Here is a 56,613-nt window from a genome sequence, read left to right as displayed (position 1 = left end):
GGCCCCTTCGCCGTGGTCGGTGCCGGGGCGGAGATCGGGCCTGGCTGCATCCTCGGGCCGCATGCGGTCGTCGGGCCCGGCTGCGTGCTGGGTGCCGGGTCGATCCTGCGGGCGCATGCCTCGATGCTGCACTGCCTGGCCGGTGCTTCCGTGGTGCTGAACGAAGGCGTGCGGGTCGGCAATGAGGGCTTCGGCTTCGTCACCACGAAGGCCGGGGAGCACGTGACCGTGCCGCAGCTCGGTCGCGTCATCCTGGGCGATGGCGTCGAGATCGGCGCCAATTCCACCGTCGACCGCGGGGCGGCGGGCGATACCGTGCTCGGCGCGGGCACGCGGCTCGACAACCTGGTGCAGGTCGGCCACAACGTGAAAATGGGCCGTGGCTGCGTGATCGTGGCGCAGGTCGGCATCGCCGGCTCCGTGGAACTCGGCAACTTCGTCGTCGTTGCGGGGCAGGCGGGCATCGCCGGCCACGTGACGCTCGGCGACGGGGTGCGGGTGGGGGCCCAGGCCGGCGTCATGGCCAACGTGCCGGCCGGCACCGACGTGGTCGGCAGCCCGGCCTGGCCGGCCAGGGAATTCATGCGCGCTATCACGCGGCTGCGGCAGCTCGCCGTGCCTAAGAGGAACTGAGAGACGGGCGGGACGTCATGAGCAGCGAACACGACACGGCCACGAATGCACCGCGCGAGGTGAGTACCTTCGACATCGCGCAGATCATGCACGCCATTCCCCACCGCTACCCCTTCCTGCTGGTGGACCGCGTGGTGGAGCTCGTGAAGAACGACTCCTGCATCGGCATCAAGAACGTCACCATCAACGAGAACTTCTTCCAGGGCCATTTCCCCACCATGCCGGTGATGCCCGGCGTGCTGATCATCGAGTGCATGGCGCAGACCGCCGCCGTGCTGGTGGTGGAGACGCTCGGTCCCGAATGGGCGGGCAAGCTCGTCTACTTCATGACGGTGGACAACGCGAAGTTCCGCAAGCCCGTCGTGCCCGGCGACCAGATGCGCGTGCACGTGAAGAAGGAACGCCAGCGCGGGAACATCTGGAAGTTCTCCGCCGAGGCAAAGGTGGACGGCAAGGTGGTGGCGGAAGCCACCTACGCCGCCATGATCCTGGATCGCTGAACATGACAGACATCCATCCGACCGCGGCGGTCGCCCCAGGCGCCGTCATCGGTACGGGCTGCCGCATCGGGCCCGCATGCGTGGTCGGTCCCGACGTCGTCCTCGGAGACGGCGTCGAACTCGTCTCCCATGTGGTGGTGGACGGGCACACCCGGCTCGGCGCCGGCGTGAAGGTGTTTCCCTTCGCGACCATCGGCATGGCGCCGCAGGACCTGAAGTACAGGGGCGAGCCGACGCGCTGCGAGATCGGCGCGCGCACCCTGGTGCGCGAGCACGCCACCATCCACCGCGGGAGCGTCGGCGGCGCCGGCGTCACGCATGTGGGCGCCGACTGCATGATCATGGCGGTCGCGCATGTCGCGCATGACTGCACGCTGCACGACCGCGTCATCATCGCGAACAACGTGATGCTCGGCGGCCATGTCGAGATCGGCGACACCGTCTTCGTCGGCGGCGGCACGGCGATCCACCAGTTCGTGCGCATCGGCCGCCAGGCGGTGATCGGCGGCATGAGCGGCGTCGAGGCCGACGTGATCCCCTACGGCTCCGCCATGGGAAACCGCGCGCGCATGATCGGGCTGAACCTGATCGGGCTGAAGCGGCGCGGCTTCACCCGCCCGCAGATCCACGCGCTGCGCGGCGCCTTCCGCCTGCTGTTCAAGGAGCCGGGCGTATTCACCGAACGCTTCGCCCAGGCCGAGGCGCGCTGGCCCGAGGACGCGCAGGTCGCGGAGATCCTCGCCTTCATCAAGGCGCCGTCGAAGCGTGGCCTGTGCAAGGCCGGGCGCGACGTCGATGCGGGCGATGAGGACGACACCAACTGATCGCCCGGCGCCGTCGCGATGATCGCGGCTGAACCGCTCGGCGTCATCGCCGGCGGCGGCGGGCTGCCCGTGCGCGTGGCGGAAGCCGTCGCCGCCTCGGGCCGGCCGGTCGTCGTCGTGGTGCTCGAAGGGCATGGCGATGCGGCGGCCTATCCCGCGCTGCCGCATCGCGTCTTCCGCTGGGGCCTGGCGGCGCAGATGCTGGCCTGGCTCAAGCAGCACGGCGTGCGGCAGGTGGTGCTGGCGGGGACGGTCGCACGGCCGTCGCTGCTCTCCCTGCGGCCGGATGCGGCGGGGATGAAGCTGCTTGCGCGCATCGGCAAGGCGGCCTTCTCCGGCGACGATTCGATCCTGCGCGCGGTGATGAAGGTGCTGGCGGAGGACGGGTTCGAGGTGCTCGGCGCGCAGCAGGTGCTGGCCGGGCTGCTGCCGCCGGCGGCGTTGCTGGCGGGGCCGCAGCCCGATGACCTCGCGCGCGCCGACATCCAGCGCGGGCTTGCCGTGTGCCGCGCGCTCGGCGCCGTCGATGTCGGCCAGGGCTGCGTCGTGCAACAGGGGCTGGTCCTCGCCGTCGAAGCGATCGAGGGCACCGACGCGATGCTGGACCGATGCGGCAGGCTGCATCGCGAAGGACCTGGCGGCGTCCTGGTGAAATGCGTCAAGCCCGGCCAGTCGCGCCTGGCGGACCTGCCGACCATCGGGCCGCGCACCGTCGATGCCGCCGCCGCCGCCGGGCTTCGCGGCTTGGCCTTCGAGGCCAACGGCACCATCCTTCTCGATCGAGACACCACTATCGCCCGGGCACGGGAGGCGGGGCTCTTCCTGCTGGCCTTCGACCCGGCGGACTTCACGGAAGGAACGACAGCATGAGCGAAGGCCGCTTCCTGCACACCATGCTCCGGGTCGGCAACCTGGACCGCAGCATCGCCTTCTACACTCAGCTTCTCGGCATGACGGAACTGCGCCGGCGCGACGTGCCGGACGGCAAGTACACGCTCGTCTTCCTCGGCTACGGGGACGGCAACGCCTCCGGCGCCGGCGAGATCGAGCTGACCTACAACTACGGCGTGGAGAAGTACGAGATGGGCACCGCCTTCGGCCACCTCGCCGTCGGCGTGCCGGACGTCGCCGCGGCCTGCGAGAAGGTGCGCGCCGCCGGCGGCAAGGTGACGCGCGAAGCCGGGCCGGTGAAGTTCGGCACCACCATCATCGCCTTCGTCGAAGACCCGGACGGCTACAAGATCGAGCTGATCCAGCGCTGACCGCCCGGGCTGCCTGCGCCTTCAGGGCGCGGGCGGCGTCCGGCTCCAGGCGATCTCGAGCGCCTCGCGGAAGGCGAAGCGTTCGAGATGGCTGCCGACGACGTGCTCCAGCCTCGCCAGCGCCTCGTCATCGGCCGCCGCGACGCGCAGGACCAGGGCATCCTCGGCCGAGGCGTCCAGCTCGCAAGGGCCGAACGGGAAGTCGATGCGCCCCAGCCGCCCGTCGCAGCTCGCCGGCACCTTGTGGCCGAAATGCTTGCAGAGCTGGCCGAGATAGCGGCGCGGCGAGGCGGTCGCGACGCGCGCTTCAGAGCGCAGCATCAGCTCTTCTCCACGGCGCTGGCGGCGGCATCGATCGCCGCGGCCACCGCATCGGCCTCCGCCGGGCTCAGCGGGCCGCGCGACAGGCGCAGCCGCAGGGCCAGCTTGAGGTTTTCCATGGCTCGGATCACCTGCGGCGCGGGGCCGCCGCTGCCGGCCTCGTCCATCCGCGCGAGCAGCGCGTCCAGCGCCGGGCGGTTCGCCTCGAGGAAGGCACGGCCCTGCCCGGTGATGACGTGCAGCTTGCGGTTGCCCTCCTCGGCCGCCTCGACCGTCACGTAGCCGAGTTCCTCGAGCAGGGTGAGCGTCGGGTAGATCACGCCGGGGCTCGGGCTGTAGGCGCCGGCCACGCGCTCCTCGATCGCCTTGATGATCTCGTAGCCGTGGCGCGGCTTCTCCGCGATCAGGTGCAGGATGACGAGGCGCAGGTCGCCATGGGCGAAGAACCGCCCGAGCCCGCCGCCGCCACGCCCGCGCCAGGGATGACCATGGCGACCGGGGTTCCCGTCCTCCTGGCGTGCGAAGCGACGCCCGTGATGATGGCCATGCCCGTGATGATGACCATGAAACTGTCTGTGATGCATATCGGCCTCCACCGAATTCGATCTATCGGGAAATAAGATATGTCGAAACACAGTCGAATTCAAGCCCATTTCGGGGCCGGGCGGTTGCCCAAGCCGACGGCCGGGTGCGACCCTTGGCCATGACCGATTTCCCCCGGCGGCGCTGACGACCGCCCCATGGATCCGCTTTCCCTGCTCCGGGTCGTTCTCGACACCACCGAGGACGCCGCCCGCGCCCTGATCGGCCGCGAGCGCATCCGGCTCGCCGTCACCGGGCTGTCGCGCGCGGGCAAGACGGTCTTCCTCACCTCGCTGATCGCGAATCTGCTCGCCGCGGGGCGTGGCGCGCGCACGCTGCCCGCGCTGTCGGATGCGGCGGGCGGGCGCATCCGCCGCGTCTTCGTCGTGCCGGCGGACACCGAGACGGTGCCGCGCTTCGATCCCGATGCCCATCTCGGCGCGCTGGCCGCCGACCCGCCACGCTGGCCGGAGCGGACCGAGGATTTCTCCACTCTCTCCCTCGCCATCGACGTGGAGCGGCGCACCTCGCTCGGCGGGCTGCTGCCCGAGCGCCGCGTCACGCTCGACCTGATCGACTATCCCGGCGAATGGCTGCTCGACCTGCCGATGCTGCGGCAGGGCCATGCGGCCTGGTCGGCCGAGACCCTGGCGCGCCTGCGCCGCGGCACGCGCGCGGCGGCAGCGGCCGATTTCCTCGCCTTCATCGACTCCCTGCCGCCCGAAGCGCCCGCCGAGGACGTGCTGGCGAAGCGCGGCTTCACCCTCTACCGCGACGCCCTGCGCGCCTGCCGCGACACGCACGGGCTGCGCTTCCTGCAACCCGGCCGCTTCCTCAATCCGGGTCCGCGCGGGGAGGCGCCGCTGCTCTGGTTCTTCCCGCTGCCGGACTCCGTGCGCGGCGGCCTCGCCGATCTCTGCGCGCGACGCTACGCGGCCTATCTCGACGACCAGCGGGCCAACTTCCTCGACCCCTTCTTCTCGCGCTTCCATCGCCAGGTGGTGCTGGTGGACGTGCTCGGCGCTTTGCATGCGGGGCAGGAAGCCTTCACCGACACGGCCGAGGCGCTGGCCGCCGTCGCCGCCATCATCTCCGGCGCCAATTGGCTGGAGCGGCTGCTCGGCGCCGCGCCCTCGCGTGTCGCCTTCGCCGCCACCAAGGCGGACCACGTGCCGACGCGGGCGCGGGATTCGCTGGCGGCGCTGGTGGAGCACATCACCCTCGGCGCGCGGGGGCGGGCGGAGGCCTCCGGCGCCACCGTCTCCTGCCATGCCGTCGCCGCCATCCGCTGCACCGAGGATGCCGTCGCGCGGCTGGAAGGCCAGGCGGTCGCCGCCGTCCGCGGGGTGCTTTTGCAGGAAGGCGTCGGCGCCACCATCTATCCGGGCGAGGTGCCGATGAAACCGCCCGAACCCGCCTTCTGGGATGCCGGCCTGTTCAGCATGCCGGAATTCCGCCCGCCGCGCCTCGACCGCCATGGGGCGTCGGGGATGCCGCATCTTGGGCTGGACGCACTGCTCGCCTGGCTCGTGGCGGACCTGCTGTGACCCCGCCAGGCGACCGGCGGGAGGATGGCGCGACCGGCCTGCGCACGCCCACACCCGGCGCGGCCCCGGCGCCGCGGGTGATCCTGGACGAAGGTGCGGCCCCTGCGCCGCGGCTCGATTTCGGATGGGAGAAGGCGGTGGCCGTCGTGGCGCCGCCCGGCAGCCGCGGCTGGTCTTCGCTCGCGCTGCTCGGCGCGGGCGCGGCGGTGCTGGTGCTCGGCCTGTCGCTGCTGGAGGCGGGGAATTTCGTCGCGGCGCAGTTCGCCCGCGCGGCCTGGCTCGGCTGGCTGACGCTGGCCGTCGCGGTCGGCGGCTTCGGGCTGGTCTTCGCGGCGATCGGGCGGGAGGCGCGCGGCTATCTCGCGCTGCGCACGGTGGACCGGGCACGCGCGGCGCATGCCCGCGGAGACGTCGCGGTGCTGCAGGCGGAGCTTGAGGCCTGGCAGGCGCGTCTGCCGCCCGGCCTTCCACGCACCGGGAACCTGCGCGACATGCCGATGGACGCGGCCTGCGCGCTGGTGGAAGCGAAGACCCTGGCGCCGATCGCGCAGGATGCGGCTGCGCTCGGCCGCGCCGCGGCGATGCAGGCCTTCGCGGTGACGGCGGTCAGCCCGTCCCCGGGGCTCGATGCGCTGGTCTTCGCCTGGCGCGGCATTCGGCTGGTGCGGCAGGTGGCGGCGTTGCACGGCTTTCGGCCCGGCATCGCCGGGACCGTGTCCCTGCTGCGGCGCGTGGCGCTGGATGCGGCGACGGTCGCTGCGACCGACGTCGCGGTGGATGCGATGGTCCGCGGTGTGCTGAGCAGCCGAATTGCCGAACATGTGGCAGGCGAGGCCGCCGCGGCGGCGGTCGCTGCGCGGCGGATGATCCTGCTCGCGCGCACGGCGGATGAGGCGTGCCGGATCCTGCCGCGCGGCTGAAGGTCGGGGGGAGGGAACTCCCCCCGATCCCCCCTCCTTCTTTGATCACCTGGATGGGCGCACGCGGCGCGCCGGGTGCTCCTTGCCGACAGACAGAAAAAGGAGGGGGTCCGGGGGAGTTCACTCCCCCGGCCTTCCTTCACCCTTCCAGCCGGACGTTCGCCGCCCGCGCCACCTCGCGCCACTTGGCGATTTCGTTGCGGATGAACGCCGCGTAGTCCTCGGGCGTGCCCGGATCGGCCACCGCGCCCATCTGCGCAATACGCCCCGAGATCGCCGGATCGCGCAGCACGGCGACGACGTCGGCGTTGATGCGGCGGATGATCTCCGCCGGCGTGCCGGCGGGCGCCACCAGGCCGCTCCAACCCGCTGCCTCATAGCCCGGCACCAGGGTTTCCGCGATCGTCGGCACCTCCGGCAACTGCGGCACACGGCGCGCGGAGCACAGAGCGATCGGTTTCACGCGCCCTTCGCGGATATGAGGCAGGGCGGAGGCGACGCTGTCCGTCATCAGCTTCACATTGCCGGCGATGACATCGGCGATCGCCGGCCCGCTGCCGCGGTAGTGCACGATGTTGAAGCGGATGTTGGCGCGCAGCATCAGCAGCTCCGCCGCCATGTGCTGGCTGGTGGCGGGGCCGGCCGAGGCCATGTCCAGCGCGCCCGGCCGCTCCCGCGCCGCCGCCGCGACCTCCTGCATCGTGTTCTGCGGCAGGGAGGGATGCGCGATCACCAGCAGCGGCACCATCGCCACGTTGCTGATGGCGGCGAAATCCTTCTCCGCGTCATAGGGGATGCGCGGCAGCACGGAGGGATTCACGCCGAGGGTGCCGGAGGTGCCGGCGATCAGCGTGTAGCCGTCCGGCGCCGAGCGCGCGCCGGCTTCCAGTGCCGGGGCGCCGGCGCCGCCGCCGCGGTTCTCCACGATCACGCGCTGCGGCCAGCGCTTGGAAAGCTCGTCCGCCACCAGCCGCGTCATGATGTCCGAGGCCTGGCCCGGCGGGAACGGCACGATGATGCGCACCGGGCGGTTCGGCCAGTCGGACTGCGCACGGGCGATGGCGGACAGCAGGGGCAGGGAGGCCGCGGCGAGAATCGCGCGACGGCCGGGTGTGCGGATCATGATGGTTCCTCCCGGGAGCCGAGTTTGGCCGCACACTACATGACGCGCGCGAATGCGCGAGGGGGGCGGGTCAGTCGCGCTGGCGCTGCGCGGCCTCGTCCAGCCGGGCCTGGGCGCGGCGGGCGGCGATGCGGCGCGCGGCGACGGCGCGGCGCTCGCGCAGGATATCGATGAGCTTTTCCGCACCGCGGGCAAGCGCCAGGGCCTCGCGCTCCGCCTCGGTGGCCGCCTCGGCGCGCTTGGTGGCGGCGGCATGGGCCTGGCGCGCCTCCAGCCCGCGGGCGAGGAAGGCGCCGTAGGTGGCAGGCGCATCGCCGGGGCGCTCGGCGCGGAGGGCTGCCTCATGGGCGGCGGCGGCGTCCTGCCGGGCGGCGAGCGCGGCCCGGGCCTCGGCCAGGCGGCGCTGCGCCGCGAAGACATCCAGGCGACGCAGCCTGGCGAGGGTGGCAAGCGGATCGCGCGGCACGGAAGCAGACCCTGGTGGTGGCACGCCGCATCCTGCCGGCGAAGCCTTGCCGCGCGGTGAACACCGGCTGGCGCGGGCGGCGCGCCCATGGGACAAGCGCGGCAAGCAACACGCCCGAGGAAACGCCCATGCCCATGCCCTCGAACACGCTGCGCATCGCCGTCCTGCCGGGCGACGGCATCGGCACGGAGGTGACCGCGGCGACGCTCGCCGTGCTGGACCCCCTGGCGAAGCGCCACGGCATCGGCCTCGCCTTCGAGGAACTGCGCGCCGGCGCCTTCTGCTACCGCGACACCGGCACGGCGATGAGCGAGGAGACTTTTGCCAGTGCCGCCAAGGCGGATGCGATCCTGCTCGGTGCCATGGGCTGGCCGGAGATCCGCGCGGCGGACGGGACGGAGATCGCGCCGCAGCTCGACCTGCGCTTCCGGCTGAACCTCTATGCCGGCGTGCGGCCCTTCCGCGCGCTGCCCGGCGTGCCGGTCGCACTTGCCGACCCGCGCGCGCGGGAGATGGACCTGGTGATCGTGCGCGAAAGCACCGAGGGCCTGTTCCATTCCCGCGACCGCGGCACCGTCACGCACGACATGGCGGAGGAGACGCTGCGCATCACCCGCGCGACGACGGAGCGGCTGGCGCGCTTCTCCTTCGACCTCGCGCGGCGGCGGGCCGAGCGGCGCGGCCGCAAGGGCACGGTGACGCTGGTGGACAAGGCCAATGTCTTCCGCGCCTTCGCCTTCATGCGCGCGATCTTCGCGGAGACCGCGCCGGCCTACCCCGACGTCGCGCATGCGACGCACTACGTGGACGCGATGGCGCTCGACCTGGTGCGCAAGCCCTGGGCCTTCGACGTGCTGCCGACCGAGAACATGTTCGGCGACATCCTCTCCGACCTCGGCGCCGGGCTGATCGGCGGCATGGGCTTCGCGCCGTCGGCCGACATCGGCGATACCCATGCGGTGTTCCAGCCGGCGCACGGCACTGCGCCGGACATCGCGGGGCAGGGGCTGGCGAACCCGACGGCGACGATCCTCTCCGCCGCGATGATGCTCGACTGGCTGGCCGGGCGCGGCGCCGGGCAGGGCTTCGCCGATGCGGCGGCGGAACTCGATGCCGCGGTGGACGCCGCCTTCGCCGGCGGGCTGCGCACGCCGGATATCGGCGGCAGGGACGGCACCGCGGCGGCGGCGCGCGCGGTGGCGGAGAAGATCGGCGCCACGGCGCCCTGACCCCCCGGGCTGACCCGATCCGCCGGCGCCGCTATCCTGCGCCGCAGGGAATGGAGCCAGTGGCATGCGCGTACTCATCGCCGGCGGTGGGATCGGCGGGCTGGCGGCGGCGCTTTCGCTGCACGCCGCCGGGATCGAGGTGGAGGTCTTCGAGCAGGCGCCGGAGATCAGGCCGCTCGGCGTCGGCATCAACGTGCTGCCGCATGCGATGCGGGAACTGACCGAGCTCGGCCTGCAGGACCGCGTCGCCGCGGCGGGGATCGTCACCCGGGAACTCGCCTATGCCAACCGCTTCGGCCAGATGATCTGGTCCGAGCCGCGCGGCAGGTTCGCCGGCTATGCCTGGCCGCAGGTCTCGATCCATCGCGGCCACCTGCACCTGGTGCTGCTGGAGGCGGCGCGCGAGAGGCTGGGCGATGCGCGCATCGTCCTCGGCGCGCGCATGGCGGGCTTCGAGCAGGACGCGACCGGCGTCACCCTCCGCCTCGAGGACGGGCGGAGCGCCCGCGGCGACGTGCTGGTCGCCGCCGACGGCATCCATTCCGTCGCGCGCACCGCCTTCTACCCGGATGAAGGCCCGCCGATCTGGAACGGCGCCATCCTCTGGCGCGCAACCAGCATCGCTGCGCCCTTCCTCACCGGCGCGACCATGGCTCTGGCCGGCAATCGCGACGTGAAGTTCGTCGTCTATCCGATCGCCGACCTGCCGGATGGGCGGAAGCTGACCAACTGGATCGCCGAGCGCCGCGTCGACCCGGACCAGGAATGGAAGCGGGAGGATTGGAACCGCCCCGGGCGCATCGAGGACTTCTTCGGCACCTTCGCCGATTGGCGCTTTCCCTGGCTCGACGTGCCGGCGCTGATCCGTTCGGCGCAGTCGGTCTACGAATTCCCGATGGTGGACCGCAACCCGCTGCCGCGCTGGACGCATGGGCGCGTCACGCTGCTCGGCGACGCGGCGCATCCGCTCTACCCGATCGGATCGAACGGCGCGTCGCAGGGCATACTGGATGCGCGCACGCTGGCGCTGAAGCTCGCGACCATCGACGACCCGATCGCCGCGCTGGAAGCCTATGAGGCCGTCCGCCGGCCCGCCACCGCGGCGCTGCTGGTGGCGACGCGCGGCGACGGCCCCGACATGGTGCTCGACATCGCCGAGGCCCGCGCGCCGGACGGCTTCGCCGACATCGAGGCGGTGATGCCGCTCGCCGAACGCGCCGAGATCGCCGCCCACTACAAGCGCCTCGCCGGCTTCGAACCGGCCATGCTGAACGCCCGCCCCAGCCTCTCGCCGCCGAGGAAAGCCGCATGAGCCAGCACTACCTGCCCGTCCGCGAAGCCTGGCTGGCCGCCCGGCAGGAGGAGATCCTCGACCCCGGCCAGCGGATCGTCGATCCGCACCACCACCTGTGGGAGCGCCCGGGCTGGCGCTACCTGCTCGACGACATCCTCGCCGACATCCGCACCGGGCATGACGTGCGCGCGACCGTGCTGGTGCAGGCGCGCGCCTTCCACCGCGCCGACGGTCCGGAGGAGCTGCGCCCGGTCGGCGAGACCCAGTTCGCCGCCGGCGTCGCCGCCATGTGCGAGAGCGGCGTCTATGGCGACGTCCGCGTCTGCGCCGGCATCGTCGGCTTCGCGGACCTCACGCGCGGGGAGGCGGCGGGCGCGGTGCTCGACGCCCATATCGCCGCCGGGAATGGCCGCTTCCGCGGCATCCGCCACATCGCCACCTGGGACCCCGACCCGGAGATGCTGAACCCGGCCTACACCCCGGCCGAGGACATGCTGGACAGCGCCGGCTTCCGCGCCGGCATCGCGGAACTGGCGAGGCGCGACCTGTCCTTCGACGCCTGGCTCTACTTCCACCAGATCCCGCGCCTGGCCGCGCTGGCGCGCGCCTTTCCGCAGGTGCCGATGGTGCTCGACCATTGCGGCGGCATCCTCGGCATCGGGGGCTATGCCGGAAAGCGGAACGAGGTCTTCGCGCAATGGTCGGCGAACATGCGCGACCTCGCGGCCTGCCCGAACGTGATGGTGAAGCTCGGCGGCCTCGGCATGCGTCTGCCGGGCTTCGGACTGGAGGATGGGGAGATCGCGCCCTCCTCGCAGATGCTCGCCGATGCCTGGCGTCCGTGGATGGAACGCTGCATCGAACTCTTCGGCAGCAGGCGCTGCATGTTCGAGAGCAACTTTCCGGTGGACAAGGGCGGCTACGGCTACGCGGCCGGCTGGAACGCCTTCAAGCGCCTGGCGGCGGGCGCCGGCGAGGAGGAGAAGGCGGATCTCTTCTGGCGCTCCGCCACGCGCTTCTACCGGCTGCCGGGCTGATACCATCGGCCGCTCTTCGCGACCGCTGGTATGAGGCTGTTCGTGCCCTTGGGCGCCGGGCGCAAACCTCCGGCCTGCTTGGCTTCGCCGGACCACCGGCGGGCCGCTTTCGCGGCCTCGGCACGAGTCAAAGACTCGTGCCGCTGGTATGAGAGCTCCTTCGAGGATGCCGGCACCGGCCCGCACCTCCGCCCGGCCACCCGACGACAGTATGCTGATTGGATGGCCGGGCGGGGGCGCGGGCCGGTGCCGGCATCGAGAATGCGCCGATCGGCGCATTCTCAAACGGACTCCGAGGCGTCACAGCGCCGGCTCGTAGCCCAGCCCGGGCGCGTCCGGCACGTCGATGGTGCCGTTGCGCGGCACCAGCTTCTCGCCATAGGGCGCCTGCCGGAGGTCGGCGAAGTAGATCTCGATCGGTTCGGCCTCCTCCGTCGCGGCGAGGAAGTGCAGCGTCGCCAGCAGCCCCGGGCCGAAATAGGGGCAGTGCGGCACCAGGCGCACGCCGGCCTCGCGCGCCAGCTCCGCGATCTCCAGCATCGCTGACAGCCCGCCGATCTTGGTGACCGATGGCTGCGCCACGTCCACCGCGCGCGTTTCGAACATGCGGCAGAAATCCTCGACGCTGCCGTTGCACTCGCCGGCCGAGATCGGCACCGGGGCGGCGGCGCGGATGCGCGCGATCGCGGGAATGTCCTCGGGCGGCCAGATCGGCTCCTCGACCCAGGCGATGTCATGCGGGGCGACGTCCTCGCAGAACTGCACCGCCTCCTCTTCCGTGTCCCAGGCGCAGTTGATGTCGAGCATCAGCGGGATCCCGCGCGGCGCGGCGGCGCGCGCGGCGCGGATGCAGGCGAGGTCCACCTCGTGCAGCTTGATCCGGCGATAGCCGCGGGCGAGCGCTTCCGTCACGTTGCGCCCGACGTCGTCCGGATTGCCGTAGCGCAGCAGGCTCGCATAGGCCGGCACGGAGGGCCGCGCGGCATCGCCCAACAGCGCGTGCAGCGGCTTGCGCGCGGCCTTGGCGCGGATGTCCCACAGCGCGATGTCGATCGCCGAGATGCCGAAGGTGACCGGCCCATTGCGGCCGAAATTGTGGAACCGGCGTGCCAGCATGCGGGTGACGCCGGCGATGTCGCGCGCATCCTGCCCGATGCAGGCGGGGCCGATCAGCCGGTCGATCGCGTCCCGCGTGGTCTCCGCCACCGTGAAGCCGAAGCCCTCGCCCCAGCCATGGATTCCGTCATCGGTCTCGACCCGCACCAGCAGCGTGTCCATGGCCTTGAGGTGCAGGTTGCCCCCGACGCCCGCGGCCGAGGCGCCATAGGTGAAGTCGCTGCGCTGGAGATGGGTGGTGACGCGGGTGATCTTCATCGGGCCGGCAGGTCCTGTGCGGGGGCTGGTCGCGCTTGCGGGGCCGCAGTGAAGCGCCGCACAATGGCTGCATGCAAGCTGGGCATGCGCGCCTCAAGGCGAGATGGTTCAAGTACGACGGCCGACAGCTTGAACTGCTCGGGCGCGAGGACACGAGCACGGGCCATGTCATCCGGGAGATCTTCAAGGAAAAGGTGTACGCCCCGGTGCGCGGCCTTCCGCCGCCGCGCAGCGTGCTCGACATCGGCGCCCATCTCGGCTTCGCCTCCGCCTATTTCCGCCTGATGTACCCCGAGGCGACGATCTTCTGCGCCGAGCCCGACCCGGATTCCTTCGCCATCCTGTCGCGCAACGCCGAACGGATCGGCAATTGCCATGCGTTCAATGTCGGCCTGTTCGACAAGGACACGACGGCCGGCTTCAACGCCGCCCGCATCTCGGTGCTGAGCTCCCTCTTTCCCTTCGATGGCGGGCGCATCGCGACCAATGCGATCGAGGTGCGGCTCCGCCACGCCGGCGCCTTCGCCGCCGAGCTGCGGGAGCGCTTCGGCGTGCCGGGCTTCGACCTGATCAAGATGGACACCGAAGGGGCGGAACTGCCGATCCTCGCCGCGCTCGGGGACCTGGTCGCGGCGGCCGGCGTGATCCATCTCGAATTCCACAGCCATGCCGATCGTCGCACGATCGACGGGTTGCTGTGCCGCACGCATCGCCTCTTCCACGGCCGCATCGAACAGCCCAACCGCGGCACGCTGACCTACGCCGCCACGCATCTGCTGCCCGGCGCCTGACGCTCGCCGACTGCCCTTTCGCGCCGCCGCGACTTCGCGGATGCTGGTCCCTCGCCCGCACGGAACCGTCGGGCAGGGAGGAAACACATGAACCGCAGGACGCTGCTCGGCGCCGCCGCCGCGCTGCCGCTCGCCGCCCCGGCCCTTGCCCAGGCGCCCTTCCCGGACCGGCCCATCCGCCTGATCGTGCCCTTCGCGGCGGGCGGTCCTTCGGACATCGTCGCGCGCCTGGTCTCGCCCAAGGTCAGCGCCGCCCTCGGCCAGCCCGTGGTGGTGGAGAACCGGGCCGGGGCGGGCGGCGTCACCGGCGTCGATGTCGCGGCGAAGGCGGCACCGGACGGGCATACGATCGTCATCGGCAGCGCGGGCGGCCTCGCCATCTCGCCACGGCTGGACCGCGGCACGCCCTATGACCCGCTGCGCGACCTGGCGCCGCTGACCCTCGCCGTGCTGGTGCCGGAACCGCTGGTGGTGCCGGCCGCGACACCCTTCCGCAGCATGGCGGAGCTGATCGCCGCCGCGAAGGAGAACCCTGGGCGGCTGAACTACGGCTCGGCCGGCTCCGGCAGCATGCCGCACCTGGCCGGCGAATTGCTGCGCGCGGCGGCGGGCATCGACATCGCGCACGTGTCCTATCGCGGCGGCGCGCCGCTGGCGACGGCCCTGCTGCAGAACGAGGTGCAGCTCGGCTTCGCGGACCTGCCGATCCTGCTGCCGCATATCCGCGCCGGCGCGCTGCGCGCCCTGGCGGTCGGCACGCAGCAGCGCCTGGCCTGGATCCCGGACGTCCCGACCATGGCTGAGGTCGGCCTGCCCGGCGTCGACGCCAACAACTGGCACGGCTTCGCCGCGCCGGCGCGCACGCCGGAGCCGGTGCTCGATAAGCTGCACGCCGCCCTCGCCGGCGCGCTGAACGATCCCGCGATCCGCCGCGCGCTGCACGACCAGGGGGCGATCCCCGGCGGCGATTCACGCGCGGAATTCGGCGCCTTCCTGCGCAGCGAGCTCGACAAGTGGGGTGAGGTGATCCGCCGCGGCAACATCCGCGCCGATTGAGCGATCGGCGCGGCGCCGCGCGGCCTCGTACAGGGAGAATGGCATGAGCGACGAGCGCGCCGCCTGGGATGCGGTGGGCGACTGGTACCACGCCTGGTTCACCGGGATCGTGCTGACGGCGGTCTCGCGCCGTGGCGCGCGGGATGCGGCGGAGCTTGTCTTCGGCATCTTCCGCCGGCAGCAGCGAGAGCGCTTCCTGCCCGGGCTGGAGAAGCTCGGCATCGCCGGCCTGCCGCCGGCCGTGGCGGCGGCGCGCTACCACTACCTGTCGAACGCCATCGGCGGCGTCGGCGTGGAATACGTCGAGGAATCCCCCCGCAAGGCGTGGATCCGCTACCCGCCGCCGCGCTGGGTCTGGCCGGGTGCCGCGATCTGCGGCATCCCATCCGAGGTGAACGCGGCGATGCTGCGCGGCTGGCACGCGAACAACGGGGTGATGCTGGGCTGCCTGCGGCTCGGCTTCGTCTGCACCGGGCAGACGGTGGACGGCCAGCCCGGGCTCGAAGGCTACTACTTCGAGCACGACCGCGACCTGGCGCCGGAGGAACGCCTGCGTTTCGCGCGCGGCGAACGCATGCCGCGCTTCGACCCCGCGACTGCCCCGCACCTGCCCGCGGACGACTGGCCCGCGGAGCGCATCGCCAAGGCGAAGCGCGGCTACGCGATGGAATACGCGCGCACCGCCATGCAGGAAGCGGTGGCGCTGTTCGGACCGATGGAGGGCGGGCACCTGCTCGGCCTCGCGGCGCGGCTGGTGGCGATGCAGCTCTACGCCGAGACGGCGGCGGCCCTCGGCACCTCGACCTTCGCGGAATTCATGGTGGCGATGGCGACGGCCGAAGGTGACGCGGCAGACGCCGCGCCGCAGGACGACGGCAGCATCATCGTCACGCGGCGCGGCTGCGCGCTGCTGCGCGGCGTGGCGGACCCGCATCCGGCGATGATGGCGGCGTGGGAGGACCTGCTCGTCGGGGCGCTGGCGGCGGCGGATCGCTTCGCCGTGCTGGAACGCGTCGGGCCGCTTGCCTGGCGTGTCAGGCCGGGGGAGTGAACTCCCCCGGACCCCCTCCTTTTTCTGTCTGTCGGCAAGGAGCACCCGGCGCGCCGCGTGCGCCCATCCAGGTGATCAAAGAAGGAGGGGGGATCGGGGGGAGTTCCCTCCCCCCGACCTTCACTCCCCGGCCGCGGCCAGGATCCGCAGCGTCGCCTCATCCTTCCCCAGCGCCCACAGCACCGAGTTGATCGGCGGGCTGGTCGTGCTCCCCGTCAGCGCGGCGCGCAGCGGCTGTGCCACCTGGCCGAGCTTCACGCCCTTCACCTCGGCGTAGTCGCGCAGCCACTGTTCGAGATCGGCCTTCTCCCACGGTGCATCGCCGAGGAAATCCGCGAGGTCGCGCAGCCGTTCCCTCGCCTCCGGCGTCAGCAGCGCGAGCGCCTTCTCCTCCATCGCCGGCACGCCCTCATGCGCGGCGAAGGCGGCGGCGCCGGCGAGTTCCTCGATGGTGCGCGCACGTTCCTTGAGATCCGGCATCAGCATCGCCACGCGCTCCGCGCCGTCTGTGCCGAACAGGACGCCGCGCTTCGCCAGCACTTCCAGCGTCGCGCGCGTCAGCCGCTCGTCGTCGGCCTGGCGCAGATAGACGCCGTTCAGATGCGTCAGCTTCGCGTAGTCCATGCGCGACGCCGCGCGGCCGACATCCTTCAGGTCGAACAGTTCGATGGCACGGTCGCGCGGCACCACCTCCTCGTCGCCATGGCCCCAGCCGAGGCGCAGCAGGTAGTTGCACACCGCTTCCGGCAGGTAGCCCTGGTCGCGGAAATCGAGCACCGACACGGCGCCGTGCCGCTTCGACAGCTTCGCCCCGTCGGCGCCGTGGATCAGCGGGATATGCGCGAAATGCGGCCGCCGCCAGCCCATCGCGTCATAGACCATGCACTGGCGGAAGGTGTTCGTCAGGTGGTCGTCGCCGCGGATGACATGGGTGATGTCCATGTCGCGGTCGTCCACCACCACGGCATGCAGGTAGGTCGGCGTGCCGTCGCTGCGCAGGATGATCATGTCATCCAACTCGGTGTTGGCGACGCGGACCTCGCCCTGCACCAGGTCCGCCACCACGGTCTCGCCTTCGAGCGGCGCCTTGATGCGGATGGCGTAGGGCTTGCCCTCCTGCTCCGGCCCCGGCTCGCGGTCGCGCCAGCGGCGGTCGTAGCGGGGCGGGCGGCCCTCGGCCATCGCGCGCTCGCGCATCTCCTGCAGTTCCTCGGGCGTCGCCCAGCAGCGATAGGCCTTGCCCATGGCGAGCAGGGCGCGGGCGATCTCGGCATGGCGCGCCTCGCGCGCCGCCTGGAAGACCGGCGGCTCGTCCGGCGTCAGCTCCAGCCAGGTCAGGCTTTCGAGGATCTGGTCCACCGCCGCCTTGGTGGAGCGTTCCTTGTCCGTGTCCTCGATGCGCAGCAGGTAGGTGCCCTTGTGGTGCCGCGCGAAGAGGTAGTTGAACAGCGCGGTGCGGGCCCCGCCGATATGCAGGTAGCCGGTGGGCGAGGGGGCGAAGCGGGTGCGGACGGTCATGGCGCCTGTGGGCTCTATGCGAAGGCGCCCCTTAGACCAGATCGGCCGGGCGGGGTGAACCCGGGCCGCGCAAACCTCTCCCCCGCGTGCAGCACAGCGGGCTAGAATGAACGCAGGAGTTGCGGAACCAGGACCTGTCCAGCACCGTTGCGCGAGAATCGCCCTTCCGTCCCGGCACCGCCCTCGGCGCCGCCGCCCTGCGGGTCGAGGTGCTGCTGGCCGGCGAGCGCGGCCGCCTCGCGCCCTGGCTCGCGGTGGCGATGGGGGCGGGGGTGCTGGCCTATTTCGGGCTGCGCGAGGAACCCTCGCCCTGGGTCATGGCGCCGGCGCCGGTGCTGGTCGTCCTGGCCTGGTGGGTCGCGACGCGGGCGCCGCATGCGGGCTGGGGGCTCGGCCTGGTCGCCGCGGCGGCGCTCGGCTTCGCGGCGGCGGTCGGGCATGCCTGGCTGGCGCCGCCCGCCCTCGCGCCCCCCATGCGGGCCGTGGTGCTGTCGGGCGTTGTACTCGACGCCGACCTGCTGCCCGAGGGCCGGCGCGTCACCCTGGGCGAACCGCGCTTCGGGCCGGAGGGGCCGCCGCAACCCCGCACCATTCGCGTCCGGCTCCGCGCCAATGACCCGGCGCGGCCGGAACCGGGCGACCGGCTCAGCGTAAGGGCGCTGGTGCGCGCCCCCTCGGCGCCGGCCTATCCGGGCGCCTGGGACTTCCAGCGCGCGGCCTTCTTCGCCGGACAGGGTGGCGCGGGCTTCGCCATCGGCCCGGCGGAGGTCGCGGCGGGGGAGGGCAGGGCGCCGCCGCTGTCCGGCCTGCGCGCGGAGATCGAGGCGCGCGTCACGGCGGTCCTGCCGGGCCCGGCCGGGGCGGTGGCGGCGGCCCTGCTGACGGGCGGGCAGAGCGCCATCCCGCGCGATGACCTCGCCGCCATGCGGGATTCCGGGCTCGCGCACCTGCTCTCCGTCTCCGGCCTGCACATCGCGATCGTCATGGGCGTGACCTTCTGGGTGGTCCGTTTCCTGATCGCCTGCTGGCGGTGGCTGGCGCTGCGGGTGGACGGCAAGGTCTGGGCGGGCGTCGTCGCGCTGACGGCGGGCGGCTTCTACCTGCTGCTGACCGGTTCCCAGGTGCCGATGCAGCGATCCTTCGCGATGGCGGTGCTGGTGACGATCGCCCTGCTGACGGGGCGGCAGGTGGTCTCCCTGCGGAGCCTGGCGCTGGCGGCGGCGGCGGTGATGCTGGTCTCGCCCGATGCGGTGCTCGGCCCCTCCTTCCAGATGTCCTTCGCCGCGGTGCTGGCGCTGATCGCCGGCTGGGAGGCCATGAAGGGCCCGATGGCGCGGCTGCGCGGCGATGGCGCGTGGTGGCGGCGCGTGCTGGTCTTCGCGGGCGGGCTGGTCGGCACCTCGGTGCTGGCGGGGGCCGCGACGGCGCCCTTCGGCCTCGCGCATTTCGGCCGGCTGCAATGGTACGGCGTGGCGGCGAATGCCGTGGCGGTACCGCTGACCTCGGTGCTGGCCATGCCGGCGGGGATGGCGGCGGCGCTGCTGATGCCACTGGGGCTCGACGCGCCGGCGCTCGCGGTGATGGGCTGGGGGGTGGAAGGCGTGCTCGCCGTTGCGCGCGAAGTGGCATCCTGGCCCGGCGCGGCGCAGGGGGCGCGGCCGATTCCGCCCTGGGGGCTCGGGGTGCTCGCCTTCGGCATGGTCTGGCTCTGCCTGTGGCGGCTGCGCTGGCGGCTGCTCGGGCTGCCGCTGATGGCGCTGGGGCTGGCCAGCCCGACGCTCCACCGCGCGCCGGATCTCTTCGTCTCGGGCGATGCGCGGCTGATCGGCTTCGCGGCGGAGGGCGTGCTGTGGCTGCAGCGGCAATCCGGCGCTTCCTCCCTGACGCGCGACGCCTGGCTGCGCGCCCACGGCATCGCGGAGCCGCGCCCCTTGCCGATGGATGGCGAGGCGGCGCGCGGCGCCATCGCCTGCGATGCCGGTGCCTGCGTGCTGCGCGCCGTGCCCGGCGGGCCGGAGGCGGTGCTGCTGCGCCGTGCCCCGTTCGCCGAATACTGCGGGCGCGCCGTGGTGGTCGTCTCCGCCGAACCGGTGCGCGGGCGCTGCGCCGGCAGCGCGGTCGTGGACCGCTTCGCGGTGTGGCGGAACGGGCCGCACGCCGTCTGGCTGGGCAGTGGCGGGGCGCGGATCGTCTCGGACCGCGCCTGGCGCGGCGCGCGGCCCTGGGTGCCACCGGTACCGGTGCCGCGTGGGCGGGAGGACCTGCCGCTCGCGCCGGTGGAATAGCGCCCACGACTGGACGACCCCGCCCGTGACAGGTGCCTTCGCCTGCTCCCTGGTGCTGGCGACGAGACCCCCTGCCACGCCGCCGGCCGCTGCCCCGGCCCGACGGACCGCGGCCCCCACGCGCAAGCTGCCGGCCGCACCGTTCCATCCGGCGCAGTCCGCCAGCCGGTCGGCCCTTCCGGGCCGCGACCGAAAATCAGGACATGGATGCCGCCGCCGGTGTGCAGCTCATGTCCGGGCGGCCCCGGCGAGGCCGTTCAGTAGCGCCGCAGCAGCCCGACCAGCCGCCCCTGCACCTTCACGCGGTCCGGACCGAAGATCCGCGTCTCGTGGCGCGGGTTGGCCGGTTCCAGCGCGATCGAGTTGCCCCGCCGGCGCAGGCGCTTCAGCGTGACCTCGTTCTCGTCCACCAGGGCGACGACGATGGCGCCGTTCTCCGCGGTGTCCGCCCGGTGGATGATGACGGTATCCCCGTCGAGGATGCCGGCATCGACCATGGAATCGCCGGCAACCTCCAGCGCGTAGTGCTCACCGTTGCCGAGCAGGGCTGCCGGCACCTCGACCGAGGCGCCATTGTCGCGCAATGCCTCGATCGGTGAACCGGCGGCGATGCGACCGTAGAGGGGCAGGCTGACCGCGGCGGGATCGTTCGCGACTTCCGGCGTCGGGCGGGCAGGGGCCTGGGTGCCGAAGGGCCCGCGGATCACGTTGGGTCCGAGCGGCGCATCGGGCGCGCGGGCGGTCCGGGGCGCGCGCGGGGCCAGGTTCTCCGGCAGGCGGATCACCTCCAGCGCCCGGGCGCGGTGGGCGCGGCGGCGCAGGAAGCCGCGTTCCTCGAGCGCGGTGATCAGGCGGTGGATGCCGGATTTCGACTTGAGGGCGAGGGCGGCCTTCATTTCCTCGAAGGAAGGGGAAAAGCCGGTCTCGCGCAGGTGCCGATCGATGAACATCAGCAACTCATGCTGCTTGCGCGTGAGCATCCGGCCTCTCCTCCCGTGCCGGGCCGCCCGAAGCGAGCGGAACAAACCGGCAACCGTGATTGTGTTCTAGAAAGGTTCCGGAGTCACCGTCAATGGGATTCCCCTGTGGATGAACCCTCGTCGGGATCAGGGCTTCAACGCGCTCCGTTCCGACTGCCCGGGGTCTTCCGAGCCACCCCGGCGCAGGGCGCCCTTCTCCTCCAGCGCGGCCAGGGTGCGCGACAGCGTCTCCGGCGTCATGCCGAGCCGCGCGGCGATGGCCGTGCGCGGCTCGGGCAGGGCGGCGGCGAAGGCGCCACTCTGCTCCGGAACGCGCTGGGCCAGGAAGCGCGCGACCCGCGCCTCCGCGCTGCGCAGCTTCAGATCCACCACCTGGTCCACCATGAGCCGCCAGTGGCGCGCCAGCAGCTCGACGGTCGCGCCGGCGAGGGCGAGGTCCCGCTGCACACCCTCGCGATAGGATTCGGCCGGGATCATCAGCACCCGGATCTCGGTCAGCGCGACCGCCGAGGCGAGGTAGGGCAGCCGCAGCAGCACCGCGGGCGCAAGGAAGACCTCTCCGGCGCGGAAGATCTCGACGATCGTCCTGCCGCCGGTCTCCGCCATGGCCTGCAGGCCGACGCTGCCTGCGAGCAGCAGGTGCAGGAAGTCCGCCGGCTCATCCTGTTCGAACACCACGGTGCCGCGCGGCAGGAGCTGCGTGAAGGACAGGCGGACGAGTTCCGCCATCGCCTCGGTTCCCGCGGCGCTGAAGAAGGGCGAGCGCCGCAGCAGCTCCATGTTGCTCGACCGCTTATCCATCGTCCTTTCTCCCGGGCTTGTCGTCGCGCGCCGTGCGGTGTCGCGTCAAGCGTTGTCTTGATCCCTGTCAAGCACGACGACCAAGCGGCTCAAACGATGTCTTGTCGCATGTGGCCATGCACGGAATTTCACCGCCCGCCATGCCGCTGCACTTGATCTGGATCAGTCCCGGCGCGCATCGCCGGGGTCCTGATGCGCCCGCCTTCGACGAAACGGAGACGGGGCATGAGCCACCAGGCAGCAACGCCGGACGCCAGCGGGCAGGCCCGCGCGCTCTGGCTATCCACCATCGCCTTCACGGTCTGCTTCGCGGCCTGGACGATCTTCTCGATCCTCGGCGTGCAGATCAAACGGGATCTCGGCCTCAGCGAGTTCCAGTTCGGCCTGCTGGTCGGCACGCCGATCCTGACGGGCAGCCTGATCCGCCTCGTGCTCGGCGTCTGGACCGACCAGTATGGCGGCCGCATCGTCTACACGGCGGTGATGGTGACGGCGGCGGTCGCGACCGCGCTGCTCACCTTCGCCTATGACTACACGACCTTCCTGATCGCGGCGCTTGGCGTCGGTGTCGCCGGCGGGTCCTTCGCGGTCGGCATCGCCTATGTCTCCAAGTGGTTCCCGAAGGAGAAGCAGGGCACCGCGCTCGGCATCTTCGGCGCCGGCAATGTCGGCGCGGCGGTGACCAAGTTCCTCGCGCCCTTCGTGATGGTGGCCCTGGGCTGGAAGGCCGTGGCGCTGATCTGGGCCGCGGCGCTGCTGGTCATGGCGGTGCTGTTCTTCCTGATGACGAAGGACGACCCGGACCTCGCCGCCCGCAAGGCCACCGGCGCCAAGCCGGAATCCTTCCGCGCGATGATGGAGCCGCTGAAGAACGTCCAGGTCTGGCGCTTCAGCCTCTACTACTTCTTCGTCTTCGGCGCCTTCGTCGCACTCGCGCTCTGGCTGCCGCGCTACATCATCGAGACCTACGGCTTCGGCATCGAGGCGGCGGGCATGATCGGCGCCGCCTACTCGGTGCCGGCGAGCCTGTTCCGCGCCTATGGCGGGCTGCTGTCGGACCGCTTCGGCGCCAGGCGCGTGATGTACTGGACGCTCGGCGTCTCCGTGATCGTCACCTTCATCCTGTCCTATCCGCCGACCGACTACGTCGTGCAGGGCATCTCCGGAGAGATGCGCTTCCGGCTCGAAACCGGCGTCGTCGCCTTCATCGTGCTGGTCTTCGTGCTCGGCTTCTTCATGAGCCTGGGCAAGGCGGCGGTCTACAAGCACATCCCGGTCTACTACCCGAACCGGGTCGGTGCGGTGGGCGGCGTCGTCGGGCTGATCGGCGGCCTCGGCGGCTTCGTGCTGCCCATGGCCTTCGGCCTGCTGAACGACCTGACCGGCATCCGGCAGTCCTGCTTCATGCTGCTGTTCGTCATCAGCGCCGTCGCGCTGGTGTGGATGCACGTCGCCATCCTGCGCATGGAGCGCGAGGCGGCCGGCCCGGCGCTCGAGAAGCTGCCCGCGCTGCCGGAGATGCAGCCGATCCATGGCGCGGTGCAGGAAGGCGCCCTGCGCGGCCGCGCCATCGAGGACTGGCGGCCGGAGGACCCCGTCTTCTGGGAGGAGAAGGGCCGCGCCATCGCCCGGCGCAACCTCTGGGTCTCCATCCCCTGCCTGCTGCTCGCCTTCGCGGTGTGGATGGTGTGGTCGGTGGTGGTGGCCAAGCTGCCGGCGGTGGGCTTCCGCTTCACCACCGACCAGCTCTTCTGGCTGGCGGCGCTGCCCGGGCTGTCGGGCGCGACGCTGCGCATCTTCTATTCCTTCATGCCGCCCATCTTCGGCGGGCGGCTGTGGACCACGCTGTCCACCTGGTCGCTGATGATCCCGGCGCTCGGCATCGGCTTCGCGGTGCAGAACCCGGCCACGCCCTATTGGGTCTTCCTGGCGCTCGCGCTGCTCTGCGGCTTCGGCGGCGGCAACTTCGCCTCGTCCATGGCCAACATCTCCTTCTTCTTCCCGAAGCGGGAGAAGGGCAACGCGCTCGCACTCAATGCCGGGCTCGGCAATCTCGGCGTCAGCGTGGTGCAGTTCGTGGTGCCGCTGGCGATCACCGCGGGCGTCTTCGGCTGGCTCGGCGGCGAGCCGCAGAACCTCGGGACCGGCGGCACGCTGTGGCTGCAGAATGCCGGCTTCGTCTGGGTGCCGTTCATCGCCGCGGCGGCCTTCGCCGCCTGGTTCAGGATGGACGACCTCGCTTCCATGAAGGCGTCCTTCGCCGACCAGGCGGTGATCTTCCAGCGCAAGCACAACTGGATCATGTGCTTCCTCTACACCGGCACCTTCGGCTCCTTCATCGGCTACTCCGCGGGCTTCCCGCTGCTGGCCCGCACCCAGTTCCCCGAGGTCGACGCGCTGCAGTTCGCCTTCCTCGGCCCGCTCGTGGGCGCGCTGTCGCGCTCCATGACCGGCTGGGTGTCGGACAGGTGGGGCGGCGGGCGCGTGACCTTCTGGGTCTTCGCCCTGATGGCCGCGGGCGTCTACGGCGTGATCCACTTCCTCGGCATCAAGGACCAGCCCGGCGCCTTCTGGGGCTTCTTCGGCTGCTTCATGCTGCTGTTCTTCGCGACCGGCGTGGGCAATGCCTCCACCTTCCAGATGATCCCCGCGATCATGGGCAAGGAGATGGGGCGGCTGATGCCCGCCGCCGACGCCACGGCGCGCCGCGCCCAGGCGGAGAAGGAGAGCGCGGCCATCATCGGCTTCACCTCCGCCATCGCCGCCTATGGCGCCTTCTTCATCCCCAAGAGCTACGGCAGCTCGATCGCCATGACCGGCAGTCCGCTCGCGGCGCTCTGGGGGTTCTTCGCCTTCTACCTGCTGTGCATCGCCATCACCTGGGGCGTCTACACCCGCCGCGGTGGCCTGCTGCACGACGTCGAGCGCGGCCGCACTCCCGGCCCCGCCGTGAACGCCTGACCGGGAAGGAACCGATACGATGAGCCATTTCCTGGACCGCCTGACCTACTTCAGGAAGTACGCCGGCACCTTCTCCAACGGCCATGGCGACGTCACCACCGAGAGCCGCGCCTGGGAGGAGGCCTACCGGTCGCGCTGGGCGCACGACAAGATCGTGCGCTCCACCCACGGGGCGAACTGCACCGGGTCCTGCTCCTGGAAGATCTACGTCAAGGGCGGGATCGTCACCTGGGAGACGCAGCAGACCGACTATCCGCGCACGCGCCCCGGCCTGCCCAACCACGAGCCGCGCGGCTGTTCACGCGGTGCCTCCTACTCCTGGTATCTCTACAGCGCGAACCGCATCAAATACCCGATGATGCGCAAGCGCCTGGTTGCGCTGTGGCGCGCGGCGAAGGCGCAGTTCGCCGACCCGGTCGCGGCGTGGAAGTCGATCCAGGACGATCCGGCGAAGCGGCACGAATACCAGTCCGCGCGCGGCATGGGAGGCTTCGTGCGCGTGACCTGGGAGGAGGCGGAGGAGCTCATCGCCGCCGCCAACGTGCACACGGTGAGGCAGCACGGGCCGGACCGCGTCATCGGCTTCTCGCCGATCCCGGCGATGTCGATGGTCTCCTACGCCGCGGGCAGCCGCTATCTCTCGCTGATCGGCGGCGTCTGCATGTCCTTCTACGACTGGTATTGCGACCTGCCGCCGTCCTCCCCGCAGACCTGGGGCGAGCAGACGGACGTGCCGGAATCCGCCGACTGGTACAATGCCGGCTTCATCATGATGTGGGGATCCAACGTGCCGCAGACGCGCACGCCGGACGCGCACTTCATGGCCGAGGCCCGCTATCGCGGCACCAAGGTGGTGACCGTCACGCCCGACTATTCCGAGGCGTCGAAATTCGCCGACCTCTGGCTGCATCCGAAGCAGGGCACGGACGCCGCGCTCGCGCTGGCGATGGGCCACGTGATCCTCAGCGAATGGCACGCGAAGGGTAAGGGCGACTACTTCCTCGACTACTGCCGGCGCTACTCAGACATGCCGATGCTGGTGATGCTGACGGAGAAGGACGGGCGCCTGGTGCCCGACCGGCAGCTTCGCGCCAGCGACCTGGTCGGCAATGCAGGGGAGAGCAACAACCCGGATTGGAAGACCATCGCGATCGACGACGCGACGGGCAATCTGTACGTTCCGACCGGCTCCATCGGCTTCCGCTGGGGCGAACAGGGCAAGTGGAACCTCGAAGGGCGCGACGCCAAGACGCTTGAGGCGGTGACGCCGCGACTGTCGATGCTCGGCAACCGGACGGAGGCGGTCACCTTCCCCTATTTCGGCGATGGCGCGACGGCCTTCTTCAACCCGACGCAGCTCGGCGACACCGTCACGCATGACGTGCCGGTGAAGATGGTCCCGCTCGCCGATGGCAGCACCGCGAAGGTGGCGACCGTCTACGACCTGTTCCTCGCCAACTATGGCGTGCTGCGCGACGGCGCCGCGAACTACGACGCCATGGCGCCCTACACCCCGGCCTGGGCCGAGGCGGTCTGCGGCGTGCCGCGGAAGCAGATCATCACCGTGGCGCGGGAATTCGCCGACAACGCCGAGAAGACCAAGGGCAAGTCCATGGTCATCCTCGGGGCGGCGCTGAACCACTGGTACCACTCGGACATGAACTACCGCGGCATCATCAACCTGCTGGTGATGTGCGGCTGCATCGGCCAGTCGGGCGGCGGCTGGGCGCATTACGTGGGCCAGGAGAAGCTGCGCCCGCAATCCGGCTGGATCCCGGTGGCCTTCGCGACCGACTGGGCGCGGCCTCCACGGCAGCAGAACAGCACGTCCTTCTGGTACGCGCATACCGACCAGTGGCGCTACGAGACGGTGCAGGTGAAGGACATCCTCTCGCCCACCGCGCCCAAGGCAATGACCGGCGCGCTGATCGACTTCAACATCCGCGCCGAGCGCATGGGCTGGCTGCCCTCCGCGCCGCAGCTCGCGCGCAACCCGCTGACCATCGCGGCGGAGGCCGAGGCGGCCGGCATGCCGGTGCCGCAATACGTGGCGCAGTCGCTCAAGGCCGGCACGCTCGAGATGTCCTGCGAGGACCCCGACCATCCGGCCAACTGGCCGCGCAACCTGTTCGTCTGGCGGTCGAACCTGCTCGGCTCCTCGGGCAAGGGGCACGAGTACTTCCTCAAGCACCTGCTCGGCACGCAGCACGGCGTGCAGGGCAGGGACCTCGGCGAGCAGGGTGCCGCGAAGCCGGAGGAGGCCGCGTGGCACGACGAAGCGCCGCGGGGCAAGCTCGACCTGCTGGTGACGCTCGACTTCCGCATGAGCACCACCTGCATGTACTCCGACATCGTGCTGCCGACGGCCACCTGGTACGAGAAGCACGACCTCAACACCTCCGACATGCATCCATTCATCCATCCGCTGTCGGCGGCGGTTGATCCGGCGTGGGAAAGCCGCACCGACTGGGCGATCTTCCGCGGCATCGCCAGGCGCTTCTCCGCGCTGTGCGACGGCCATCTCGGCAAGGAGAAGGACACCGTCCTCACCCCGCTGATGCATGACAGCCCGGCGGAGCTCGGCCAGACGCACCTGATCCGCGACTGGAAGAAGGGCGAGGTCGAGCCGATCCCCGGCAAGACCATGCCGGCGGTGACGGTGATCGAGCGCGACTACCCGAACACCCATGCGCGCTTCACCTCGCTCGGCCCGCTCATGGAGAAGGTGGGCAACAACGGCAAGGGTATGGCCTGGAAGACCGGGCACGAGGTGGAGTTCCTCCGCCACCTCAACGGCGAGGTCGAGGTCCCGGGCGTCGAAGGCAAGCTCGCGAAGATGGAATCGGACATCGACGCCTGCGAGACGCTGATGCACCTTGCCCCCGAGACCAACGGCCATGTCGCGGTGAAGGCGTGGGAGGCTCTCGGCAAGTTCACCGGGCGCGACCACCGCCACCTCGCGCTGCCGAAGGAACACGAGGCGATCCGCTTCCGCGACGTGCAGGCGCAGCCGCGCAAGATCATCTCCTCCCCCATCTGGTCGGGGCTGGAGAGCGAGGAGGTCTGCTACAACGCCGGCTACACCAACGTCCATGAGCTGATCCCCTGGCGGACGCTGTCCGGCAGGCAACAGCTCTACCAGGACCATCCCTGGATGCTCGCCTTCGGCGAGGCGCTCTGCCTCTACCGCCCGCCGGTGGATCTCCGCGCCACGGGGCCGATGCACGGCGTGAAGCCGAACGGCAACAGGGAGATCGCGCTCAACTTCATCACCCCGCACCAGAAGTGGGGCATCCACAGCGTCTACACGGACAACCTGCTGATGCTCACCCTCTCGCGCGGCGGGCCGATCGTGTGGCTGTCCGAGGTGGATGCGGCGGAAGCCGGCATCGAGGACAACGACTGGATCGAGGCCTTCAACACCAACGGCGCGCTCTGCGCCCGCGCGGTCGTCTCCCAGCGCGTCCCGAAGGGGATGGTCATGATGTACCACGCGCAGGAGAAGATCGTGAACGTCCCGGGCAGCGAGATCACGCATGCCCGCGGCGGCATCCACAACTCCGTCACGCGCGCCACCATCAAGCCGACGCACATGATCGGCGGCTATGCGCAGCTCGCCTACGGCTTCAACTACTACGGCACGATCGGCACCAACCGCGACGAGTTCGTGCTCGTGCGGAAGATGGCGAATGTCGAGTGGCTGGACGGCCCGCGCGTGACACCCCAGGCGTCTGACCTCAAGGCGGCGGAGTAACGGCCATGAAGATCCGCGCTCAGATCGCGATGGTCCTGAATCTGGACAAGTGCATCGGCTGCCACACCTGCTCCGTCACCTGCAAGCAGGTCTGGACGAGCCGCGAGGGCGTCGAGTACGCCTGGTTCAACAACGTCGAGACCAAGCCCGGCATCGGCTACCCGAAGGACTGGGAGAACCAGGACAAGTGGAAGGGCGGCTGGACGCGCAAGCGCAACGGCAGGATCCAGCCGAAGATCGGCGGCAAGTGGCGCATCCTGGCGAACATCTTCGCCAATCCGAACCTGCCCGAGATCGACGACTACTACGAGCCCTTCACCTTCGATTACACGCACCTGCAGACGGCGCCTGAATCCGAGGCGATGCCCGTCGCGCGCCCCGTCTCGCTCATCACCGGCGAGCGGATGGAGATCAAGTGGGGCCCGAACTGGGAGGAGATCCTCGGCACGGAGTTCCGCAAGCGCTCCGCCGACCGCAACTTCGAGGGCATCCAGAAGCAGATCTACGGGCAGTTCGAGAACACCTTCATGTTCTACCTGCCGCGCCTGTGCGAGCACTGCCTCAACCCGTCCTGCGTCGCCTCCTGCCCCTCGGGGTCGATCTACAAGCGGGAGGAGGACGGCATCGTCCTGATCGACCAGGAGAAGTGCCGCGGCTGGCGCATGTGCGTCTCCGCCTGCCCCTACAAGAAGATCTACTACAACTGGCAGTCCGGTAAGGCCGAGAAGTGCATCTTCTGCTACCCGCGCATCGAGGCGGGCGAACCGACGGTGTGCTCCGAGACCTGCGTCGGCCGCATCCGCTACCTCGGTGTGCTGCTCTACGACGCCGACCGCATCGAGGAAGCGGCGAGCACCGAGAACGAACAGCAGCTCTACCGCAGCCAGCTCGACATCTTCTGCGACCCCAATGACCCAGCGGTGATCGAGCAGGCGCGCAAGGACGGCGTGCCGGAAGCATGGCTGGAGGCTGCGCGCCTCAGCCCGACATACAAGATGTGCATCGACTGGCAGATCGCCTTCCCGCTGCACCCCGAATACCGCACGCTGCCGATGGTCTGGTACGTGCCGCCGCTCTCCCCCGTGCAGTCTGCGGTGGAGGCCGGCCATGTCGGCTGGAAGGATGGCCTTCCGGACATCTCCTCCCTCCGCATCCCCGTGAAGTACCTCGCCAACCTGCTGACGGCGGGGGCGGAGACGCCGATCGTGCTGGCGCTCCAGCGCATGATGGCGATGCGCATGCACATGCGTGCGCGCACCGTCGAGGAGCGCGACGACCCCGAGATCCTGGAGAAGGTCGGCCTGACCCGCGCCCAGGTGGACGACATGTACCAGACGCTGGCGATCGCGAACTACGAGGACCGCTACGTCATCCCCACCACCCATCGCGAATACGCCGAGAACGCCTTCGACCTGAAGTCGTCCTGCGGCTTCTCCTTCGGCCAGGGCTGCTACGACGGCCGCACCGTGGGCAACCTGTTCAGCGCCGCCGGCCCCTCGGCCGGGCGCATGGCGCCGCCGCGCATCCGCGAGGCGGAGGAAGCGAGGAAGGAGGCCGCGAAGTGAACAAGCGCCTCGCCATCCTCTCGACCCTGCTGCGCTATCCGGACGAGGCGCTGCGCGCCGACCTGCCGGATGTGATGGAGGCGATCGCGACCGCGGGCTTCAACGACCGCGACCGCCGCGCCCTGGAACGGCTCGCCCGGCGGCTCTCCGCCGGCGACCCGCTCGACCGGCAGGAGGACTTCGTGCGGCTCTTTGACCGCGGCCGTTCCACCAGCCTGCACCTCTTCGAGCATGTGCATGGGGACACCCGGAACCGCGGTCCCGCCATGGTCGAACTCGCGGCGGTCTACGATGCCGCCGGCTTCGCCATGGCCGGTCGGGAACTGCCGGACTACCTGCCGCTCGTGCTCGAATTCTGCGCCGTGGCGCCGCCGGAGACGGCGGCGAACCTGCTCGGCCAGGCGGGGCCGCTGCTGCAGCAGATCCACGCCAAGCTGATGTCACGCGGCCTGCCGTCCTCGCGCGGCTACGCGGCGGTGCTCGCCGCCGTGCTGTCGGAAGTCGCCCTGGCGCCGGTCACCCTGCCGACCGACGCGCAGGACCAGGCGGACGAGGACGACCTCGCCGCCATCGACGCCGCCTATGAGGACCAGCCCGTGGTCTTCGGCCCGGAATCCGACCCCGACCGAGAAGGCGCCCGCGCCAAGGTCGCCGCCATGATCCAGCGCCTGCGCTCGATGCGCCAGGCCGCAGCCAAGCACTGAAGGAGGATCGCGATGTTCGCCCTCTGGGACGGTTTCACCGACTACCTGCACACCTTCCTCTTCGGCATCTACCCCTACATCTGCGCCGGCGTGTTCTTCATCGGCAGCCTGATCCGCTTCGACCGCGACCAGTACACCTGGCGCTCCGGCTCTTCCCAGCTGCTGCGCGCGAGGCAGTTCCGCTGGGGATCGAACCTGTTTCACCTCGGCATCCTGTTCATCTTCTTCGGCCACCTGGTCGGCCTGCTGACGCCGCATTCGCTCTATGAGCACTTCATCACCGTGCAGCAGAAGCAGATGCTGGCCATCGCGGCGGGCGGCGTCGCCGGCGCGATATGCTTCGTCGGCCTGACGCTGCTGCTGCACCGGCGCCTGTTCGACGAGCGAATCCGCCGCACCAGCACGGCGATCGACATCGCCATCCTGGCGCTGCTCTGGGTGCAGCTCTCCCTCGGCATCATCACGCTGCCCTTCTCGATCGGGCATCGCGACGGCGGGATGATGCTGCAGCTTTCCGCCTGGGCGCAGCACATCGTCACCTTCCGCGGCGGAGCAGCCGAGTACGTTCGCGGCGCGGACTTCGTCTTCCAGCTCCATATGGTCATGGGCATGACGCTGTTCCTGCTGACGCCCTTCTCGCGGCTGGTGCACATCTTCTCCGCACCGGTCTGGTATCTGGGCCGGAACTGGCAGATCGTGCGCCGCCGCGGCGGCGCGACCACCCGTCCGGGTCCGGTCGCGGCGCCGCACGCGCGGGCCGCGGAGTGACCGCCATGGTCGTGCGCTTCAACCCGCCACCCGAGCGGCCCGCCGCGCCCGCCCCGATGGGTCCGGCCCTGCCCGAGCACGATGTCGTCGTGAACGGCACCACCATCACGGCGCGCGAAATCGCCGCCGAGATGCAGCATCACCCCGCCGACAGCGCCGAGGCCGCCTGGAGCGCGGCGGCCCGGGCGCTGGTGATCCGCCGCCTGTTGCAGGATGCCGCCGCGGCACGTGGCCTCGACCCGGAGGACGACGCCTCGCTCGAGGCCCTCCTGGACGCTGAGATCACGGTGCCGGATCTCGACGAGGCCGCCGCACGCCGCTGGCATGCCGCCCACCCGGATCGCTTCGGTGCCCCGGACCTTTGGGAAGCGAGCCACATCCTCATCGCCGCCGATCCGGAGGATGAGGAAGCGCGCGTAGCGGCCGAAGCGAAGGCGCAGGAAATCCTCGCCCAGGTCCAGTCGGACCCGTCCTGCCTGCCGGCGCTGGCACGCCTGCATTCGGATTGCCCCTCGCGCGAGGAGGGTGGCCATCTCGGCCAGGTCGCGCGCGGCAGCACGGTACCGGAGTTCGAGACCTTCCTCGCCGGCCTGGCACCCGGCCAAGTCTGCCCTGTCGTGGTGAAGTCCCGCTACGGCATGCATGTCGTCCATCTGCATGCCCACGCCCCGGCGACGCGCATGCCATTCGAGGCCGTGGCGGACCTCGTCGCCGGCGACCTGCGGGAGCAGGCCTGGCGCGCCGCCGTGCGCCAGTACATCGCCGTTCTGGCCGGCCGCGCGCGGATCGAGGGCTTCGATCTCGCCGGGGCCGACGGGCCGCTCGTGCAGTAGGGTGCCGTGCGCGGGCCCGGGCGACGGCGGGGTGGCGCGGAGTTCGGGGATGTCGGCCCTGAACTTCTCGCCGACCCGATCGCCTTCCTCTCGGCCGAGCATGTCCGCCAGGGCGCCCTGCTCGGGCATATCGAGCGGCTGGCGCGTCACCCGGAAGGGCCCGGCAGCCGCGCCCTCGCCCAGGCGCTCGTGGAGTGGCTGGAAGTCGACCTGCCCCGCCACTTCGCCGATGAGGAACGCTCCCTGCACGCCCGCCTCGAACCCTACGACGGCGAGGGCCTGTTGCACCGGCTCCGCGCCGACCATGCGGAGGAGGAAGCGGAGATGCCGCCGCTGATCGCCGGCTTGCGGGCCATCGCCGCGCACGAGCCGCCCGCACCGGATTTCGCCGCGCGCGCGCTGCGCTTCGCGACCGCCTTCCGCGCCCATCTCGCCATCGAGGAGGCGGAGGTCGCGCCGCTCGCCCGCCGCGTCCTGGCGCCGGAGGTGCTCGCGGAGATCGCGGCCGAACTGGCTGCACGGAGGGAGTGACGCCATGCGACTGTCCCCCGGACCTTCCTCCGCCGCGCTCCAGCGCCTGGTCGACGGCTTCGACCGCTTCCGTGGCCAGCATTTCGAGGCCGACGCCGAGCTCTACGACGCCCTGCTCGAAGGCCAGCATCCCGAGGTGATGGTCATCGCCTGCTCGGACAGCCGCACCGATCCGGCGATCATCTGCGGCGCGCAGCCCGGCGACCTTTTCGTCGTCCGCAACGTGGCCGCGCTGGTGCCGCCCTGCGAGCGCGACCGCCGCCCGCACGGCACCGCGGCGGCGATCGAATTCGGCGTCGTCGCCCTGGGCGTTCGGCATGTCGTCGTGCTCGGCCATTCCTTCTGCGCCGGCGTGCGCTGCCTGCTGGAACACGACCACGGCGCGGAGCGCTTCGCCTTCGTCTCCGATTGGGTGAACGTGGCGCGCGAGGTGCGCGAGGAAATGGACGGCCTCGTCACCGAAGCGGAGCGCCTGCTGGTCGCCCGCCGCGCGGAGCAGGCGGCGATCCTGTCCAGCCTGCGCCACCTGACGACCTATCCCTTCATCGCCGAACGGATCAGGGAAGGGCGGCTGTCCCTGCACGGCTGGTACTTCCACTTCGGCTGGGGAACGCTGCAGGCGGCGGAGGGGCCGCGCGGGCCGTTCCGTCAGCTCGACAGCGGGGAGACGCCGCGGCCCGCGATCGGCGGTTGATCGGACGGCTTCCCACGGCGCGGGGCCTGGCCGCATGCTGGGGCATGGTGCCCCCCGACCTTTCCGTCCTGATCGCCGCGCACCGGCTGCACGACCTGTTGCCGCTCGCCGTCGCCTCCGTCCTTGCGCGCGCCGAGGGCGTGGCGGTGGAGATCGTCGTCGCCTCCGACGACGGCACGGACTACGCGACGCTGCTGCCCGCCGACCCGCGGCTGCGCTTCACCGCGGTGGGGCCGGTGGCGAGCGGCGCGCATGCCGCGCGCAACCGGGCCCTCGCCATCGCGACCGGTGCCCATGTGATGATCCTGGATGGCGACGACGCGCTGGAAGGGCCACCCGATGGGATCGCGCAGGCGCTGGACCTCGCCCATGTCTGCGGCGCGGTGCTGGTGCCGAGCATCGTGCGCGACCCTGGCGGCGCCGAGGTCCGCCGCGTTCCCGCGCCGGGCGCGCGCCGCTACGGCTTCGGGGAATGGCGGCACGCCTTCTCCTCGCTGCACCTGGTGGCGCGGCGGGACCTGGTGCAACCCTTCGCGCCGTTCCGGCTGATCGACGACGTGGTGTTCGACTTGCGCGCACTCGCCGCCGCAGGGGGCGTGGTGCCCGTGGCGGATGCGCTTGCCTACCGCTACCAGCTTCGCGCGGGGCAGATGACCGACACGGCCGGTGCGCGCTTCGATGCGGAATACGCCGAGGCGCTGGCCCGCATCGGCGCCGATGGCTTCGGCTTCGGCGCGCAGGCGAAGCAGGCGGCGCGGGTGCTGCGACGCTGGCGGGCGATGAACCGGCTGGTGGGCGGGGGTGGGTCGCGGCCGGCGCTGGGGGACTATCACCGGGCGGTGGCGGGGTATCTGGAAGGAAGGTCGGGGGAGGGTGAACCTCCCCCGAACCCCCTCCCTTCCTTGGGACTTGGGAACTGACAGCCGAAGTCATGCCAGCGGCAGGAGTTCTTGACTCGTGCCGAGGCCGCGAATGTGGTCCGGCGAAGCCAAGCAGACCGGAGGTTTGCGCCCGGCGTCCGAGGGCACCAAGAGGCGGATGCCAGCGGTCGCGTATAGCGGCCGTTGGTATCAGTTCCCAAGAAGCCAAAGAAGGTTGGGGGGCTCGGGGGGAAGTTCTCTTCCCCCCGACCTGCAGCGACCGCACAGGTCAAGGAACCGTCGCGCTTCGGGCGCTACACACCGAGTTCCGCGAGAACGATCACCTCCACCTCCGCCATCGCCGGCAGGGCCGGCGCGTGCGGGGCGCGCAGCACCAGCGCATCGGCGCGGGCCAGCGTCGCGAGCATCGAGCTGTCCTGCACCTCCGCCGGCGTCGCCACCACGTGCCCGGCCTTGTCGATCGACAGCGTCGCGCGCAGGTGGTCCGCGCGCTGGTCGTTCGCCGCCAGCGGCACGGCCGTGAGCACGCGCCGCGTCGGCGGCGGGCCGCCCGGCTGGCCTGACAGGCGCGCGATGGCGGGCATCAGGAACAGCACGCCGCAGGTGAGCGCGCTGACCGGATTGCCCGGCAGCCCCAGCACCGGCGTGCGTCCCAGGCGCCCCGAGATCACCGGCTTGCCTGGCCGCATGGCGATCTTCCAGAAGCCGAGTTCGAAGCCTTCGCCGCCGAGCGCCTGCTGCACCAGGTCGTGCTCGCCCACGCTGGCGCCGCCGGTCGTCACCAGCATGTCGAAGGCATGGGCGGCGCCGGCGACCTCGGCGATGGCGCGCGTGTCGTCGGGCGCGATCGGCAGGATCACGGGTTCGCCGCCCGCGGCGCGGATCAGGGCCGCGAGCGCGTGCGCGTTGGAGGAGACGATGCCGCCCGGCGGAACAGGGTCGCCCGGCAGGGTGATCTCGTCGCCGGTCGCCAGGATGGCGATGCGCGGCCGGCGATGCACCGTCAGCCACGGATTGTTGGACGCGGCAGCCAGGCCGATGTCGCGCGCGGTCAGCTTCCGTCCCGCGGGCAGCACCTCGCTGCCTTCCACGAAGTCCAGCCCGCGGCGGCGGATGTGACGCCCGGCCCGCGCGGCTTCCTTCACCAGCACGCTGCCGTTGTCGGCCTCGGCATCCTCCTGGATCAGGACGGCGTCGGCGCCGGCGGGGATGAAGCCGCCGGTGAAGATGCGCACCGCCTGGCCGGGGCCGACCTCGCCCTCGAACGGCCGGCCGGCGGGGGCGGAGCCGATCACGGCCAGCCGCGCTCCCTCCGTCGCATCCGCCGCGCGCAGCGCATAGCCATCCATCGCGGAGACATCGGCGGGCGGCTGCGTCAGCCGCGCCGTCACGCCGCGCGCCAGCACGCGGCCGGCGCCCTCGGCGAGCGCGACCGTCTCGGCGACGGTCGGCGTCAGCGCGGCGAGGATGCGCCCGCGGGCCTCCTCGATGGAGAGGAGGTCACTCGCCATGAAACTCGCCCGACTTGCCGCCGGCCTTGTGCACCAGGCGGACATCCTCGATGCGCATGCCGCGATCGGCGGCCTTCACCATGTCGTAGACGGTCAGCGCGGCGACGGTCACGGCGGTCAGCGCCTCCATCTCCACGCCGGTGCGGCCTGTCACCTTCACCGTGGCCTCGATGGCGACGGCGTCCTCGCCCTCGGGTTCGAGATCCACCGTCACCTTGGACAGCATCAGCGGATGGCACAGGGGAATGAGATCCGCGGTCCGCTTCGCGGCCATGATGCCTGCGAGCCGCGCGACGCCAAGCACGTCGCCCTTGCCGGCGCGGCCTTCGCGGATCAGCGCCAGCGTCGCCGGCGCCATCACGATGCGCCCGCGGGCGGTCGCGGTGCGTGCGGTCTCCGCCTTGGCCGAGACATCGACCATCGCGGCCCGCCCCGCCGCGTCGAAATGCGTGAGCGGCCCTGCGGGCATGGCTGCGTTCAGCGCGCGTCGACGAGTTCGCGCGCGGCGGCGCTGACGTCCGGCTGCCGCATCAGGTGCTCGCCCACCAGGATGCAGTGGGCGCCGACGGCGGCCATCCGGCGCACGTCGGCCGGCGTGCGGATGCCGCTCTCGGCCACCGGCAGCCTGTCGGCCGGCACGAAGGGGGCGAGTTCCTCGGTCTTGCCGATGTCGGTCCTGAGCGAGCGCAGGTCGCGGTTGTTGATGCCGATCAGCCGCGTGTTGAGGCCGAGCGCACGATCGAGCTCGCGCCTGTCGTGCACCTCGGCGAGCACCGCCATGTCGAGCGAGCGGGCGATGCCGAGCAGTTCCGCCGCCGTGTCGTCGGTCAGGCACGACATGATGAGCAGGATGCAGTCCGCGCCCATCGCCCGGGATTCGAAGACCTGCCAGGGATGGATCATGAAGTCCTTGCGCAGCACCGGCAGGGTGCAGGCGGCGCGCGCGGCCTCCAGGTGCTCCCGCGCGCCCTGGAAATAGGGGCCGTCGGTCAGGATCGAGAGGCAGGCCGCGCCGCCTTCCTCATAGGCGCGGGCGAGGCCCGGCGGGTCGAAGGGGTCGCGGATCAGCCCGCCGGAGGGCGAGGCGCGCTTGATCTCGGCGATCAGCCCGGTGCGGCCCTCGCCGATGCGGTCGCACAGGGCGCCGACGAAGTCGCGGACCGGCGGGGCCGAGGCGGCGGCGCGCTCGATCTCGGATTGCGGGGTGGCGGCCATCCGCTCGGCCACCTCCTTCGCCTTGTCCGCGAGGATGTTGACGAGCACGTCCGGCACCGAGGCGGTGTCGACGGGCGTGGTGATCACATGGGGGGCGTTCATGCGGGGGCGTCCTTGGGGGGGCAGGCGGCCCGAAGCCGAGTCAGTACGCCAAGCGCGGCGCCATCGTCTATCGCCTTGGCGGCGAGGGTCGCGCCCTCGCGCAGGGTCCCGGCGCGGCCGGCGACGATCAGCGAGGCGGCGGCATTGAGCAGCACGACATCGCGATAGGCGCCGTGCGCGCCATTCAGCAGGGCTTCCAGCGCGGCGGCATTGGCCGCCGGTTCGCCGCCCTTCAGCGCCTCGGCCGGGGCGCGGCGCAGGCCGGCATCCTCGGGGCTCACGGTGAATTCGCGGAGGGTGCCATCGGCCTCCAGCGAGACGACCTGGCTCTCGCCGGCCAGCGTCAGCTCGTCGAGGCCCTGGCCATGCACCAGCCAGGCCCGTTCCGTGCCGAGCCGGCCGAGCGTCTCGGCCATCGGCCGCAGCCATTCGGCGGCGAAGGCGCCGGTCATCTGCCGCTTCACCCGCGCCGGGTTCGCCATCGGCCCGAGCAGGTTGAAGATGGTCCGCGTGCCCAGTTCCACCCGCGGGCCGGCGGCATGGCGCATGGAGGCATGGTGCCGCGGTGCCATCAGGAAGACCATGCCGGCCTCGGCGAGCACCTCGGGCAGCTTCTCGAACGGCACGTCGAGCGAGATGCCGAGCGCCGAGATCGCATCCGCCGCGCCCGACTTCGAGGAGAGGTTGCGGTTGCCGTGCTTGGCCACCGGCACGCCGCAGCCCGCCACCACCATGGCCGTCGCGGTCGAGATGTTCAGCGTGCCCGCGCCGTCGCCGCCGGTGCCGACGATGTCCATGGCGCCATCCGGCGCCTCGATCGCGATCATGCGGGCGCGCATCGCGCGGACGGCGCCGGTCATCTCGGCCACCGTCTCCCCCCGCACGCGCATCGCCATCAGCAGGCCGGCGATCTGCGCCGGCGTCGCCTCGCCGCCCATGATGATGCCGAAGGCTTCCTCGGACTCGCTCTCGGCCAGGCGCTCCGCATTCGCGAGGCGGGCCAGGATCGGCTTGAGGGACATGGAAATCAGGCCGCGGCGGGTGTCGGCAGGGCGGCGCCGGCCAGCGTCAGGAAGTTGCGCAGCAGGTCGTGGCCATGGGCGGAGGCGATGCTCTCCGGATGGAACTGCACGCCGGAGATCGGCAGGTCCTTGTGCTTCAGCCCCATGATGATCCCGTCCTCGGTCCAGGCGGTGATCTCCAGGCAATCGGGCAGGGTCGCGCGGTCGACGATCAGCGAGTGGTAGCGCGTGGCGGCGAACGGGGAGGGGATGCCGGCGAAGACGTCGGCCCCGTCGTGGTGCACCTGCCAGACCTTGCCGTGCACCGGTTCGGGCGCGCGCACCACCTGGCCGCCGAAGGCCTGGCCGATCGCCTGGTGGCCGAGGCAGACGCCGAGCACCGGCAGCTTCACCTCGGCGGCGAGCGAGATCAGCGGCAGGCAGATACCGGCCTCGTTCGGCGTGCATGGCCCGGGGGAGAGCACGACGGCCTCCGGCCTCATGGCGAGCACGCCCTGCGGGTCGATGGCGTCATTGCGCTTGACCTCCACCTTCGCCCCCAGGTCGCCCAGGAAGTGAAAGAGGTTGAAGGTGAAGCTGTCGTAGTTGTCGATCAGCAGGATCATGGTGAGCGATCCATGGACCCAGGCGGCGGGGGAATCAAGGTCGACGCGGAACCGTGAGGTGTGATGCGGGGGCCTCGCCGGGATACCGCGTCCGGCGCGCCACGGCGCCTCGCGGGTTCAGGCTGCCGGCGGCAGGTTCCCGCTGCGCACCAGGAAGGCCGCCCGCGCCACGGCGCCGCGCCAGTCCGCCCCACCGTCCGGGCAGCGCACCAGCCGCACCGAGGGATACCAGAGCGGCACATCCGCCGCGTGCAGCCAGCGCCAGTCGGCCTGCCGGCCATGCGTCAGCATCAGCGCCGGCCGGCCCAGCGCCCCGGCCAGGTGCAGCACCGCCGTATCCACCGTGACGACGAGGTCGAGCGCCTCGATCGCCGCCGCGGTGTCGAGGAACCAGTCCGCGCCGGTGTCGAGCTCCGGCCCCAGCCGGTCGAGCGGGAAGGGTGCTTCCTGCTCCTCCCCCGGCCCCTTCTGCAGGGCAAAAAGCCGTACGCCCGGGACCGCCGCGAGCGGGGCGAAGGCGGCAAGTGGCGCCGAACGGTTCGCGTCCACCGGCGCCTTCGGGTTGCCCTGCCAGACGATGCCGATGCGGAAGCCCTCGCCGCCGATGCGCGCCCGCATCTTCGCCCGGCGTTCGGGCTCCGCTGCCAGGTAGGGCACGCGCCCCCGATAGGCTTGCGGCGACAGCCCGAGCGCGCGTGGCAGGTTCAGCAGCGGCAGCCAGGCCTTCACCCCGGCGATGCTCCCCGGGGTGGTGCTGGAGCGCAGGTCCAGCCCCTCGCAGAGCGGCGCCACCAGCGCATGCAGCCGCGGGTCGAGCACCGCATGCACGCGCATGCCGCGCGCCGCCAGCAGCGGCAGGTAGCGGGCGAACTGGATGGTGTCGCCGAGGCCCTGCTCGCCCATCACCAGCACCGCCTCCGGCCGGCCCTGGCCGCGCCAGATCGGCATCGGCTGCGGCCCGTCCGGCCCCGGCCGCGTCACCCGCGGGAAGGCGGAGGGCAGCAGGTCGAAGCGGACCTCGTAGGCATCCCAGGCTTCGTTCCACAGGCCGGCCTGGAACAGGGCACGGGCGTGGGCAGCACGGATGCGCGGCTCGCCCGGGACCAGCGCGGCGAGGCTGCGCAGCGCGGCGGCGGCTTCGACGGGGCGGCCGGCGGCGCGAGCGTCCTCCGCCAGGGCGAGGAGGGGCGCGAGGTCGGTCACGGGCGGTGGCGGGGAGGGCGCCGCCCTCCCCGGACCCCTCCCGCCAAAGGCCTGAGGGCCTTTGGAAACCTCGACCCGGTCGGTGGGTTGGGGGAGGGCCATGGCGCGCCAGGGATCGAGGGCGCTCGGGTGATGCCCCACCCAGGGCCCGCCGATGAAGTACCGGTGTCCAGAGGCCCTTCGGCCTCTGGCGGGGTGAGGTGCGGAGAGGGGCGGCGCCCCTCTCCGCCGCGCCCTTGCCCGCCCGCGCTCACCGGCGCCCGGACGCGAACCGGACCGCTTCCTCCGCCGCCCGGAACAGCGCCCGCGCCTTCTGCCGGGTCTCCTCGTATTCCGACTTCGGATCGGAATCCGCGACCACCCCCGCGCCCGCCTGCACGTACATAGTGCCATCCTTCACCAGCGCCGTGCGCAGCGCGATGCAGGTGTCCATGCCGCCATCGGCGCCGAAATACCCGATGCCGCCCGCGTAGAGCCCGCGCCGCGAGGGTTCCAGCTCCTCGATGATCTCCATCGCCCGGATCTTCGGCGCACCGGAGAGCGTGCCGGCGGGGAATCCCGCGCAATAGGCGTCCAGCGCATCGAGCCCGGCGCGCAGCCGCCCCTGCACCTCGGAGCCGATGTGCATCACCTGCGAATAGCGCTCGATCTGGAACTGCGCCGTCACCTTCACCGACCCGATCTCGGCGACGCGGCCGACGTCGTTGCGGCCGAGGTCGAGCAGCATCAGGTGCTCCGCCCGTTCCTTGGGATCGGCGAGCAGCTCCGCCTCCAGCGCGCGGTCCTCCTCCGGCGTCACGCCGCGGCGGCGCGTGCCGGCGAGGGGGCGCACCGTCACGGTGTTGTCGCGGCAGCGGACCAGGATCTCCGGGCTCGCGGCGACGACGGAGAACCCGCCGAAATCGCCGAACACCAGGAAGGGCGCCGGGTTGATCCGCCGCAGCGCGCGATAGAGCGCGAAGGGCGGCAGCGCGAAGGGTGCCGAGAAGCGCTGCGACGGCACGATCTGGAAGCAGTCGCCGGCGCGGATGTACTCCTTCGCGCGCTCCACCGCGGCGATGAAGCCGGCCTCGGTGAAGTTGCTCTCCGGCGCCGGCATGGCGGGCAGGGCGGCCGGCGGGGCGGGGCGGGGCACCGGGCGGTCGAGCGCGGCCTCGGCCTCGTCCAGCCGGGCATTGGCCGCGTCCCACGCCGTGGCGGGGTCGCTGCCGGGCCAGATCGGCGCGCAGAGCGTCAGCGTATCCCGCACATGGTCGAACACCGCCATGACCGTCGGCCGCGTCATCACCGCGTCCGGAATGCCGAGCACGTCCGGATTGGTCGCCGGCAGCCGCTCGATCAGCCGCACCATGTCGTAGCCGAGGTAGCCGAACAGGCCCGCGGCCATCGGCGGCAGGCCGGCCGGCACCGGCATGCGCGCCTCGGCGATCGTCCGGCGCAGGCTGTCGAGCGCATGGCCTTCCTCCGGCACGAAGGCGTGCGGGGCGGACAGCGCGTGGCGGTTCACCTCGGCGCGCCCGTCGCGGCAGCGCCAGACCAGGTCGGGCGCCAGGCCGATCGCCGAATAGCGCCCGCGCGCCGCGCCGCCCTCGATCGATTCGAGCAGGAAGGCATTGGCTTGCGCGCCGCCGGTCAGCTTGAGGAAGGCGCCGACCGGCGTGTCGAGGTCGGCCACCCGTTCCCGCACCAGGATGGCGCCGCGCCCGGCGTCCAGCGCCGCGCGGACGGAGGCGAAGGAGAGCTCGTTCATCGGCCGGTCACCTGTTCCAGAAGCTGCCGGTTGATCCGCACATCAGCGCGGCCGCGCAGCGCGACCGCATATTGCTCCTCGAGCTCGTTGAGCATGGACTGTTCGATCTCGCCGCGCATCCGGCCGAGGCCGAGCGGGTCGGAGGCCGGGTCGAAGCGCAGGACGTCGGCCAGCCGCGCGACGGCGAAGCCGGCGCGCGTCTCGGCCATGGTGGCGTCGCCCGGCTTCGCCTCGAACAGTGGCGCCAGCAGTTCCGGCGGCAGCGCGCCGGCCTGGGCCGGGTCGCGGCCGAAGGGGCCGATCGGCTGGACCGTGAGGCCCGCCTCCGCCGCCGCTTCGGCGATCGGCCTGCCGCCGCGGATCGCGGCGAGCAGGCCGGCGGCGCGCTCCTCCGCCGCGCGGCGGCGGGCGTCCGCGAGGTAGGCGGTGCGCACCTGAGTCTCGACGCTCTCGAACGGACGCAGCGCGGGCGGCGTGACGCCGCGGATCTCGATGGCGACGAAGGCGTCTCCCATCTCGGTCATGCGCGGCGGGTCGCCCTGGCGGGCGGCGAAGACGGCGCGCAGCAGGGCGGCCTTCTGGGCGTCGGGTACCGGCAGGGCGACCGCCTCGTTCGCCGGGTCGCGGCCCTCGGCGTCGAGCGTCGCGGTGGTCAGCGCCAGGCCGAATCGGGAGGCGATCTCGGCCAGGCCGGCGCCGCCGGCGAGTGCGTCCTCGACGCGGTTGGCGCGCTCATAGGCGAGGTCGAGGGCACGGTCATGCGCCACCTCCCGCCGCAGCTCGTCGCGCACCTCGGCGAAGCTGCGGGTGACGGCGGGCTCGACGCGCTCCACCTGGATCACGTGCCAGCCGAAGGGGCTCTGCACCGGCTCCGTGATGCCGCCCGGCGCGGCGGCGAAGGCGGCCTCGGCGATCGCGGGGAGCGGCATCGCGGCACGGTCGAGCAGGCCGAGATCGGCGGCGCTGCCGCCGGCCGCGGCGGCGGCGGCCTCGATCGCCGGGAAGTCGGCGCCGCCGCGCCAGGTCTCGGCCAGGGTCTTCGCCGCGGCCTCCTCCGGCAGCACCGCCTGGCGCAGGGCGCGGCGTTCCGGCGTGTCGAACTGGGCGCGGCGCTGCTCGTAGGCCTGCTGGAGATCGGCGTCGGAGACCTCGATCTCGGCCGCCATCGTCCCGGGGCTGAGCACGGCGATCGCCGCCTCCCGGTATTCCGGGGCGGAGAAGCGCTGCGGGTTGTTCTCCTGGTAGCGGCGGAGCTGGGCCTCTGTCGGCGCCTCCGGCTCGGGCATGGAGGCGAGGGGGATCTGCACCACCTCCGCCACGCGGCGTTCCATGGCCCAGGCGAGCAGCGGAGCGGACAGCACGTCCGGCCCCGCCGCGCCGGAACGCACGGCGCCGCCGAGCTGCTGGCGCAGGATGTCGCCGCCGATCATGGCGAGGAACTGCGGTTCGGAGATCTGGTTGCTGCGCAGCAGGCCGTCGAGCATGGCGCGCGAGAAGGTGCCGTCCGGCCCGCGCAGGCCCGGGATGGCGAAGACGGCGTCGCGCACCGTCCCGGCCGGGGCGACGATGCCGAGGCGTCGGGCCTCGGTCCGCAGGGCGCGCTCGGCGATGAGCTGTTCGAGCGCCGAGGCGGCCACCGCGCGGCGTATATTCTCGTCGGGCTCGAAGCGGTTGCCGAGCTGGCGGGCGATGCGCGCCATCTCGCGCTGCGCCGCGGCCTGGGCCTCGGGCAGTTCGATCGGCTGGCCGCCGACATGGGCGACGGCGGTCTCGCGGCCGAAGTTCCGCACCACGTCCTCGATCCCCCAGATGGCGAAGGACAGGACGAGGAGGATGAAGAGGATCTTGGCGACCCAGGTGCCGGCGAGGCGGCGAAGCGCGGTGAGCATGGGCGCGTGCTTACCCGCGCGCCCGGGCTGGCGGAAGGGGTTGAGGAAGGAAGCCGAGGCCCGGGCGGCCGGAGACGGGCACCAGCCGGTCGGCGCCGGGATCGCCCGGTGAAGGCCGGGCGGGCCTGTTCCGCCGGGCCACCCCCGCCATGGGGGCGCAGCGGTCGAAGGGCACTGGTGAGGATCGACCGGGGCAGGTGGGGATGGCGGTCCCGGCCCGACGGGGTTGGGGGCGTTGCGATCCCCGTCACGCCTGGGTCGGACGGTGGTGCGGTGATGCCGGTCCCGCCGGGCCGGCGACCTGCGGCATGCAACGGAGCGCCCGCCCATGGACAGCCCCGGCGCCCGCCGCTAACCCCGTGCCGGCACGCAAGGGGAAGGGAGATCGCCGCCGTGACGCCTGGACTGCGCCCGCTCATCGCCGGGAACTGGAAGATGCATGGCACCCTGCGCGAGGCGGCTTCCCTCGCCGAGGGCGTCCGCGCCGGCGCTGCGGGCCTCAAGGCCGAAATCCTTGTCTGCCCGCCGTTTCCGTACATCCATGTCGTCGCGGTCGCGATGCTCGGCCAGCCCGTCGCGGTGGGCGGCCAGGACTGCCACCTGGCGGCGAAGGGCGCCCACACCGGCGACGTCGCCGCCCCGATGCTGCGCGATTGCGGCGCCACCTACGTGATCCTCGGCCATTCCGAGCGCCGCGCCGACCACGGCGAGACCGATGCGGTGGTGAAGGCCAAGGCGGCGGCGGCCATCGCCGCCGGGCTGACGCCCGTCGTCTGCGTCGGCGAGACGCTGGCCCAGCGCGAGGCCGGCCAGGCCGAGACGGTGGTCCGCGCCCAGGTCGGCGGCAGCCTGCCGGAGGGCTTCGCGGCCGCCGGCGGCGTCGTGGCCTATGAACCGGTCTGGGCGATCGGCACCGGCAGGACGCCGACCGAGGCGGACATCGCCGCCATCCACGGCGCCCTGCGGGAGACGGTGGGCGGTGCCACGCGGCTGCTCTATGGCGGCTCGGTCAAGCCGGGCAATGCCGCCGCCATCCTCGCCCTGCCGCATGTGGACGGGGCGCTGGTCGGGGGTGCGAGCCTGGTCGCCGAGGATTTCCTCGCCATCGCGCGCGCCGCGGGGTAGCCCCCGGCCCCCGGTTTCCTGTAGAAGCGCGCCGCCATGACCACCGTCCTGCTCGTCGTCCACCTTTTCGTGACCCTCGCCCTGATCGGCCTCGTGCTGCTGCAGCGCAGCGAGGGCGGCGGGCTCGGCATCGGCTCCTCCCAGGGGATGGGCGCCTTCATGGGCGGCCGCGGAACGGCGAACCTGCTGACCCGCGGCACGGCGATCCTGGGCACGGCCTTCTTCGTCCTGGCGCTGGCGCTCGCCCTGATGAACCGCGGTGCATCGCTGCAGAGCCGCTCGATCCTCGATTCGCCCCCGCCGGCCAGCGCGCCGGCGGCCCCGGCCGCGCCCGCGCTGCCGGCCGTCCCGACCAACTAACCAGTCTTCGCAATCACTTCCGGCCGCGTGGCCGCCCCGCGTGACACGCGGGTAGCGGCCGCGCGCGCGGCTTGTTATGGAGGGCGCCCATGGCGCGGTTCGTCTTCATCACCGGCGGCGTGGTTTCCTCCCTCGGCAAGGGTATCGCTTCCGCCTCCCTCGGCGCGTTGCTCCAGGCACGCGGCTACAAGGTCCGGCTCCGCAAGCTGGACCCCTACCTCAACGTCGATCCGGGGACGATGTCCCCGTATCAGCATGGCGAGGTCTACGTCACCGACGACGGGGCCGAGACCGACCTCGACCTCGGCCACTATGAACGCTTCACCGGGGTCGCGGCGCGCAAGCCCGACAACTGGACCACGGGGCGGATCTACTCGGACGTGATCGCGGCGGAGCGGCGCGGGGACTACCTCGGCGGCACCGTTCAGGTGATTCCGCACATCACCGACAAGATCAAGGAAGTCATCCAGGCCGAAACCGACGCCTACGACTTCGTGCTCGTCGAGATCGGCGGCACCGTCGGCGACATCGAGAGCCTGCCCTTCCTCGAAGCCATCCGGCAGCTGGCGAACGAACTCGGGCCGCAGCGCAGCCTCTTCATGCACCTGACCCTGGTGCCCTACATCCCGAGCGCCGGCGAACTGAAGACCAAGCCGACCCAGCATTCGGTCAAGGAACTGCTCGGCCTTGGGATCCAGCCGCAGATCCTGCTCTGCCGCTGCGACCGGCCGATCCCGGAGAACGAACGGCGCAAGATCGCGCTGTTCTGCAATGTCCGGCCCGAAAGCGTGATCCCGGCGCTCGATGCCAGCACCATCTACGAGGTGCCGATCAAGTATCACGAGGAAGGCCTCGACCAGGAGGTGCTGCGCCATTTCGGCCTCTCGGCCTATGGCGAGCCCGGCATGGACCGCTGGAGGAAGATCGTCCATTCGGTGAAGCAGCCCGAGGGCGAGGTCACCATCGCCGTCGTCGGCAAGTACACCAACCTGCTCGACGCCTATAAGTCTCTGGCCGAGGCGCTGACCCATGGCGGCATCGCCCACAACATCAGGGTCAAGCTCGATTGGGTGGACAGCCAGATCTTCGAGAACGACGCCGAGGCGGTGGAACGTCTCGAGAAGGTGAACGGCATCCTCGTCCCTGGCGGCTTCGGCGAGCGCGGCGCCGAGGGCAAGATCGAGGCGGTGAAGTTCGCGCGCGAGCGCAAGGTGCCCTTCTTCGGCATCTGCTTCGGCATGCAGATGGCGGTGATCGAGGCGGCGCGGAACCTGCTCGGCATCAAGGGCGCCTCCTCGACCGAATTCGGGCCGTGCCAGGAGCCGGTGGTCGGACTGCTGACCGAATGGCTCCGCGGCAACGAGGTGGAGCGGCGCGCCGCGGCGGGTGACCTCGGCGGCACCATGCGCCTCGGCGCCTATCCGGCGGTGCTGGCGGACGGGTCCCTGGTGCGGGAGGTCTACCATGGCGCCGCGCAGATCCAGGAACGCCACCGCCACCGCTACGAGGTCAACGTCGCCTATAAGGACCGGCTGGAGGCCGCCGGGCTGCGCTTCTCCGGCATGTCGCCCGATGGGGTGCTGCCGGAGATCGTGGAGTACCCGGACCACCCCTGGTTCATCGGGGTGCAGTACCATCCGGAGCTGAAGTCGAAGCCCTTCGAGCCGCATCCGCTGTTCGCGGGGTTCGTGGGGGCGGCGGTGAAGCAGGCGCGGCTGGTGTGAGCCGGAGAGGGGCTTTGCCCCTCTCCGGCCCTCGCCCGGCCAAAGGGCAGCGCCCCTTGGAATCCCGGTACCTGGCGCAGGCGGCCGGGTCGGGCGCTTCCCGCGCGGCGCCCGCTTCGGCACCATGCCGCCCGCTGCTGCAGGGCACCGGATATGGGTTTCCAAAGGCCCTGAGGCCTTTGGCGGGGTGGTTTGGAGGGGCAGGGCCCCTCCAACCTGCGACTACGAAATCTCGGAGCATTCCCATGCGTCACGTCACGGTCGGCCCCGTCACCATCGGCAATGACCTGCCGCTGGTCTTCCTCTCCGGCCCCTGCCAGATCGAAAGCCGTGCCCATGCGCTGGAAACCGCGGCGGCGCTGAAGGAGATGGCGCAGGCCGCCGGCGTGCCGCTGGTCTACAAGTCGTCCTTCGACAAGGCGAACCGCACCAGCGTGAACACCGCCCGGGGCATCGGCATGAAGGAAGGCCTCGCCATCCTCGCCGAGGTGCGGGAGGCGACCGGCCTGCCCACCCTGACCGACGTGCACCTGCCCGAGCACTGCGCCCCGGCGGCCGAGGCGGTGGACGTGCTGCAGATCCCGGCCTTCCTCTGCCGCCAGACCGACCTGCTGCTGGCGGCCGGCGTGACGGGCCGCGCGATCAACGTGAAGAAGGGCCAGTTCCTCGCGCCGTGGGACATGAAGAACGTCGCCGCCAAGATCGCGAGCACGGGCAATGAGAACATCCTGCTCTGCGAGCGCGGCGCCTCCTTCGGCTACAACACACTGGTCGCGGACATGCGGTCGCTGCCGATCATGGCGCAGACCGGCTACCCGGTGGTGATGGACGCGACGCACGCCGTGCAGCAGCCGGGCGGGCAGGGGACCTCCAGCGGCGGGCAGCGAGAATTCGCTCCGGTGCTGGCGCGCGCGGCTGTCGCGGTGGGTGTCGCCGCGGTGTTCATCGAGACCCATCCGGATCCCGACCACGCGCCTTCGGACGGGCCGAACATGATCCCGCTGCGGGAGATGCCGGCGCTGATCGCGCGGCTGAAAGCCTTCGACACGCTGGCCAAGGCGGGCTGACCGGTGCGGCGGCTCGGCCTGCAATCGGCAGTGTCGGGCCTGCCTGCGCTTGCCGCCACGCTGCCCGGCACGGGCGGACGGAGCACCGGCGTCGTGGCCGGTATCTTCGCCGTCGCGCCCGGCGCAGCGCCGGCCAATGCGCGCCCCGGCCTGGGCCGGGGAAGGACCCCGCGATGAGCCGCCCGCCTGGCTTGCCGCCGATGCCCCGCCGCCCGGCTGCCGCGCTGCTTCTGGTGGCGGCGATGCTCGTGGTGCTGTGGTGGTCGGTGCCGGCGGCGTTCGCGGCGCTGCGCCTGTCCGGCTGGCATGTCGAGACCGTGATCGTGGTTTTCGGCGCGCATGCGCTCTTCCTAGGGGCCTTCGGCTGGATCGCCTGGCTGTTCTGGGCCGGGCGGCGGCCTGGCGATGGCGGCTGATCCATCACCCCGGGTTTCCGAAGGTGCAGGAAACTGAGTTTCCTGCCGGGGTGCTCGAGGGGCAGCGCCCCTCGACCTCCCGCCGCCTGCACGATCCCCGCGGCAAGAGCAGGGCGATCTCCGCCTCATGCCAACGGCCGCCATTCGCGACCATTGGCATGAGGCCTTTCGAGCCCTCGGACGCCGGGCGCAAACCTCCGGTCCGCTTGGCTTCGCCGGCCCACCGGCGGGCCGCATTCCGGATCCCCGGTCACCTTGCCTTGCAACGTGACCGGGTGCCCGTCGCGGCCTCCGCACGAGTCCGGAACTCGTACCGCTCGCATCACCCCCAACGCGATCCGTCCGGGCTTTCCGCGGGTTGTGATGACCTGAGCCGCGTGGTCTAGGCTCGCCCCCGCTTCAAAGGGACCGCCATGCGCAGATTGCTTCCGCTTCATCTCCTTGTCCTTGTGCTTGCCGCCTGCGCCGCGGTGACACCGGCGCAGCAGGGCCCGGCGGAGCGCCACGCGGCGCTGGTCGCGGCGGCGGACCAGGGCCTCGGACGCATGATCGACCATTTGGCGCTGCGGGAGAGGACGGAGATCGACCAGGCGGCCTCGCTGCGGTTCGCCGCCGGTGGGGCGGTGCCGCGCAGCCTGGCGGCGCCGGCGGCGCCGGTGGCCGGGGCGGTGCTCGATCCCGGGATGGACCTGCTGGTGATGGAGGCGCGGCGGCTGGCGGCGCTGGCGGCGGGCGCGGCACCGACCGAGGGGCCGGAGGCCGCGGTCGCGCTGGCGCGCCTGGAGCAGGCCGTGGCTGCGCTGCGCGGCGTGCCCGCGCGCTGGCCCTCCGAGGCGGTGCGCCGGCGCGGCCTCGATGCTTTCCGCCTGCTCGCCGCGCCCGCACCGGCGGGCGTGGATGCCGCGCGGCTCGCCGCCGATCGCCAATCCGCCGTCGTGGCCGGCATTGCCTTGCTGCGCCAAGTGCTGGGGGAGGAGTCGCGCGCCGGCCTGCGCGGCGTTCTGGCCCAGCGTCACGAGGCCTGGCGCGCGGCGCAGCGCGGCGTGCTGGAGGCGGCGCGCAATGACCGCAGCCTCACCCCGGCGGACCGCATGGCGATGTGGAACCGTGTGCAGGCCGCGATGGCCGGCGACCCGCCCGACGTCGCGGCGAACGAGGCGGCGGTCCTGCTCGCCGCGCTGCCTGCGGCCCATGCCGCCGCCGGCGCTGGCGATGTTGCCGGCGTCGCCGCCTTCGAAGCCGCCCTGGCCCGCTTCCAGGGCGTGCTGGCCCAGGCGCGCTGACCCTCTGCGAGGGCGGAGTCCCAAAGAAGGGAGGGGGACCGGGGGAGGTTCCCCTCCCCCGGACCTTTTCCGTGGCGGGACTTGGCCTCACCCGCCGCCCGGTGTAGCCACCCGCATCCTTGTCTCCTGGAGTGCCCCCCGCATGTCCGCCATCGCCGACATCATCGCCCGCGAAGTCCTGGATTCCCGCGGCAACCCGACCGTCGAGGCGGAGGTGGTGCTCGACACCGGCGCGCGCGGCCATGCGATCGTCCCGTCCGGCGCCTCGACCGGCGCGCATGAGGCGGTGGAGCTGCGCGACGGCGACAAGGCGCGCTACGGCGGCAAGGGCGTGCTCAAGGCCGTCGCCAATGTCGAGGGCGAGATCTTCGACGCCATCTCCGGCATGGATGCGCTGGACCAGGTGAAGATCGACGAGACGCTGATCGAGCTCGACGGCACGGTGAACAAGGGCCGGCTGGGTGCCAATGCGATGCTGGCGGTGTCGCTGGCGGTGGCCAAGGCGGCGGCGGCGAATCTCGACATCCCGCTCTATCGCCATGTCGGCGGCGTCTTCGCGCGCACCCTGCCGGTGCCGATGATGAACATCATCAACGGCGGCAAGCACGCGGACAATCCGATCGACATCCAGGAATTCATGATCATGCCGGTCGGCGCCGGCACCATCGCGGACGCCGTGCGCATCGGCTCCGAGGTGTTCATGGCGCTGAAGAAGGCGCTGCACGACGCCGGCCATTCGACCAATGTCGGCGACGAGGGCGGCTTCGCGCCGAACATCGGCTCGGCCGACGAGGCGCTGGGCTTCATCGCCAAGGCCTGCGAGGCGGCCGGCCACCGCGTGGGTGAGGATGTGGTCTTCGCGCTCGATTGCGCCGCGACCGAGTTCTTCCACGGCGGCGCCTACAAGCTGGAAGGCGAGGGCAAGACGCTCGACGCCGGCGGGATGGTCGACTACCTGGCCGCGCTCTGCGCCAAGTGGCCCATCGTCTCGATCGAGGACGGCATGTCCGAGGATGACTGGGCGGGCTGGAAGGCGCTGACCGAGAAGCTCGGCGCCAAGGTGCAGCTGGTCGGCGACGACCTGTTCGTGACCAACCCGGAGCGCCTGCGCATGGGCATCGAGCGCGGCACGGCCAATGCCATCCTGGTGAAGGTCAACCAGATCGGCACGCTGACCGAGACGCTGGAAGCGGTGGAGACCGCGCACCGCGCCGGCTATCGCGCCGTGATGTCGCACCGTTCGGGCGAGACCGAGGACGCGACCATCGCCGATCTCGCCGTGGCGACGAATTGCGGGCAGATCAAGACCGGCTCGCTGTCGCGGTCGGATCGCCTCGCGAAGTACAACCAGCTTATCCGCATCGAGCAGGGCCTGGGGACTGCCGCGCGCTACGCCGGGCGGGGCGCGCTGCGCCGCTGATACCGGCCCGCCTTTCGGCTGACTCGGTATCAGAGTTCCGGTTTCGCGCGCGGCCGCCCCACCAGCCCCGCGCGCCATATCGCTGCGCCCTGCCGATGAGGTCGCCGGCAGGGCGCAGCGGTACGAGTCGCCTGCGCCGCACGGCAAGAAAAAATCCATCCGGCGCGGCGAAATTCTGGACGAAGCGGGTGACACGGATTCGCCGTGGTGGCTAGAATCGGTTCGCCTCTGCGGCTCGGGTGTCCTCTTTGCGGTTCATCAAGCGCTTCTTCCAGGCCATCGCCCTGCCTAGCCTGTTCCTGGCGGTGTCCGGCTATTTCGTCTGGCACGCCATGCATGGCGAGCGAGGGTTGATCGCGCGCGAGCAGCGCTTCGCGGACATCGCCGCGGCGCGGGCGGAACTCGGCCGCGCCGAGGCGGAGCGCGAAGCGATGGAACGCCGGGTGTCCGGGCTGCGCGGGGAAAGGCTCGACCGGGACCAGCTCGATGAGCGGGCGCGGGCATTGCTGAACATGGTGGGCCGCGACGAGGTCGTGGTGCCCTATCCGCCGGAACGCCGGCTCTACTGACTGTGATCCGGCGCGGTTGCGCCGCGCCGCCTTCAGGCGGGATGCTTCCGGCACAATGCTGGAGGCCGCCATGTCCCGCTGGACGATCCCCGCCCTTTTGCTGCTCGGCGCGGCGACGCCGCAGGCCGTCCTTGCCCAGGTCGCACCCCAGCGGATCGAGGTCGTGGCGCCGCCGGCGGCGGTCACGGTCTATCCCGATCAGGCGACGGTGACGCGGCGCGGCGCGGTGGACCTGCCGGCCGGCGACAGCCTGCTGGTGCTGCCCGGCATTCCCGCCGGCGTGCTGCGGGACAGCGTGACGGCGCGCGGGCAGACGCAGGGCGCGGTCGCGATCGGCAGCGTCGAGTTGCGCCAGGCGCGCTTCGACCGCGGTGCGGTGGATGCGCGCCGCGCGGCGCTCGAGGACCGGCTGCGCGACGCCGAGAGCGCCGTCTCCGCCTTCGACGCCCCGCTGGCCGCGCAGGCGGCGCAGCTCCGCCTGATCGAGCGGCTCGCCGGCGGCTTCGTCGCCACGCAGCGCCAGCCGACGCCGCCGAACGAGCCGGCGCCGCGCCTCGCGGCCGACCCCGCCACCTGGCGTGCGGCCTGGGATGCGGTGCGGGAAGGCACGGAGCAGGCCACCGAGGCCACGCGCCGCCTGCAGGCCGAACGCCGCGTCGCGGAGCAGCGGCGCGATGCGATCAAGGCGGAGATCGCCGCCCTCGGCGGTCCGCCGCCCGGCGCGCTCGAGATCGCGGTGGCGGTGCGGGCTGAGGCGGCGACGCGGCTGGAACTCGAAGTCGCCTACCAGGTGCGCGGGGCACGCTGGCTGCCGGTCTATGAGGCGCGGCTCGACAGCCAGGCGGCGCGCGTCACGCTGCGGCAGGAGGCGATCGTCACCCAATCGACCGGGGAGGACTGGCCGGATGTGGCGCTGACCCTGTCCACCGCGCGGCCGGCGGAGGCCTCGGGCCCGCCGCGGCTGCAGCCCTGGCGCATCGCGCTGGTCGATCCGATGGAGCGGGAGCGACGGTCGCGCGAACTCGGTGGCCGCCCGTCGGAAGCCATGATGAGCCGCGCGGCGCCGGCGGCGCCGCCTGCGCCGGCGACGCGCGACGCGGAGGTCGCGACCGCCACGGTGCAGACCACGGGCTTCGCGGTCGAATACGTCATTCCCGGCCGGGTAAGCATCGGCGCCGACGGGGCGGAGCGCCGGCTGCGCATCGCCGACCTCGCCGCCGATGCCGCTTTGTCCGCGATGGCGGTGCCGCGCCTCGCGCCGCGGGCCTTCCTGCGCGCACGCTTCGCCCATGCGGCGCCGGCGCCGACCCTGCCCGGGGCGGCCTCGCTGCATCTCGACGGCGTCTTTGTCGGCCGGGCGGAGCTGCCGTTGCTGCGGTCGGGGGAGGAGACGACGCTGTCCTTCGGCGCCGATGACCGCATCCGCGTGGCCTACGAGCCCCAGGCCCGGCGGCGCGCGCAGGAAGGCAGCATGCTGACCGGGCGCACCACCGCCGAGACCTTCGAGGCGGTGATGACGCTGCGGAGCTTCCACGCACGGCCGATCGACCTGGTGGTCGAGGACCAGGTGCCGGTTTCCGGCGATGCCGAGCTGACGGTGACTGTGCAGGCCGACCCGATGCCGAGCGCCCGGGGCCTCGAGGATCGGCCAGGGGTCGTCGCCTGGGCCTTCACCCTGGCGCCGGGGCAGGAACGGCGGCTCCGCTTCGGCTATACGGTGACGTCACCCCGCGATCGCCAGGTTCAGGGGCTTCCGGGGCGATGAGAGCCCGCTTGGAAACGCGCCTCGCGGCGCGCTTCCGGCTCCGGCACCGGCCCACCCCCCCATCCGGCCACCCATTCCAGCATACGGACGTGGGTGGCCGAATGGGGGGGCGGGTCGGTGCCGGACTTTCCAAACGGTCTCTCATGCCAGCGGCACGAGTTCTTGGCTCGTGCCGAGGCCGCGACCGCAGTCCGGCGAAGCCAAGCAAACCGGAGGTTTGCGCCCGGCGTCTGAGGGCTCGAAAAGGCCGATGCCAGCGGTCGTGAATAGCGGCCGTTGGCATCAGGGCCAATTTCGCAAGGGTATGACGCCACGGACCGGCAGCAGGCAGTTTTGTTTCGCGAGGGGCGGTCTCGCCTGCCCGTCCCGCAAAGACTGCCTGTCGCGCATGCGGCATCGGCGCGGCCGGTGCAGCAAGGGACCAGCGCGCGGATTCAGCTACTTAACCAAATTCGAGTTAACTGTCTTATTGCATTGCGAAAGAACGGTTTTTCTGGGCTGACGCTTGCGCGCGGCGCGGATCAGGGCCTAATTCGGAGACAACGCGCCGTCCCGAGGGAGAGCAAGCCATGGCCCAGGCCGCAGAGACCAGCCCCAAGCGCCGCGGGAAGGCCAAGGAACCCCCGATCAGCCGGGCGGACCTGCTCAAGGCCTATCGGGACATGCTGCTGATCCGCCGCTTCGAGGAGAAGGCGGGCCAGCTCTACGGCATGGGCCTGATCGGCGGCTTCTGCCACCTCTACATCGGCCAGGAGGCCGTGGTGGTCGGCATGCAGATGTGCCTGAAGCCGGGCGACCAGGTCATCACCTCCTATCGCGACCACGGGCACATGCTGGCGACCGGCATGGAGGCGCGCGGCGTCATGGCCGAGCTCACCGGGCGCATCGGCGGCTATTCCAAGGGCAAGGGCGGGAGCATGCACATGTTCTCGCGCGAGAAGGGCTTCTATGGCGGGCACGGCATCGTCGGCGCGCAGGTCAGCCTGGGGGCCGGCCTCGCCTTCGCCAACTGGTACCGCGAGAACGACAACGTCGCCGTGACCTATTTCGGCGAGGGCGCGTCGAACCAGGGCCAGGTCTTCGAGAGCCTGAACCTAGCGGCGCTGTTCAAGCTGCCCTGCATCTTCGTCATCGAGAACAACAAGTACGGCATGGGCACCAGCGTGGAGCGCGCCAGCGCATCCCGTGACCTGTCGCAGAACGGCGCCGCCTGGGGCATTCCCGGGGAGCAGGTGAACGGCATGGACGTGATCGCGGTGCGCGAGGCCGGCGAGCGCGCCGTCGCCCACTGCCGCGCCGGCAAGGGCCCCTATCTGCTGGAGATGAAGACCTACCGCTACCGCGGCCACTCCATGTCCGATCCCGCGAAGTACCGCACGCGGGAGGAAGTGCAGAAGATGCGTGAGACGTCGGACTGCATCGAGACCGCGCGCAAGATGCTGCTGGAGCAGTTGGCCGTGACCGAGGCGGAGCTCAAGGTTATCGACGACGAGGTGAAGGCGATCGTGCAGGACAGCGCCGACTTCGCGCAGGAAAGCCCGGAGCCGCCGGAGAGCGAGCTGTGGACCGACGTTCTGGTGGAGGCGAAGTGACATGGGCGCCGTGATCCTGATGCCGGCGCTCTCGCCGACCATGACCGAGGGCAAGCTGGCGCGCTGGCTCAAGAAGGAAGGCGACGCGGTGAAGTCCGGCGACGTGATCGCCGAGATCGAGACCGACAAGGCGACGATGGAGGTCGAGGCGGTGGACGAGGGCACCATCACGAACATCCTGGTGCCCGAGGGCACCGAGGGCGTGCAGGTGAACAGCCCGATCGCCGAGCTCGACGGCGGCGCCGGCGGTGCCGCGCAGACCATGCACGGCATCATCGACAAGAACCCGCGCGAGAACGAGAAGATGATCGCCGAGAGCGGCACGAAGCAGCGGGTCGAGGTCAGCGCGCCGGCGACGCCGCGCGCGCCCGAGGTGCAGCCCGAGCGCGACTGGGGCCCCACCCAGGCCATCACGGTGCGCGAGGCGCTGCGCGACGCCATGGCCGCCGAGATGCGCCGCGACAAGGACGTCTTCCTGATCGGCGAGGAGGTCGCCCAGTACCAGGGGGCCTACAAGATCAGCCAGGGGCTGCTCGACGAGTTCGGGCCGAGGCGCGTGATGGACATGCCGATCACCGAGCACGGCTTCACCGGCATGGCGGTGGGCGCGGCCTTCACCGGCCTCAAGCCGATCGTCGAGTTCATGACCTTCAACTTCTCGATGCAGGCGATCGACCAGATCATCAACTCGGCCGCCAAGACGCTCTACATGTCGGGCGGTCAGCTCGGCTGCCAGATCGTCTTCCGCGGGCCGAACGGCGCGGCATCCCGCGTCGCGGCGCAGCATTCGCAGTGCTACGCGTCGTGGTATGCGCATTGCCCCGGGCTGAAGGTGGTCGCACCCTGGTCGGCGGCCGACGCCAAGGGCCTGCTGCGCGCCGCCATCCGCGACCCCAACCCGGTCATCGTGCTCGAGAACGAGATCATGTACGGGCATACCTTCGACTGCCCGACCGACCCGGACTTCATCCTGCCGATCGGCCGCGCGAAGGTGGAGCGGCCGGGCACGGATGTGACCATCGTCGCCTTCTCGATCATGGTCGGCATGGCGATGCAGGCCGCCGAGAAGCTCGCCGAGCAGGGCATCAGCGCGGAGGTGATCAACCTGCGCAGCCTGCGCCCGCTGGACACCGCGACCATCGCCAATTCCGTGCGCAAGACCAACCGCCTGGTCACGCTCGAGGAAGGCTGGCCCTATGCCGGCATCGGCGCCGAGGTGGCGATGCAGATCATGGAGACCTGCTTCGATCACCTCGATGCGCCGCCGGTCCGCGTGCATGGGCTCGACATCCCGATGCCCTATGCGGCGAACCTCGAGAAGCTCGCGCTGCCCCGCCTCGAACAGGTGGTCGAGGCGGCGAAAAGCGTGACCTACAAGTAAGGGCGGGGGAAGCGGTCCATGGCCACGAACATCCTGATGCCGGCGCTCTCGCCCACCATGACGGAGGGCAACCTGGCGCGCTGGCTGAAGAAGGAAGGCGAGCGCATCAAGGCCGGCGACGTCATCGCCGAGATCGAGACCGACAAGGCGACGATGGAAGTGGAGGCCGTGGATGAGGGCATCCTCGGCAGGATCCTGGTGCCGGACGGGACCCAGGGCGTGAAGGTCAACGACGTGATCGCGGTGCTGGTTGAGGAAGGGGAGGCGGTGCCCTCCGGCGCGCCTGCGGCCGCCGCCCCGGCCGCCGCGGCGCCGGCCGCACCGGCCCC

General features: G+C 71.5%; 51 protein-coding genes (1 of these 51 only partly in view). 35 read left to right on the top strand and 16 right to left on the bottom strand.

Going from position 1 to position 56,613, the window contains the following annotated elements:
* The 5 genes in view from lpxD to gloA are tightly spaced (at most 18 nt apart) and all read left to right on the top strand, a layout consistent with a single transcriptional unit that may run on beyond the window.
* Window positions 1-633, top strand: the 3' portion of a protein-coding gene (lpxD, locus tag GXW74_RS18365; RefSeq protein ID WP_211847994.1) for a UDP-3-O-(3-hydroxymyristoyl)glucosamine N-acyltransferase. 390 nt of this gene lie to the left of the window's left edge; 633 of the gene's 1,023 nt are visible here — the last part of the coding sequence; the start codon falls outside the window, past its left edge; it ends in the stop codon at window positions 631-633.
* A 17-nt stretch (window positions 634-650) separates the two neighbouring features.
* A complete protein-coding gene (fabZ, locus tag GXW74_RS18360) occupies window positions 651-1,133 on the top strand; it encodes a 3-hydroxyacyl-ACP dehydratase FabZ (RefSeq protein WP_211847993.1) in 483 nt (160 codons plus the stop codon).
* 2 nt (window positions 1,134-1,135) lie between these two features.
* A complete protein-coding gene (lpxA, locus tag GXW74_RS18355) occupies window positions 1,136-1,957 on the top strand; it encodes an acyl-ACP--UDP-N-acetylglucosamine O-acyltransferase (protein ID WP_211847992.1) in 822 nt (273 codons plus the stop codon).
* An 18-nt stretch (window positions 1,958-1,975) separates the two neighbouring features.
* Entirely contained in the window at window positions 1,976-2,827 is an 852-nt protein-coding gene (locus tag GXW74_RS18350) for an LpxI family protein (RefSeq protein ID WP_211847991.1), read from the top strand.
* Window positions 2,824-3,219: a lactoylglutathione lyase gene (gene gloA, locus GXW74_RS18345; protein ID WP_211847990.1), complete on the top strand. Its 396-nt coding sequence runs from the start codon at window positions 2,824-2,826 to the stop codon at window positions 3,217-3,219. The genes GXW74_RS18350 and gloA overlap by 4 nt, the downstream gene beginning before the upstream one ends.
* A gap of 21 nt (window positions 3,220-3,240) precedes the next feature.
* Here gloA and GXW74_RS18340 read toward each other — a convergent pair whose 3' ends face one another.
* Window positions 3,241-3,540, bottom strand: coding sequence for a DUF2218 domain-containing protein (locus GXW74_RS18340; protein ID WP_211847989.1), 300 nt, complete (start codon window positions 3,538-3,540; stop codon window positions 3,241-3,243).
* Window positions 3,540-4,124, bottom strand: coding sequence for a PadR family transcriptional regulator (locus tag GXW74_RS18335; protein ID WP_211847988.1), 585 nt, complete (start codon window positions 4,122-4,124; stop codon window positions 3,540-3,542). The genes GXW74_RS18340 and GXW74_RS18335 overlap by 1 nt, the downstream gene beginning before the upstream one ends.
* A 156-nt stretch (window positions 4,125-4,280) precedes the next feature.
* Between GXW74_RS18335 and GXW74_RS18330 the strand changes: the two genes are divergently transcribed.
* Window positions 4,281-5,669 (top strand): YcjX family protein, encoded by a 1,389-nt coding sequence (locus GXW74_RS18330; protein WP_211847987.1) that lies wholly within the window; start codon window positions 4,281-4,283, stop codon window positions 5,667-5,669.
* A complete protein-coding gene (locus tag GXW74_RS28655; protein ID WP_211847986.1) occupies window positions 5,666-6,589 on the top strand; it encodes a DUF697 domain-containing protein in 924 nt (307 codons plus the stop codon). The genes GXW74_RS18330 and GXW74_RS28655 overlap by 4 nt, the downstream gene beginning before the upstream one ends.
* Window positions 6,590-6,728: 139 nt before the next feature.
* On the opposite strand, the gene GXW74_RS18320 is transcribed toward GXW74_RS28655, so the two are convergent.
* Window positions 6,729-7,712: a Bug family tripartite tricarboxylate transporter substrate binding protein gene (locus GXW74_RS18320; RefSeq protein WP_211847985.1), complete on the bottom strand. Its 984-nt coding sequence runs from the start codon at window positions 7,710-7,712 to the stop codon at window positions 6,729-6,731.
* A gap of 70 nt (window positions 7,713-7,782) precedes the next feature.
* Complete coding sequence (locus GXW74_RS18315) at window positions 7,783-8,178, bottom strand: flagellar FliJ family protein (protein ID WP_211847984.1); 396 nt, start codon at window positions 8,176-8,178, stop codon at window positions 7,783-7,785.
* Window positions 8,179-8,306: 128 nt separating this feature from the next.
* Here GXW74_RS18315 and GXW74_RS18310 point away from each other — a divergent pair, with 128 nt between their 5' ends.
* The 3 genes from GXW74_RS18310 to GXW74_RS18300 all read left to right on the top strand — a co-directional run bounded on the left by GXW74_RS18310 (window position 8,307) and on the right by GXW74_RS18300 (window position 11,738).
* Window positions 8,307-9,407, top strand: coding sequence for an isocitrate/isopropylmalate dehydrogenase family protein (locus GXW74_RS18310; RefSeq protein ID WP_211847983.1), 1,101 nt, complete (start codon window positions 8,307-8,309; stop codon window positions 9,405-9,407).
* A 64-nt stretch (window positions 9,408-9,471) separates the two neighbouring features.
* On the top strand, window positions 9,472-10,719 hold the full coding sequence (locus GXW74_RS18305) for a flavin-dependent oxidoreductase (protein WP_211847982.1): 1,248 nt from the start codon (window positions 9,472-9,474) through the stop codon (window positions 10,717-10,719).
* Window positions 10,716-11,738, top strand: coding sequence for an amidohydrolase family protein (locus tag GXW74_RS18300; protein WP_246523630.1), 1,023 nt, complete (start codon window positions 10,716-10,718; stop codon window positions 11,736-11,738). The genes GXW74_RS18305 and GXW74_RS18300 overlap by 4 nt, the downstream gene beginning before the upstream one ends.
* A 300-nt stretch (window positions 11,739-12,038) precedes the next feature.
* Here the strand turns inward: GXW74_RS18300 and GXW74_RS18295 are convergent, their stop codons facing one another.
* Window positions 12,039-13,112: a mandelate racemase/muconate lactonizing enzyme family protein gene (locus GXW74_RS18295; RefSeq protein WP_211847981.1), complete on the bottom strand. Its 1,074-nt coding sequence runs from the start codon at window positions 13,110-13,112 to the stop codon at window positions 12,039-12,041.
* A gap of 71 nt (window positions 13,113-13,183) precedes the next feature.
* Here GXW74_RS18295 and GXW74_RS18290 point away from each other — a divergent pair, with 71 nt between their 5' ends.
* The 3 genes from GXW74_RS18290 (at window position 13,184) to GXW74_RS18280 (ending at window position 16,010) form a co-directional block, all read left to right on the top strand.
* Window positions 13,184-13,903, top strand: coding sequence for an FkbM family methyltransferase (locus GXW74_RS18290; protein WP_211847980.1), 720 nt, complete (start codon window positions 13,184-13,186; stop codon window positions 13,901-13,903).
* Between the two features lie 87 nt (window positions 13,904-13,990).
* Window positions 13,991-14,959, top strand: coding sequence for a Bug family tripartite tricarboxylate transporter substrate binding protein (locus GXW74_RS18285; protein WP_211847979.1), 969 nt, complete (start codon window positions 13,991-13,993; stop codon window positions 14,957-14,959).
* 43 nt (window positions 14,960-15,002) lie between these two features.
* Window positions 15,003-16,010, top strand: coding sequence for a hypothetical protein (locus GXW74_RS18280; protein ID WP_211847978.1), 1,008 nt, complete (start codon window positions 15,003-15,005; stop codon window positions 16,008-16,010).
* 120 nt (window positions 16,011-16,130) lie between these two features.
* Here the strand turns inward: GXW74_RS18280 and gltX are convergent, their stop codons facing one another.
* The gene (gene gltX / locus GXW74_RS18275) at window positions 16,131-17,528 is read right to left on the bottom strand and encodes a glutamate--tRNA ligase (protein WP_211847977.1); all 1,398 of its coding nucleotides are present in this window, start codon (window positions 17,526-17,528) and stop codon (window positions 16,131-16,133) included.
* A gap of 119 nt (window positions 17,529-17,647) precedes the next feature.
* Here gltX and GXW74_RS18270 point away from each other — a divergent pair, with 119 nt between their 5' ends.
* A complete protein-coding gene (locus GXW74_RS18270) occupies window positions 17,648-19,813 on the top strand; it encodes a ComEC/Rec2 family competence protein (protein WP_211847976.1) in 2,166 nt (721 codons plus the stop codon).
* 257 nt (window positions 19,814-20,070) lie between these two features.
* Here GXW74_RS18270 and lexA read toward each other — a convergent pair whose 3' ends face one another.
* A complete protein-coding gene (lexA, locus tag GXW74_RS18265) occupies window positions 20,071-20,793 on the bottom strand; it encodes a transcriptional repressor LexA (protein WP_211847975.1) in 723 nt (240 codons plus the stop codon).
* Window positions 20,794-20,919: 126 nt separating this feature from the next.
* Window positions 20,920-21,594, bottom strand: a complete 675-nt coding sequence (locus GXW74_RS18260; RefSeq protein WP_211847974.1) for a cyclic nucleotide-binding domain-containing protein — start codon at window positions 21,592-21,594, stop codon at window positions 20,920-20,922.
* Window positions 21,595-21,819: 225 nt separating this feature from the next.
* Between GXW74_RS18260 and GXW74_RS18255 the strand changes: the two genes are divergently transcribed.
* From GXW74_RS18255 to GXW74_RS18215, 9 genes are read left to right on the top strand one after another with little or no spacing between them, the layout of a single operon-like run.
* Window positions 21,820-24,555, top strand: coding sequence for a nitrate/nitrite transporter (locus tag GXW74_RS18255; protein WP_211847973.1), 2,736 nt, complete (start codon window positions 21,820-21,822; stop codon window positions 24,553-24,555).
* A gap of 19 nt (window positions 24,556-24,574) precedes the next feature.
* Window positions 24,575-28,309: a nitrate reductase subunit alpha gene (locus GXW74_RS18250; protein ID WP_211847972.1), complete on the top strand. Its 3,735-nt coding sequence runs from the start codon at window positions 24,575-24,577 to the stop codon at window positions 28,307-28,309.
* Between the two features lie 5 nt (window positions 28,310-28,314).
* On the top strand, window positions 28,315-29,874 hold the full coding sequence (gene narH / locus GXW74_RS18245) for a nitrate reductase subunit beta (RefSeq protein ID WP_211847971.1): 1,560 nt from the start codon (window positions 28,315-28,317) through the stop codon (window positions 29,872-29,874).
* Window positions 29,871-30,578 (top strand): nitrate reductase molybdenum cofactor assembly chaperone, encoded by a 708-nt coding sequence (gene narJ, locus GXW74_RS18240; RefSeq protein WP_211847970.1) that lies wholly within the window; start codon window positions 29,871-29,873, stop codon window positions 30,576-30,578. The genes narH and narJ overlap by 4 nt, the downstream gene beginning before the upstream one ends.
* 12 nt (window positions 30,579-30,590) lie before the next feature.
* Window positions 30,591-31,346, top strand: a complete 756-nt coding sequence (gene narI, locus GXW74_RS18235) for a respiratory nitrate reductase subunit gamma (RefSeq protein WP_211847969.1) — start codon at window positions 30,591-30,593, stop codon at window positions 31,344-31,346.
* A gap of 5 nt (window positions 31,347-31,351) precedes the next feature.
* Complete coding sequence (locus GXW74_RS18230; protein ID WP_211847968.1) at window positions 31,352-32,179, top strand: peptidylprolyl isomerase; 828 nt, start codon at window positions 31,352-31,354, stop codon at window positions 32,177-32,179.
* Between the two features lie 6 nt (window positions 32,180-32,185).
* Window positions 32,186-32,710: a hemerythrin domain-containing protein gene (locus tag GXW74_RS18225; protein ID WP_211847967.1), complete on the top strand. Its 525-nt coding sequence runs from the start codon at window positions 32,186-32,188 to the stop codon at window positions 32,708-32,710.
* Between the two features lie 4 nt (window positions 32,711-32,714).
* Window positions 32,715-33,404, top strand: coding sequence for a carbonic anhydrase (locus tag GXW74_RS18220; protein WP_211847966.1), 690 nt, complete (start codon window positions 32,715-32,717; stop codon window positions 33,402-33,404).
* A gap of 44 nt (window positions 33,405-33,448) precedes the next feature.
* Entirely contained in the window at window positions 33,449-34,324 is an 876-nt protein-coding gene (locus tag GXW74_RS18215; protein ID WP_211847965.1) for a glycosyltransferase family 2 protein, read from the top strand.
* Between the two features lie 254 nt (window positions 34,325-34,578).
* Here GXW74_RS18215 and GXW74_RS18210 read toward each other — a convergent pair whose 3' ends face one another.
* From GXW74_RS18210 to GXW74_RS18175, 8 genes are all read right to left on the bottom strand, one after another.
* Complete coding sequence (locus tag GXW74_RS18210) at window positions 34,579-35,796, bottom strand: molybdopterin molybdotransferase MoeA (RefSeq protein WP_211847964.1); 1,218 nt, start codon at window positions 35,794-35,796, stop codon at window positions 34,579-34,581.
* Window positions 35,786-36,265 (bottom strand): cyclic pyranopterin monophosphate synthase MoaC, encoded by a 480-nt coding sequence (gene moaC / locus GXW74_RS18205; protein WP_211847963.1) that lies wholly within the window; start codon window positions 36,263-36,265, stop codon window positions 35,786-35,788. The genes GXW74_RS18210 and moaC overlap by 11 nt, the downstream gene beginning before the upstream one ends.
* An 8-nt stretch (window positions 36,266-36,273) precedes the next feature.
* Window positions 36,274-37,113, bottom strand: a complete 840-nt coding sequence (trpC, locus tag GXW74_RS18200; RefSeq protein WP_211847962.1) for an indole-3-glycerol phosphate synthase TrpC — start codon at window positions 37,111-37,113, stop codon at window positions 36,274-36,276.
* Window positions 37,110-38,135, bottom strand: a complete 1,026-nt coding sequence (gene trpD / locus GXW74_RS18195) for an anthranilate phosphoribosyltransferase (RefSeq protein ID WP_211847961.1) — start codon at window positions 38,133-38,135, stop codon at window positions 37,110-37,112. Before trpD ends, trpC begins: the two co-directional genes overlap by 4 nt.
* A gap of 5 nt (window positions 38,136-38,140) precedes the next feature.
* A complete protein-coding gene (locus GXW74_RS18190) occupies window positions 38,141-38,740 on the bottom strand; it encodes an anthranilate synthase component II (RefSeq protein WP_211847960.1) in 600 nt (199 codons plus the stop codon).
* 117 nt (window positions 38,741-38,857) lie between these two features.
* Window positions 38,858-39,943 (bottom strand): glycosyltransferase family 9 protein, encoded by a 1,086-nt coding sequence (locus tag GXW74_RS18185; RefSeq protein ID WP_211847959.1) that lies wholly within the window; start codon window positions 39,941-39,943, stop codon window positions 38,858-38,860.
* 250 nt (window positions 39,944-40,193) lie between these two features.
* Window positions 40,194-41,693, bottom strand: a complete 1,500-nt coding sequence (gene trpE / locus GXW74_RS18180) for an anthranilate synthase component I (protein ID WP_211847958.1) — start codon at window positions 41,691-41,693, stop codon at window positions 40,194-40,196.
* Window positions 41,690-43,582, bottom strand: a complete 1,893-nt coding sequence (locus tag GXW74_RS18175; RefSeq protein WP_211847957.1) for a peptidyl-prolyl cis-trans isomerase — start codon at window positions 43,580-43,582, stop codon at window positions 41,690-41,692. The genes trpE and GXW74_RS18175 overlap by 4 nt, the downstream gene beginning before the upstream one ends.
* Window positions 43,583-43,987: 405 nt before the next feature.
* Here GXW74_RS18175 and tpiA point away from each other — a divergent pair, with 405 nt between their 5' ends.
* The 12 genes from tpiA to GXW74_RS18115 all read left to right on the top strand — a co-directional run.
* Complete coding sequence (gene tpiA, locus GXW74_RS18170; RefSeq protein WP_211848033.1) at window positions 43,988-44,707, top strand: triose-phosphate isomerase; 720 nt, start codon at window positions 43,988-43,990, stop codon at window positions 44,705-44,707.
* A gap of 36 nt (window positions 44,708-44,743) precedes the next feature.
* Window positions 44,744-45,067 (top strand): preprotein translocase subunit SecG, encoded by a 324-nt coding sequence (secG, locus tag GXW74_RS18165; RefSeq protein WP_211847956.1) that lies wholly within the window; start codon window positions 44,744-44,746, stop codon window positions 45,065-45,067.
* Window positions 45,068-45,156: 89 nt separating this feature from the next.
* Entirely contained in the window at window positions 45,157-46,791 is a 1,635-nt protein-coding gene (locus GXW74_RS18160; RefSeq protein ID WP_211847955.1) for a CTP synthase, read from the top strand.
* Between the two features lie 245 nt (window positions 46,792-47,036).
* Window positions 47,037-47,858, top strand: a complete 822-nt coding sequence (gene kdsA, locus GXW74_RS18155; RefSeq protein ID WP_211847954.1) for a 3-deoxy-8-phosphooctulonate synthase — start codon at window positions 47,037-47,039, stop codon at window positions 47,856-47,858.
* Window positions 47,859-48,031: 173 nt separating this feature from the next.
* A complete protein-coding gene (locus GXW74_RS18150; RefSeq protein WP_211847953.1) occupies window positions 48,032-48,274 on the top strand; it encodes a hypothetical protein in 243 nt (80 codons plus the stop codon).
* A gap of 413 nt (window positions 48,275-48,687) precedes the next feature.
* On the top strand, window positions 48,688-49,557 hold the full coding sequence (locus tag GXW74_RS18145; protein WP_211847952.1) for a hypothetical protein: 870 nt from the start codon (window positions 48,688-48,690) through the stop codon (window positions 49,555-49,557).
* Between the two features lie 142 nt (window positions 49,558-49,699).
* A complete protein-coding gene (gene eno / locus GXW74_RS18140; protein ID WP_211847951.1) occupies window positions 49,700-50,977 on the top strand; it encodes a phosphopyruvate hydratase in 1,278 nt (425 codons plus the stop codon).
* 239 nt (window positions 50,978-51,216) lie between these two features.
* Window positions 51,217-51,546, top strand: a complete 330-nt coding sequence (locus GXW74_RS18135) for an FtsB family cell division protein (protein WP_338148268.1) — start codon at window positions 51,217-51,219, stop codon at window positions 51,544-51,546.
* A 70-nt stretch (window positions 51,547-51,616) separates the two neighbouring features.
* Window positions 51,617-53,311, top strand: a complete 1,695-nt coding sequence (locus tag GXW74_RS18130; RefSeq protein WP_211847950.1) for a mucoidy inhibitor MuiA family protein — start codon at window positions 51,617-51,619, stop codon at window positions 53,309-53,311.
* A gap of 569 nt (window positions 53,312-53,880) precedes the next feature.
* Complete coding sequence (gene pdhA / locus GXW74_RS18125) at window positions 53,881-54,903, top strand: pyruvate dehydrogenase (acetyl-transferring) E1 component subunit alpha (protein WP_211847949.1); 1,023 nt, start codon at window positions 53,881-53,883, stop codon at window positions 54,901-54,903.
* A gap of 1 nt (window position 54,904) precedes the next feature.
* Window positions 54,905-56,284 (top strand): pyruvate dehydrogenase complex E1 component subunit beta, encoded by a 1,380-nt coding sequence (locus GXW74_RS18120; RefSeq protein ID WP_211847948.1) that lies wholly within the window; start codon window positions 54,905-54,907, stop codon window positions 56,282-56,284.
* 18 nt (window positions 56,285-56,302) lie between these two features.
* On the top strand, window positions 56,303-56,613 hold a 311-nt coding region (locus tag GXW74_RS18115), incomplete at its 3' end, for a biotin/lipoyl-containing protein (protein WP_211847947.1).

The sequence above is a fragment of the Neoroseomonas eburnea genome (genome assembly GCF_018129005.1).
GTDB lineage: Bacteria > Pseudomonadota > Alphaproteobacteria > Acetobacterales > Acetobacteraceae > Neoroseomonas > Neoroseomonas eburnea.
This window is presented reverse-complemented; position numbering and strand designations above follow the sequence as displayed.

What these genes read in the sequence shown, in the direction of transcription:
- GXW74_RS18250 (WP_211847972.1), top strand. Translation starts at nt 24,575, where the DNA reads ATGAGCCATTTCCTGGACCGCCTGACCTACTTCAGGAAGTACGCCGGC.
- GXW74_RS18320 (WP_211847985.1), bottom strand. Translation starts at nt 7,712, where the DNA reads ATGATCCGCACACCCGGCCGTCGCGCGATTCTCGCCGCGGCCTCCCTG.
- moaC (WP_211847963.1), bottom strand. Translation starts at nt 36,265, where the DNA reads ATGCCCGCAGGGCCGCTCACGCATTTCGACGCGGCGGGGCGGGCCGCG.
- lpxA (WP_211847992.1), top strand. Translation starts at nt 1,136, where the DNA reads ATGACAGACATCCATCCGACCGCGGCGGTCGCCCCAGGCGCCGTCATC.
- GXW74_RS18335 (WP_211847988.1), bottom strand. Translation starts at nt 4,124, where the DNA reads ATGCATCACAGACAGTTTCATGGTCATCATCACGGGCATGGCCATCAT.
- pdhA (WP_211847949.1), top strand. Translation starts at nt 53,881, where the DNA reads ATGGCCCAGGCCGCAGAGACCAGCCCCAAGCGCCGCGGGAAGGCCAAG.
- GXW74_RS18285 (WP_211847979.1), top strand. Translation starts at nt 13,991, where the DNA reads ATGAACCGCAGGACGCTGCTCGGCGCCGCCGCCGCGCTGCCGCTCGCC.
- GXW74_RS18210 (WP_211847964.1), bottom strand. Translation starts at nt 35,796, where the DNA reads ATGGCGAGTGACCTCCTCTCCATCGAGGAGGCCCGCGGGCGCATCCTC.
- narH (WP_211847971.1), top strand. Translation starts at nt 28,315, where the DNA reads ATGAAGATCCGCGCTCAGATCGCGATGGTCCTGAATCTGGACAAGTGC.
- trpE (WP_211847958.1), bottom strand. Translation starts at nt 41,693, where the DNA reads ATGAACGAGCTCTCCTTCGCCTCCGTCCGCGCGGCGCTGGACGCCGGG.
- GXW74_RS18220 (WP_211847966.1), top strand. Translation starts at nt 32,715, where the DNA reads ATGCGACTGTCCCCCGGACCTTCCTCCGCCGCGCTCCAGCGCCTGGTC.
- GXW74_RS18230 (WP_211847968.1), top strand. Translation starts at nt 31,352, where the DNA reads ATGGTCGTGCGCTTCAACCCGCCACCCGAGCGGCCCGCCGCGCCCGCC.
- eno (WP_211847951.1), top strand. Translation starts at nt 49,700, where the DNA reads ATGTCCGCCATCGCCGACATCATCGCCCGCGAAGTCCTGGATTCCCGC.
- GXW74_RS18305 (WP_211847982.1), top strand. Translation starts at nt 9,472, where the DNA reads ATGCGCGTACTCATCGCCGGCGGTGGGATCGGCGGGCTGGCGGCGGCG.
- kdsA (WP_211847954.1), top strand. Translation starts at nt 47,037, where the DNA reads ATGCGTCACGTCACGGTCGGCCCCGTCACCATCGGCAATGACCTGCCG.
- gloA (WP_211847990.1), top strand. Translation starts at nt 2,824, where the DNA reads ATGAGCGAAGGCCGCTTCCTGCACACCATGCTCCGGGTCGGCAACCTG.
- GXW74_RS18260 (WP_211847974.1), bottom strand. Translation starts at nt 21,594, where the DNA reads ATGGATAAGCGGTCGAGCAACATGGAGCTGCTGCGGCGCTCGCCCTTC.
- narI (WP_211847969.1), top strand. Translation starts at nt 30,591, where the DNA reads ATGTTCGCCCTCTGGGACGGTTTCACCGACTACCTGCACACCTTCCTC.
- GXW74_RS18300 (WP_246523630.1), top strand. Translation starts at nt 10,716, where the DNA reads ATGAGCCAGCACTACCTGCCCGTCCGCGAAGCCTGGCTGGCCGCCCGG.
- GXW74_RS18280 (WP_211847978.1), top strand. Translation starts at nt 15,003, where the DNA reads ATGAGCGACGAGCGCGCCGCCTGGGATGCGGTGGGCGACTGGTACCAC.
- lexA (WP_211847975.1), bottom strand. Translation starts at nt 20,793, where the DNA reads ATGCTCACGCGCAAGCAGCATGAGTTGCTGATGTTCATCGATCGGCAC.
- GXW74_RS18310 (WP_211847983.1), top strand. Translation starts at nt 8,307, where the DNA reads ATGCCCATGCCCTCGAACACGCTGCGCATCGCCGTCCTGCCGGGCGAC.
- GXW74_RS18130 (WP_211847950.1), top strand. Translation starts at nt 51,617, where the DNA reads ATGTCCCGCTGGACGATCCCCGCCCTTTTGCTGCTCGGCGCGGCGACG.
- GXW74_RS18330 (WP_211847987.1), top strand. Translation starts at nt 4,281, where the DNA reads ATGGATCCGCTTTCCCTGCTCCGGGTCGTTCTCGACACCACCGAGGAC.
- GXW74_RS18340 (WP_211847989.1), bottom strand. Translation starts at nt 3,540, where the DNA reads ATGCTGCGCTCTGAAGCGCGCGTCGCGACCGCCTCGCCGCGCCGCTAT.
- GXW74_RS18215 (WP_211847965.1), top strand. Translation starts at nt 33,449, where the DNA reads ATGGTGCCCCCCGACCTTTCCGTCCTGATCGCCGCGCACCGGCTGCAC.
- GXW74_RS18290 (WP_211847980.1), top strand. Translation starts at nt 13,184, where the DNA reads ATGCAAGCTGGGCATGCGCGCCTCAAGGCGAGATGGTTCAAGTACGAC.
- trpC (WP_211847962.1), bottom strand. Translation starts at nt 37,113, where the DNA reads ATGAACGCCCCCCATGTGATCACCACGCCCGTCGACACCGCCTCGGTG.
- GXW74_RS18150 (WP_211847953.1), top strand. Translation starts at nt 48,032, where the DNA reads ATGAGCCGCCCGCCTGGCTTGCCGCCGATGCCCCGCCGCCCGGCTGCC.
- GXW74_RS18350 (WP_211847991.1), top strand. Translation starts at nt 1,976, where the DNA reads ATGATCGCGGCTGAACCGCTCGGCGTCATCGCCGGCGGCGGCGGGCTG.
- GXW74_RS18145 (WP_211847952.1), top strand. Translation starts at nt 48,688, where the DNA reads ATGCGCAGATTGCTTCCGCTTCATCTCCTTGTCCTTGTGCTTGCCGCC.
- GXW74_RS18255 (WP_211847973.1), top strand. Translation starts at nt 21,820, where the DNA reads ATGAGCCACCAGGCAGCAACGCCGGACGCCAGCGGGCAGGCCCGCGCG.
- GXW74_RS18120 (WP_211847948.1), top strand. Translation starts at nt 54,905, where the DNA reads ATGGGCGCCGTGATCCTGATGCCGGCGCTCTCGCCGACCATGACCGAG.
- GXW74_RS18190 (WP_211847960.1), bottom strand. Translation starts at nt 38,740, where the DNA reads ATGATCCTGCTGATCGACAACTACGACAGCTTCACCTTCAACCTCTTT.
- GXW74_RS18160 (WP_211847955.1), top strand. Translation starts at nt 45,157, where the DNA reads ATGGCGCGGTTCGTCTTCATCACCGGCGGCGTGGTTTCCTCCCTCGGC.
- secG (WP_211847956.1), top strand. Translation starts at nt 44,744, where the DNA reads ATGACCACCGTCCTGCTCGTCGTCCACCTTTTCGTGACCCTCGCCCTG.
- gltX (WP_211847977.1), bottom strand. Translation starts at nt 17,528, where the DNA reads ATGACCGTCCGCACCCGCTTCGCCCCCTCGCCCACCGGCTACCTGCAT.
- GXW74_RS18175 (WP_211847957.1), bottom strand. Translation starts at nt 43,582, where the DNA reads ATGCTCACCGCGCTTCGCCGCCTCGCCGGCACCTGGGTCGCCAAGATC.
- trpD (WP_211847961.1), bottom strand. Translation starts at nt 38,135, where the DNA reads ATGTCCCTCAAGCCGATCCTGGCCCGCCTCGCGAATGCGGAGCGCCTG.
- fabZ (WP_211847993.1), top strand. Translation starts at nt 651, where the DNA reads ATGAGCAGCGAACACGACACGGCCACGAATGCACCGCGCGAGGTGAGT.
- GXW74_RS18295 (WP_211847981.1), bottom strand. Translation starts at nt 13,112, where the DNA reads ATGAAGATCACCCGCGTCACCACCCATCTCCAGCGCAGCGACTTCACC.